This window comes from Pseudomonas sp. XWY-1, assembly GCF_002953115.1.
Taxonomy (GTDB): domain Bacteria; phylum Pseudomonadota; class Gammaproteobacteria; order Pseudomonadales; family Pseudomonadaceae; genus Aquipseudomonas; species Aquipseudomonas alloputida.
The window spans coordinates 4,037,300-4,093,939 of sequence record NZ_CP026332.1 but is presented as its reverse complement, the minus strand read 5'-3'; the positions used below and the strand labels follow the sequence as shown (position 1 = coordinate 4,093,939).

At 62.8% G+C, this 56,640-nt stretch carries 50 protein-coding genes, 1 tRNA gene and 1 pseudogene (2 of these 52 only partly in view); 31 read left to right on the top strand and 21 right to left on the bottom strand.

The annotated features are described in order from the left end of the window. The 3 genes in view from PRJ_RS19040 to PRJ_RS19030 are tightly spaced (at most 9 nt apart) and all read right to left on the bottom strand, a layout consistent with a single transcriptional unit that may run on beyond the window. Positions 1 to 328, bottom strand: partial view of a hypothetical protein gene (locus PRJ_RS19040; RefSeq protein ID WP_020192627.1) — the 5' portion only. It extends 2 nt beyond the left edge of the window; only the first 328 of its 330 coding nucleotides appear in the window; the start codon lies at positions 326 to 328; its stop codon straddles the left edge of the window (only 1 of its three bases is visible, at position 1). Next, the gene (locus PRJ_RS19035) at positions 325 to 699 is read right to left on the bottom strand and encodes a phage holin family protein (RefSeq protein ID WP_010953103.1); all 375 of its coding nucleotides are present in this window, start codon (positions 697 to 699) and stop codon (positions 325 to 327) included. Before PRJ_RS19035 ends, PRJ_RS19040 begins: the two co-directional genes overlap by 4 nt. Before the next feature lie 9 nt (positions 700 to 708). Next, the gene (locus tag PRJ_RS19030) at positions 709 to 1,023 is read right to left on the bottom strand and encodes a YqjD family protein (RefSeq protein ID WP_010953104.1); all 315 of its coding nucleotides are present in this window, start codon (positions 1,021 to 1,023) and stop codon (positions 709 to 711) included. Between the two features lie 312 nt (positions 1,024 to 1,335). Here PRJ_RS19030 and PRJ_RS19025 point away from each other — a divergent pair, with 312 nt between their 5' ends. The 5 genes from PRJ_RS19025 to PRJ_RS19005 all read left to right on the top strand — a co-directional run bounded on the left by PRJ_RS19025 (position 1,336) and on the right by PRJ_RS19005 (position 4,707). Beyond that, entirely contained in the window at positions 1,336 to 2,544 is a 1,209-nt protein-coding gene (locus PRJ_RS19025; RefSeq protein WP_104962219.1) for an ammonium transporter, read from the top strand. A 73-nt stretch (positions 2,545 to 2,617) separates the two neighbouring features. After that, the gene (locus tag PRJ_RS19020; RefSeq protein WP_010953106.1) at positions 2,618 to 2,857 is read left to right on the top strand and encodes a glutaredoxin family protein; all 240 of its coding nucleotides are present in this window, start codon (positions 2,618 to 2,620) and stop codon (positions 2,855 to 2,857) included. A gap of 108 nt (positions 2,858 to 2,965) precedes the next feature. Next, on the top strand, positions 2,966 to 3,397 hold the full coding sequence (locus PRJ_RS19015) for a D-Ala-D-Ala carboxypeptidase family metallohydrolase (protein ID WP_064491094.1): 432 nt from the start codon (positions 2,966 to 2,968) through the stop codon (positions 3,395 to 3,397). Between the two features lie 65 nt (positions 3,398 to 3,462). After that, positions 3,463 to 3,771, top strand: coding sequence for a hypothetical protein (locus PRJ_RS19010; RefSeq protein ID WP_010953108.1), 309 nt, complete (start codon positions 3,463 to 3,465; stop codon positions 3,769 to 3,771). 51 nt (positions 3,772 to 3,822) lie between these two features. Beyond that, positions 3,823 to 4,707, top strand: coding sequence for a pseudouridine synthase (locus PRJ_RS19005; protein ID WP_104962218.1), 885 nt, complete (start codon positions 3,823 to 3,825; stop codon positions 4,705 to 4,707). 761 nt (positions 4,708 to 5,468) lie between these two features. Here PRJ_RS19005 and PRJ_RS18990 read toward each other — a convergent pair. Both PRJ_RS18990 and acnA read right to left on the bottom strand, forming a co-directional pair. Next, complete coding sequence (locus PRJ_RS18990; RefSeq protein ID WP_104962217.1) at positions 5,469 to 7,034, bottom strand: PAS domain-containing methyl-accepting chemotaxis protein; 1,566 nt, start codon at positions 7,032 to 7,034, stop codon at positions 5,469 to 5,471. 141 nt (positions 7,035 to 7,175) lie between these two features. Continuing rightward, a complete protein-coding gene (acnA, locus tag PRJ_RS18985; protein WP_010953110.1) occupies positions 7,176 to 9,917 on the bottom strand; it encodes an aconitate hydratase AcnA in 2,742 nt (913 codons plus the stop codon). A gap of 224 nt (positions 9,918 to 10,141) precedes the next feature. Here acnA and rlmM point away from each other — a divergent pair, with 224 nt between their 5' ends. From rlmM to pdxB, 4 genes are all read left to right on the top strand, one after another. After that, complete coding sequence (gene rlmM / locus PRJ_RS18980) at positions 10,142 to 11,206, top strand: 23S rRNA (cytidine(2498)-2'-O)-methyltransferase RlmM (protein ID WP_003248725.1); 1,065 nt, start codon at positions 10,142 to 10,144, stop codon at positions 11,204 to 11,206. 105 nt (positions 11,207 to 11,311) lie between these two features. Continuing rightward, positions 11,312 to 11,476: a hypothetical protein gene (locus PRJ_RS30105; RefSeq protein ID WP_177429900.1), complete on the top strand. Its 165-nt coding sequence runs from the start codon at positions 11,312 to 11,314 to the stop codon at positions 11,474 to 11,476. Positions 11,477 to 11,497: 21 nt separating this feature from the next. Then, a complete protein-coding gene (gene tusA / locus PRJ_RS18975) occupies positions 11,498 to 11,740 on the top strand; it encodes a sulfurtransferase TusA (RefSeq protein WP_003248727.1) in 243 nt (80 codons plus the stop codon). A gap of 60 nt (positions 11,741 to 11,800) precedes the next feature. Continuing rightward, on the top strand, positions 11,801 to 12,943 hold the full coding sequence (pdxB, locus tag PRJ_RS18970; protein WP_104962216.1) for a 4-phosphoerythronate dehydrogenase PdxB: 1,143 nt from the start codon (positions 11,801 to 11,803) through the stop codon (positions 12,941 to 12,943). Positions 12,944 to 13,057: 114 nt separating this feature from the next. Here the strand turns inward: pdxB and PRJ_RS30100 are convergent, their stop codons facing one another. After that, complete coding sequence (locus PRJ_RS30100; protein ID WP_003248731.1) at positions 13,058 to 13,231, bottom strand: PA1571 family protein; 174 nt, start codon at positions 13,229 to 13,231, stop codon at positions 13,058 to 13,060. 210 nt (positions 13,232 to 13,441) lie between these two features. Between PRJ_RS30100 and PRJ_RS18965 the strand changes: the two genes are divergently transcribed. The 3 genes and pseudogenes from PRJ_RS18965 (at position 13,442) to PRJ_RS30735 (ending at position 16,993) form a co-directional block, all read left to right on the top strand. Then, positions 13,442 to 15,205 carry an ABC transporter transmembrane domain-containing protein gene (locus tag PRJ_RS18965; RefSeq protein WP_104962899.1) on the top strand — a complete coding sequence of 588 codons (1,764 nt, stop codon included), beginning with the start codon at positions 13,442 to 13,444 and terminating at the stop codon, positions 15,203 to 15,205. A 120-nt stretch (positions 15,206 to 15,325) separates the two neighbouring features. Then, positions 15,326 to 16,060, top strand: a pseudogene (locus tag PRJ_RS30740) (methyl-accepting chemotaxis protein); the annotation flags it as partial. A 165-nt stretch (positions 16,061 to 16,225) separates the two neighbouring features. Continuing rightward, a complete protein-coding gene (locus PRJ_RS30735; RefSeq protein WP_370688774.1) occupies positions 16,226 to 16,993 on the top strand; it encodes a methyl-accepting chemotaxis protein in 768 nt (255 codons plus the stop codon). 107 nt (positions 16,994 to 17,100) lie between these two features. Here PRJ_RS30735 and PRJ_RS18955 read toward each other — a convergent pair. Both PRJ_RS18955 and PRJ_RS18950 read right to left on the bottom strand, forming a co-directional pair. Further along, positions 17,101 to 17,177, bottom strand: a tRNA-Pro gene (locus PRJ_RS18955). 80 nt (positions 17,178 to 17,257) lie between these two features. Further along, entirely contained in the window at positions 17,258 to 17,479 is a 222-nt protein-coding gene (locus PRJ_RS18950; RefSeq protein ID WP_003248738.1) for a YgdI/YgdR family lipoprotein, read from the bottom strand. A gap of 187 nt (positions 17,480 to 17,666) precedes the next feature. On the opposite strand from PRJ_RS18950, the gene moaB reads away from it, so the two are divergent. Together moaB and glp are read left to right on the top strand one after the other, a co-directional pair. Further along, positions 17,667 to 18,206 (top strand): molybdenum cofactor biosynthesis protein B, encoded by a 540-nt coding sequence (gene moaB, locus PRJ_RS18945; RefSeq protein WP_014591793.1) that lies wholly within the window; start codon positions 17,667 to 17,669, stop codon positions 18,204 to 18,206. Continuing rightward, entirely contained in the window at positions 18,190 to 19,416 is a 1,227-nt protein-coding gene (gene glp / locus PRJ_RS18940) for a gephyrin-like molybdotransferase Glp (protein ID WP_104962215.1), read from the top strand. Before moaB ends, glp begins: the two co-directional genes overlap by 17 nt. Here the strand turns inward: glp and PRJ_RS18935 are convergent. Next, positions 19,405 to 20,652: a glycosyltransferase family 4 protein gene (locus PRJ_RS18935; protein ID WP_064492321.1), complete on the bottom strand. Its 1,248-nt coding sequence runs from the start codon at positions 20,650 to 20,652 to the stop codon at positions 19,405 to 19,407. The genes glp and PRJ_RS18935 overlap by 12 nt on opposite strands. Positions 20,653 to 20,908: 256 nt before the next feature. Here PRJ_RS18935 and yegS point away from each other — a divergent pair, with 256 nt between their 5' ends. Then, complete coding sequence (gene yegS / locus PRJ_RS18930; RefSeq protein ID WP_064492320.1) at positions 20,909 to 21,796, top strand: lipid kinase YegS; 888 nt, start codon at positions 20,909 to 20,911, stop codon at positions 21,794 to 21,796. Here the strand turns inward: yegS and PRJ_RS18925 are convergent. The 3 genes from PRJ_RS18925 to PRJ_RS18915 all read right to left on the bottom strand — a co-directional run bounded on the left by PRJ_RS18925 (position 21,780) and on the right by PRJ_RS18915 (position 24,201). Next, a complete protein-coding gene (locus PRJ_RS18925) occupies positions 21,780 to 22,439 on the bottom strand; it encodes a response regulator transcription factor (protein WP_010953120.1) in 660 nt (219 codons plus the stop codon). The genes yegS and PRJ_RS18925 overlap by 17 nt on opposite strands. Further along, entirely contained in the window at positions 22,429 to 23,325 is an 897-nt protein-coding gene (locus PRJ_RS18920) for a sensor histidine kinase (protein WP_020192587.1), read from the bottom strand. The genes PRJ_RS18925 and PRJ_RS18920 overlap by 11 nt, the downstream gene beginning before the upstream one ends. Before the next feature lie 366 nt (positions 23,326 to 23,691). Next, the gene (locus tag PRJ_RS18915) at positions 23,692 to 24,201 is read right to left on the bottom strand and encodes a histidine kinase (protein ID WP_104962214.1); all 510 of its coding nucleotides are present in this window, start codon (positions 24,199 to 24,201) and stop codon (positions 23,692 to 23,694) included. 350 nt (positions 24,202 to 24,551) lie between these two features. Between PRJ_RS18915 and PRJ_RS18910 the strand changes: the two genes are divergently transcribed. Both PRJ_RS18910 and PRJ_RS18905 read left to right on the top strand, forming a co-directional pair. Next, a complete protein-coding gene (locus PRJ_RS18910) occupies positions 24,552 to 25,487 on the top strand; it encodes a chemotaxis protein CheV (RefSeq protein ID WP_003248753.1) in 936 nt (311 codons plus the stop codon). 55 nt (positions 25,488 to 25,542) lie between these two features. Further along, on the top strand, positions 25,543 to 26,346 hold the full coding sequence (locus PRJ_RS18905) for an MOSC domain-containing protein (RefSeq protein ID WP_004577097.1): 804 nt from the start codon (positions 25,543 to 25,545) through the stop codon (positions 26,344 to 26,346). A 111-nt stretch (positions 26,347 to 26,457) separates the two neighbouring features. On the opposite strand, the gene PRJ_RS18895 is transcribed toward PRJ_RS18905, so the two are convergent. Next, positions 26,458 to 28,383, bottom strand: coding sequence for a transglycosylase SLT domain-containing protein (locus PRJ_RS18895; protein WP_104962212.1), 1,926 nt, complete (start codon positions 28,381 to 28,383; stop codon positions 26,458 to 26,460). Positions 28,384 to 28,603: 220 nt separating this feature from the next. Between PRJ_RS18895 and PRJ_RS18890 the strand changes: the two genes are divergently transcribed. Beyond that, positions 28,604 to 30,532 (top strand): ATP-binding cassette domain-containing protein, encoded by a 1,929-nt coding sequence (locus PRJ_RS18890; RefSeq protein ID WP_014591783.1) that lies wholly within the window; start codon positions 28,604 to 28,606, stop codon positions 30,530 to 30,532. 107 nt (positions 30,533 to 30,639) lie between these two features. Here PRJ_RS18890 and PRJ_RS18885 read toward each other — a convergent pair whose 3' ends face one another. Further along, entirely contained in the window at positions 30,640 to 31,080 is a 441-nt protein-coding gene (locus PRJ_RS18885) for a universal stress protein (protein WP_014591782.1), read from the bottom strand. A gap of 110 nt (positions 31,081 to 31,190) precedes the next feature. Here PRJ_RS18885 and PRJ_RS18880 point away from each other — a divergent pair, with 110 nt between their 5' ends. From PRJ_RS18880 to PRJ_RS18845, 7 genes are all read left to right on the top strand, one after another. Then, the gene (locus PRJ_RS18880; RefSeq protein ID WP_003248762.1) at positions 31,191 to 31,628 is read left to right on the top strand and encodes a hypothetical protein; all 438 of its coding nucleotides are present in this window, start codon (positions 31,191 to 31,193) and stop codon (positions 31,626 to 31,628) included. Between the two features lie 610 nt (positions 31,629 to 32,238). Beyond that, positions 32,239 to 34,386: a fatty acid oxidation complex subunit alpha FadB gene (fadB, locus tag PRJ_RS18870; protein WP_104962210.1), complete on the top strand. Its 2,148-nt coding sequence runs from the start codon at positions 32,239 to 32,241 to the stop codon at positions 34,384 to 34,386. Positions 34,387 to 34,417: 31 nt separating this feature from the next. Beyond that, positions 34,418 to 35,593, top strand: coding sequence for an acetyl-CoA C-acyltransferase FadA (gene fadA, locus PRJ_RS18865; RefSeq protein ID WP_010953128.1), 1,176 nt, complete (start codon positions 34,418 to 34,420; stop codon positions 35,591 to 35,593). A 75-nt stretch (positions 35,594 to 35,668) separates the two neighbouring features. Then, the gene (locus tag PRJ_RS18860; protein WP_003248769.1) at positions 35,669 to 35,920 is read left to right on the top strand and encodes a DUF1653 domain-containing protein; all 252 of its coding nucleotides are present in this window, start codon (positions 35,669 to 35,671) and stop codon (positions 35,918 to 35,920) included. Between the two features lie 100 nt (positions 35,921 to 36,020). Next, entirely contained in the window at positions 36,021 to 38,630 is a 2,610-nt protein-coding gene (gene topA / locus PRJ_RS18855) for a type I DNA topoisomerase (RefSeq protein ID WP_064492315.1), read from the top strand. 188 nt (positions 38,631 to 38,818) lie between these two features. Beyond that, positions 38,819 to 39,334, top strand: coding sequence for a DUF6586 family protein (locus PRJ_RS18850; RefSeq protein ID WP_003248773.1), 516 nt, complete (start codon positions 38,819 to 38,821; stop codon positions 39,332 to 39,334). 50 nt (positions 39,335 to 39,384) lie between these two features. Continuing rightward, positions 39,385 to 39,618 (top strand): hypothetical protein, encoded by a 234-nt coding sequence (locus tag PRJ_RS18845; RefSeq protein WP_003248777.1) that lies wholly within the window; start codon positions 39,385 to 39,387, stop codon positions 39,616 to 39,618. 50 nt (positions 39,619 to 39,668) lie between these two features. Here the strand turns inward: PRJ_RS18845 and sulA are convergent, their stop codons facing one another. Continuing rightward, on the bottom strand, positions 39,669 to 40,145 hold the full coding sequence (sulA, locus tag PRJ_RS18840) for an SOS-induced cell division inhibitor SulA (protein WP_104962209.1): 477 nt from the start codon (positions 40,143 to 40,145) through the stop codon (positions 39,669 to 39,671). A gap of 13 nt (positions 40,146 to 40,158) precedes the next feature. After that, positions 40,159 to 40,767: a transcriptional repressor LexA gene (lexA, locus tag PRJ_RS18835; protein ID WP_010953131.1), complete on the bottom strand. Its 609-nt coding sequence runs from the start codon at positions 40,765 to 40,767 to the stop codon at positions 40,159 to 40,161. 215 nt (positions 40,768 to 40,982) lie between these two features. Between lexA and PRJ_RS18830 the strand changes: the two genes are divergently transcribed. Further along, a complete protein-coding gene (locus PRJ_RS18830) occupies positions 40,983 to 41,690 on the top strand; it encodes a TetR/AcrR family transcriptional regulator (RefSeq protein WP_104962208.1) in 708 nt (235 codons plus the stop codon). 189 nt (positions 41,691 to 41,879) lie between these two features. Then, positions 41,880 to 42,878, top strand: a complete 999-nt coding sequence (nagZ, locus tag PRJ_RS18825) for a beta-N-acetylhexosaminidase (RefSeq protein WP_177429914.1) — start codon at positions 41,880 to 41,882, stop codon at positions 42,876 to 42,878. A 294-nt stretch (positions 42,879 to 43,172) separates the two neighbouring features. On the opposite strand, the gene PRJ_RS18820 is transcribed toward nagZ, so the two are convergent. The 3 genes from PRJ_RS18820 to mfd are packed head-to-tail and all read right to left on the bottom strand — an operon-like array spanning position 43,173 to position 50,526. Continuing rightward, positions 43,173 to 46,490, bottom strand: a complete 3,318-nt coding sequence (locus PRJ_RS18820; RefSeq protein WP_104962206.1) for a DEAD/DEAH box helicase — start codon at positions 46,488 to 46,490, stop codon at positions 43,173 to 43,175. 4 nt (positions 46,491 to 46,494) lie between these two features. Beyond that, complete coding sequence (locus tag PRJ_RS18815; RefSeq protein WP_010953135.1) at positions 46,495 to 47,067, bottom strand: peptidoglycan binding protein CsiV; 573 nt, start codon at positions 47,065 to 47,067, stop codon at positions 46,495 to 46,497. 9 nt (positions 47,068 to 47,076) lie between these two features. Beyond that, a complete protein-coding gene (gene mfd / locus PRJ_RS18810; protein WP_104962205.1) occupies positions 47,077 to 50,526 on the bottom strand; it encodes a transcription-repair coupling factor in 3,450 nt (1,149 codons plus the stop codon). Positions 50,527 to 50,693: 167 nt separating this feature from the next. Here mfd and PRJ_RS18805 point away from each other — a divergent pair, with 167 nt between their 5' ends. From PRJ_RS18805 to sthA, 3 genes are all read left to right on the top strand, one after another. Further along, the gene (locus PRJ_RS18805) at positions 50,694 to 52,157 is read left to right on the top strand and encodes a glyceraldehyde-3-phosphate dehydrogenase (protein ID WP_010953137.1); all 1,464 of its coding nucleotides are present in this window, start codon (positions 50,694 to 50,696) and stop codon (positions 52,155 to 52,157) included. Positions 52,158 to 52,336: 179 nt separating this feature from the next. Continuing rightward, positions 52,337 to 53,335, top strand: a complete 999-nt coding sequence (locus tag PRJ_RS18800) for an FAD:protein FMN transferase (RefSeq protein ID WP_010953138.1) — start codon at positions 52,337 to 52,339, stop codon at positions 53,333 to 53,335. Positions 53,336 to 53,539: 204 nt separating this feature from the next. Then, complete coding sequence (gene sthA, locus PRJ_RS18795; protein WP_104962204.1) at positions 53,540 to 54,934, top strand: Si-specific NAD(P)(+) transhydrogenase; 1,395 nt, start codon at positions 53,540 to 53,542, stop codon at positions 54,932 to 54,934. Positions 54,935 to 54,982: 48 nt separating this feature from the next. On the opposite strand, the gene PRJ_RS18790 is transcribed toward sthA, so the two are convergent. Together PRJ_RS18790 and PRJ_RS18785 are read right to left on the bottom strand one after the other, a co-directional pair. After that, positions 54,983 to 55,699 (bottom strand): glycerophosphodiester phosphodiesterase family protein, encoded by a 717-nt coding sequence (locus PRJ_RS18790; RefSeq protein ID WP_003248799.1) that lies wholly within the window; start codon positions 55,697 to 55,699, stop codon positions 54,983 to 54,985. A 30-nt stretch (positions 55,700 to 55,729) separates the two neighbouring features. Next, positions 55,730 to 56,314, bottom strand: coding sequence for a PilZ domain-containing protein (locus tag PRJ_RS18785; protein ID WP_064491085.1), 585 nt, complete (start codon positions 56,312 to 56,314; stop codon positions 55,730 to 55,732). Positions 56,315 to 56,407: 93 nt separating this feature from the next. Between PRJ_RS18785 and PRJ_RS18780 the strand changes: the two genes are divergently transcribed. Next, positions 56,408 to 56,640, top strand: partial view of a lipoprotein-releasing ABC transporter permease subunit gene (locus PRJ_RS18780; protein WP_010953141.1) — the 5' end (the start) only. The gene runs 1,018 nt beyond the window's last position; 233 of the gene's 1,251 nt are visible here — the first part of the coding sequence; the start codon lies at positions 56,408 to 56,410; its stop codon lies off the right edge, out of view.

The following is a 56,640-nucleotide window of genomic DNA, read 5'->3' as shown; positions in this document are numbered from 1 at the left end:
AGGGGCGGCGGCTGCCTTGCAGGTAGAGGCGTACCAGTGGCAACAGGGTGCTGCCCAACCGTATCAGGCGTGTCAGGTTGCCGCTGCGTACGCCCTTGCCGGTGAGAAAGCCCAGCGCCACCACGGCACCGATGCCCCACAGTGGCGCATGCTTGATACCCAGGCCTTCATGTAGCGAGCTGCCCATACCGCGCACGCGGCGCAGCGGTTCAAGCAACTGACCGGACTCATGACGGATTTCCTGGCGGTGCATTTCCATGCGCAGGCGCAGCAGCGCCTTGCGCAGTTCGCGCGGGTTACGCGTGTTTGGCAGTTCTGGCAGGCTCATGGCAACAGGCGCTCCCTGTCCTTGGCAAGTTCGTCGAGGGTGGCGCCGAAGGGCGATGATTCGTCGAACACCGCCGCCTTCAGGCGCACGCCGCAGTACAGTGCAGCAATGCCATAGAACACGCACAGACCAATGATACCGGCCAGTCGATAGCTGTCCCACAGCAGCACCAGCAGCAGCCCGGACAGCGCGGTCAGCAGCAGCAGGGCGAACACCAGCGCCAGGCCGGCGAACAGCAGCAGGCTCAAGGTACGGCCCTTCTGCTCCTGCAACTCGATACCGAACAGCTCGATGTGACTGTGCAGCAGCCCCAGCATGGCCGCGCCCAGGCGCTTGCCCGAAGCGCTGGCGCCGTTGGCGTCATTCTCCATGGGTTCCCCTTAGCGCCGGTTGGCCAGCAGACCGATCAACAGGCCGACGCCGGCGGCGATGCCGATTGCCCGCCACGGGTTTTCCTGCACGTACTGCTCGGCGCTGCCAAGCGCTGCCTGACCGCGTTCACGTACCGAGTCCTGGGTCAGTTGCAGGGTTTCGCGGGCCTGGGCCAGGCGCTCGTGAATCTGCTCGCGCAACTCGTCGGCCTGGTCGCCTGCCAGGTTGGCGGTGTCGGCCAGCAGCTTCTCGGTGTCGCGCACCAAGGCCTGAAAGTCAGCCATCAATATCTCTTGTGCATTCTTTGCCGATTTGCTGGCCATGGGTCTCTCCCTGTCGATGAGTGTTGGTACTTCGAGTGACAGCACGCATGGAAGGTTCAAGTGCGGCTGCTGGTATGGGCCTTGCTATGTTTTTGCCACGTTGCGGAGCGCCTGTGACCGGTTATGCGCCGATTCAGGGCGCCCGCGCAGCGGATACCGATAAACCTTAACCCAATCCACGACAAACCCAAGAAAAAACCACGCAGGCTTCACCCCGCTCACCTGAACAGGGTAGGGGCTGGCACCGATTCGGTGCAGGGATGCAGGTTCTTGAACTGTCCTGGTGCCTTTTTCAGCAGGTCTGCCTATTTCATGGAAAACATGCACAGCGCTATGGACTCTCTGGTCCACGGTTCCAACACCCTGTTCATTCTCATGGGCGCCATTCTGGTGCTGGCCATGCATGCCGGCTTCGCGTTCCTTGAAGTGGGCACGGTGCGCCACAAGAACCAGGTCAACGCCTTGTCGAAGATCCTCAGCGACTTCGCCATCTCGGCGCTGGTCTACTTCTTTATAGGCTACTGGATCGCCTATGGGGTCAACTTCTTCCAGCCGGCGACAACGCTGGCTGTCGACCATGGCTATGCGCTGGTCAAGTGTTTCTTCCTGCTGACCTTCGCGGCGGCGATTCCGGCGATCATCTCCGGGGGCATTGCCGAGCGGGCGCGGTTCGTGCCGCAGTTGTGCGCTACGGCGTTGATCGTGGCGTTCGTCTATCCGTTCTTCGAGGGTGTGGTGTGGAACGGTAATCTGGGCGTACAGGCTTGGCTGCAGGCACGCTTCGGCGCACCGTTCCACGACTTTGCCGGGTCTGTGGTGGTACACGCCATGGGGGGCTGGCTGGCGCTGGCGGCGGTGCTGCTGCTGGGGGCGCGCCGTGGGCGTTACCGCGATGGGCGTTTGGTGGCTTTTGCGCCTTCGAGCATTCCCTTTCTGGCGCTGGGCTCGTGGATCCTCATCATCGGCTGGTTCGGCTTCAACGTCATGAGTGCCCAGACCTTGCAGGGTGTCAGCGGCCTGGTGGCGATCAACTCGTTGATGGCCATGGTGGGTGGCACCCTGTCAGCGTTGCTGGCCGGGCGCAACGACCCGGGCTTCCTGCATAACGGCCCGCTGGCCGGGCTGGTGGCGATTTGCGCAGGTTCCGATCTGATGCACCCGGTGGGTGCGCTCGCCACCGGCCTGGTGGCGGGGGCGCTGTTTGTCTGGACCTTCACCGCCGCGCAAAATCGCTGGAAAATCGACGACGTCCTGGGCGTATGGCCGTTGCATGGTCTGTGTGGCGTGTGGGGTGGCATCGCCTGTGGCGTGTTCGGCCAGGTGGCGTTGGGTGGCATGGGCGGTGTCAGCCTGGTCAGCCAGTTGCTGGGCAGCCTGATGGGCGTGCTGGTGGCCTTGGCCGGTGGATTTGCCGTGTACGGAGCCATTCGTGCGCTGCATGGCCTGCGCTTGAGCCATGAGCAGGAGTTCCAGGGCGCGGACCTGTCGCTGCACCGGATCGGTGCTACCAGCCAGGATTGAGCCAGGTCAGGTGCAGGGTGGGCGTGGCGCGCCTAGAATAGGCTTCTGTGTATGCCAACCCGGGACCTGCCACATGCTGCCTGAATGTCAACTGTTCGGCACCCTCGGCTGCCACCTCTGCGAAGTGGCCGAGGCTGTGTTGATGCCTCTCGTCGATCATGGCCTGCTGGTAGAGCTGGTCGACATCGCCGAGAGCGAGCCTTTGTTCGAGCGTTATGGCCTGATCATTCCGGTGCTGCGGCGCTGTGACAACGGCGCCGAGTTGCACTGGCCGTTCGATACCGAACAAGTGGTGGCCTTTCTTGGGCAATGATGGCTGCAGAGGAGTTGCAACCCTGCTCCATGATCTGTGAAGCGAGCTGATGATCCGGTGGAGGCGCACCGTCGCCGGTAACCTTCTCCATCATCGGAATAGCTCGCCATGTTGATCACTCCACATTTCACCCTCGATGAAATGACCGTTTCCCAGCTCGCCGCCCGCGACGGGTTCGATAATGCACCGCCCCTCGAAGCCAGGGCCAACCTGCAATTACTGTGTGGTGCGCTGGAACAGGTACGTGCGTTGTTCGACGCGCCCATCATCATCAGCAGCGGGTATCGCAGTGAAAGGGTCAATCGGTTGATCGGTGGCGCCTCCGATAGCCAGCACGTGCAAGGGCTGGCGGCGGACTTCACGGTGATCGAGGTCAGCCCGCGCGAGACCGTCCGGCGAATCAGCGAAAGTGCGGTGCCCTTCGATCAGCTGATCCTGGAATTCGACAGATGGGTGCATCTGTCGGTGACGCGCGGCACGCCACGCAGGCAGGTGCTGACCCTGCGCAAAGGCAGCGGCTACCTGGCGGGGCTGCAATGAAGCGCATTGACGGCAGCAAGGGGATGTTCGTATGCTGTATATAAATACAGTGTCGAGGTGAAGCCATGCTCAATGTCGAGCAACTCAAGTACAGCGTCAACCGCATGCCCGTGGATCGGGTGGCTGACGCCGTTCTGGAACTGCGCCTCGAAGGCCTGGTGACGGGCGACTGCACGCCGTTCGGCAAAGTCCACTTCAATACCTGCTTCGCCGAGATCGAGGCCTTGTTCCAGCGGGCCGGTTATCACCGAGGGCTGGATGTGGTGGGCTATCAGGGGTTGCTCTATGCACTCTACGACCCTGGCCGCTGGGAGCCGGTGCAAGTACTGCGCTGGCTGAAGGATCGCTGCGAGGCGATGGCCCAGGCTGGTTGAGGGGGCGGGCTTGGGCGATAATGCGCGGCCATGAACGTCTCGAGCCCAGCCATGACCACGCCTTTCGACCCCGCCCGCCAGCAAGCCAGTACGGTGTGCCTGCCACCTGGTAACTGGGTGACGGTGCTCGATTGCTTGTGTGATCATTTCAAGGCCATCGACCGCGCCCAGTGGCTTGACCGCTTTGCCCGTGGCCGGGTGCTGGATGCCGAGGGGCAGGCAGTTGCCGCCGACCTGCCTTACAAGCGTGGCATGCGTTTGCATTATTTCCGCGAAGTGCCGAACGAACGGCCGATCCCGGTGCAGGAGGCGGTGCTGCATGTGGACGAGCACCTGGTGGTGGCCGATAAACCGCATTTCCTGCCGGTGACGCCGACCGGTGAATACGTCGAGCAGACCTTGTTGCGCCGCCTGATCCGGCGCCTGGACAACCCGCACCTGGTGCCGTTGCACCGCATTGACCGGCACACCGCCGGGCTTGTGCTGTTTTCCGCCAACCCGCACAGCCGCAGCGCCTACCAGCGGCTGTTCCCCGAGCGGCGTATCGACAAGCGTTACCAGGCCATTGCCGCTGCCATGCCACAGCATGCCTTTCCGCTGGTGCACAAAAGCCGCCTGGTGCATGGCGAGCCATTTTTCCGCATGCATGAGGTGGAGGGTGAGGCCAACAGTGAAACCCTGGCCGAGGTGCTGGAGAAGAACGGTGAGCGATGGCGCTATGGGCTGTCGCCAGTGACCGGCAAGACACATCAGTTGCGTGTGCACATGGCGGCTTTGGGGGCAGGGATCAGCAATGACCCGTTCTATCCGCAATTGCTCAACGAAGAGGATGACTACCAGCGGCCGCTGAAACTGCTGGCGCAGAGCCTGCGTTTCGAGGACCCGCTGAGTGGCGAAGAGCGCTACTTCGAGAGCCGCTTGCGGTTGGACTGGTAACACAGCAAGCGGACTTGCCTGCTAAAGGGGCGGGCCTGCTGGCCAATTTTCACCCGCCGTTCACCGTTGCTGCTGCTACCGTATTCGCGGGTAAACCCGCTCCTACGCACGCATCGGTGGTTCGCCACAGGCCGTCGTAGGAGCGGGTTAACCCGCGAATGGGCCGGGCCTGCTGGCCAATCTCCACCCGCCGTTCACCGTTGCTGCCGCTACCGTATTCGCGGGTAAACCCGCTCCTACATGGACCGGGGGTGGACGCGCATCAGTGGTTCGACACAGGCATCGACGGCCCGGCACAGCATCGGTGGTTCGGCACAGCCGTTGTAGGAGCGGGTTCACCCGCGAATGGGCCGGGCCTGCGGGCCAATTTCCACCCGCCGTTCACCGTTGCCGCCGCTACCGTATTCGCGGGTAAACCCGCTCCTACATGGACCGGGGGTGGACGCGCATCAGTGGTTCGACACAGGCATCGACGGCCCGGCACAGCATCGGTAGTTCGGCACAGCCGTTGTAGGAGCGGGTTCACCCGCGAATGGGCCGGGCCTGCTGGCCAATTTTCACCCGCCGTTCACCGTTGCTGCTGCTACCGTATTCGCGGGTAAACCCGCTCCTACATGGACCGGGGCGGACGCGCATCAGTGGTTCGACACAGGCATCGACGGCCCGGCACAGCATCGGTGGTTCGGCACTGCCGTTGTAGGAGCGGGTTTACCCGCGAACACCGGCAGAGCCGGTGCCATCCCCAGCGGAAGTCTCGAGCTTCAGCGGTTGAAGCGCTCCACCAGCGAATACTGGCTACCCGCCGTGCTGGTCAGTTCCTCGCTCAGCAGTGCCGAGTGCTGCGCCTGTTCGGCGGTCTGGTCGGCCAGTTCGGCAATGGTGCTGATGTTGCGGCTGATCTCGTCAGCCACTGCGGTCTGCTCCTCGGTTGCAGCAGCAATCTGGGTGGCCATGTCGGTGATATTGGCCACCGCTTCGCTGATGCCTACCAGCGCCTCGTCGGCCTGCATAACCCGATCGACGCCTTCCTGTGCCTGGCGGTGGCCGGTTTCCATGGTCAGCACTGCGTTGCTGGCGGTCTGTTGCAGCTTGGCGATCAGGCCGTGGATCTGCCCGGTGGATTCGGCGGTGCGCTGGGCCAACTGACGCACTTCATCAGCCACCACGGCAAAGCCACGGCCCATTTCACCGGCGCGCGCCGCTTCAATGGCTGCGTTAAGCGCCAGCAGGTTGGTCTGGTCGGCGATGCCCTTGATCACGTCGACCACGCCCCCAATCTCGTCGCTGTCTTTGGCCAGTTGTGTAACCGTCTGGCCGGTCTCGCCCACTGCCGCCGACAGGCGCTCGATGGCCTCGCGGGTTTCTCCGGCAATCTGCCGGCCCTGGCTGGTCAGGCGGTTGGCTTCCTGGGTGGCATCGGCGGTGCGCTGTACATGGTTGGCCACTTCCTGAGTGGTGGCGGCCATCTGGTTTACCGCGGCGGCGACTTGCTCGGTCTCCACCCGCTGGCGCTCCAGCCCCGAAGAGCTCTTGTGCGCCAAGGCATCGGACTGGCGTGCCTGGTCGCTCAGGTGTTCGGCACTGTCTTGAAGACGCGTCAGGCAGGTTTTCATGCGTGCGTCCTGGCTGAGCATGGCCATTTCCAGGCGCGCCTGCACGCCACGGCTGTCGGTGAACATCTGCGCGATCAGTGGGTCGGAAGTGGTTTGCTCGGCCAGGCGCAGCAGGCGCTTGAGGCCGCGCTGCTGCCAGCTCAGACCGAGCAGACCCAGTGGTACCGAAAGCCCTGCGGCCAAGGCAAAGCCCCAGGAATGACCCAGCCAGTTGCCGATCAGGAAGCCCACCTGGCTGATCAGGATGAACGGTAGCCAGTCCTGCAGCACTGGCAGCCACTTGTCGCGACGCGGTACCGGCGGCTTGCCCTGGTTGATGCGCTGGTACAGGGCCTCGGCGCGGCGGATCTGCTCGGCGGTGGGCTTGACCCGCACCGACTCGAAGCCGACAACCTGGTTGTTATCGAAAATGGGGGTGACATAGGCGTTGACCCAGTAATGGTCGCCGGACTTGCAGCGGTTCTTGACGATACCCATCCACGGCTGGCCCTGCTTGAGGGTTTGCCACATATGGGCAAACACGGCAGGCGGTACGTCGGGGTGGCGCACCAGGTTGTGCGGTGCGCCCGTCAGCTCCTCGCGGGTGAAACCACTGATTTCGATAAAGGCATCGTTGCAGTAGGTGATCACACCCTTGGCGTTGGTAGTGGAGATCAACCGCTGCTGGGCTGGGAAAGTCCGTTCTCTCTGGGTAATCGGCTGGTTGTTACGCATGGGTGATAGTCCGCAGGGCTTTCGACAGGTATCGGCAAGCGGCTGGTTTTATTGAATGGATATTTGATTCATTGATTAGAGAGATCGAGCGCCGCCCCCGCGGCGCTCGGTTTCAAGAACGGAACGAATCTTCGGCCAGACTCAACTGGCGATCATCTGGCGCAACACATAATGCAGAATCCCCCCCGCCTTGAAGTATTCCACCTCGTTCAGGGTATCAATCCGGCATAGCACCTCGATCTGTTCCTGTTGGCCATCCTCGCGGGTAATGCGCAAGGGCAGGCTCATGCCGGGGTGGATATGTGCGCCGTCCAGCCCCAGTACATCGATCTGCTCCTTGCCGGTCAGCCCCAGCTGTTTGCGGTTGTGCCCGGCCTTGAACTGCAGCGGCAACACGCCCATGCCCACCAGGTTGGAGCGGTGAATACGCTCGAAGCTTTCTGCCAGCACGGCCTTGACCCCCAGCAGGTTGGTACCCTTGGCTGCCCAGTCGCGGCTCGAACCGGTGCCGTACTCCTGGCCGGCAATCACCAGCAGCGGGGTGCCTTCCTGCTGGTAACGCATGGCCGCGTCGTAGATCGACAGCTTCTCGCCAGTGGGCACATGCAACGTGTTGCCGCCTTCTTCGCCTGCCAGCATTTCGTTGCGGATACGGATGTTGGCGAAGGTGCCGCGCATCATCACTTCGTGGTTGCCACGCCGCGAACCGTAGGAGTTGAAGTCGCGTGGCTCCACACCCTGTTCCCGCAGGTAGCGCCCGGCCGGGCTGTCGGTCTTGATGTTGCCGGCGGGGGAAATGTGGTCGGTGGTCACTGAATCGCCCAGCAGCGCCAGCACCCGTGCGCCGTGAATATTGGCAATTTGTGGCGGCGGCCCGCCGATGCCGTCGAAGAACGGTGGGTGCTGGATGTAGGTGGAGTCAGCCTGCCACACGTAAGTGGCGGCCTGTGGCACCTCGATGGCCTGCCATTGCGCATCACCGGCAAACACTTCGGCGTACTCCTTGTGGAACATCGCCGTATCGACCTTGGCCACGGCCTCGGCAATTTCCTGCTGGCTCGGCCAGATATCCCGCAGGTAGACCGGTTGGCCGTCCTTGCCTGACCCCAGCGGGTCGCGCGTCAGGTCCAGGCGCACGCTGCCGGCCAGGGCGTAGGCCACCACCAGCGGGGGCGAGGCCAGCCAGTTGGTCTTGACCAGTGGGTGCACGCGGCCCTCGAAGTTGCGGTTGCCCGATAGCACCGAGGCCACGGTGAGGTCGGCGCTGCCAATGGCTTTTTCGATCGCCTCGTCCAGCGGGCCGGAGTTGCCGATGCAGGTGGTGCAGCCATAGCCGACCAGATCAAAACCCAGTTGGTCGAGGTAAGGCGTGAGCCCGGCTGCCTTGAAGTAGTCGGTGACGACTTTGGAGCCCGGCGCCAGCGAACTCTTGACCCAAGGTTTGCGTTGCAGGCCCTTTTCCAGTGCTTTTTTCGCCACCAGCCCGGCAGCCATCATCACACTGGGGTTGGACGTGTTGGTGCATGAGGTGATCGCGGCAATCACCACGGCCCCATCGCGCAGGGTGTGGGTCTGGCCCTGATGGCTGTAGTCGACTGCGCCGGTCTGGTCGGCGTTGCCCACTGCCACACCGCCGCCACCTTCGCTTTCCAGGCGGCCAACTTCTTTGGCCAGCGGTTTGGGCTGCAGCTCGATGAAGTGGTCGAAGGCTTGGCTGACCTGGCCCAGCGCTACGCGGTCCTGCGGCCGTTTGGGCCCGGCCAGGCTGGCTTCGACGTCGTCCATGTCCAGGGCCAGCGTGTCGCTGAATGACGGCTCCTGGCCGGGCAGGCGCCACATGCCCTGTGCCTTGCAGTACTGCTCGACCAGTTGCACGGTCGCTTCTGGGCGGCCCGAGAGGCGCAGATAGTCCAGGGTGACTTGGTCGACCGGGAAGAAACCACAGGTGGCGCCGTATTCCGGTGCCATGTTGGCGATGGTTGCGCGGTCGGCCAGGGGCAACTCGGCCAGGCCGTCCCCGTAGAACTCGACGAACTTGCCCACCACGCCTTTCTTGCGCAGCATCTGCGTCACGGTCAGCACCAGGTCAGTGGCAGTGATGCCCTCCCGCAGCTTGCCGGTCAGCTTGAAGCCGATCACTTCGGGGATCAGCATCGATACCGGCTGGCCGAGCATGGCCGCTTCCGCTTCGATGCCGCCGACACCCCAGCCGAGTACGCCCAGGCCGTTGATCATGGTGGTGTGCGAGTCTGTGCCCACCAAGGTATCGGGGAAGGCATAGGTGCGGCCGTCGGCCTCACGGGTCCACACCGTGCGGCCCAGGTATTCCAGGTTGACCTGGTGGCAAATGCCGGTGCCCGGGGGGACCACGCGGAAATTGTCGAAGGCGCTCTGGCCCCATCGCAGAAAGGCATAGCGCTCACCATTGCGTTGCATTTCGATGTCGACGTTTTCGGCGAAGGCCTGTGGCGTGCCGTAGCGGTCGACCATTACCGAGTGGTCGATCACCAGGTCGACCGGTGACAGCGGGTTGATCCGTTGCGGGTCGCCGCCAGCCTTGGCCATGGCGGCGCGCATGGCCGCCAGGTCGACCACGGCGGGCACGCCGGTGAAGTCCTGCATCAACACCCGCGCCGGGCGGTACTGGATCTCGCGGTCGGAGCGCCGTTCGCCAAGCCATTGGGCAATGGCGCGCAAGTCGTCGCCGGTGACGGTCGCGCCATCCTCCCAGCGCAGCAGATTTTCCAGCAGCACTTTCAGCGACATGGGCAGGCGCTGCAGGTCACCCAGCTGGCGGGCGGCCTCGGTGAGGCTGAAGTAGTGGTAGGTCTTGTCGCCGACCTTGAGGGGCTTGAGGGTGTTCAGGCTATCGAGCGAGGGCATTGCCAACTCCTTCTGCACCGGTGCCCGGCAAATATTCACGGTTTGCCGGCAGCACCGCTCTGTATCGGTCCGCACGGCACGGACCTGGCTGAATGGTCAGGTTAGACCGGTTTACGCTACCTGACCTTTTTCTGGACCGGCGGGGCGTGTCGCAGGTTCCGAACTTCCTTTATCATCGCCGCCCTGCCGGCGCCTGTGGTGCGCCAGCCGTAGTGGAGTGAGAGATGAATACCCTGTTCATGCATTGCCGGCCCGGTTTCGAGGGCGAGGTTTGCGCCGAAATCAGCGAACATGCCGCCCGCCTGGGTGTTGCCGGCTATGCCAAAGGCAAGCCGCAAAGTGCCAGTGCCGAGTTTGTCTGTAGCGAGGAGGGCGGTGCCGAGCGCTTGATGGGGGAACTGCGTTTCAACCAGCTGATTTTCCCGCGGCAGTGGGCACGTGGCGGTTACGTCGAACTGCCGGAAAGTGACCGCATCAGCGTACTGCTGGCGCAGTTGGCTGACTTCCCGGTGTTCGGTAGCCTTTGGCTGGAGGTGCTGGACAGCAACGAAGGCAAGGAATTGTCTACCTTCTGCCGAAAGTTCGAAGTGCCGTTGCGCAAGGCCCTGGAGAAGGCCGGCCGCCTGGTCGACGACCCTGGCCGCCCACGCTTGCTGCTGACCTTCATCAGCGGCCGGCGGGTATTTGTCGGCGTTGCATCGGCCAGCAACAGCGCCTTGTGGCCCATGGGCATCCCACGCCTGAAGTTCCCTCGCGAGGCACCTAGCCGCTCGACACTCAAGCTGGAAGAGGCCTGGCACCAGTTCATCCCTCGTGAGCAGTGGGAGCAGCGCCTGGGTGATGACATGACCGGCGTCGACCTGGGAGCCTCGCCGGGTGGCTGGACCTACCAGCTGGTGCGCCGCGGTATGCTGGTGACAGCCATCGACAACGGGCCGATGGCCGAAAGCCTGATGGACACAGGCCTGGTCCAGCACTTGATGGCCGATGGTTTTACCTGGCAGCCGAAGCAGCCGGTAGACTGGATGGTGTGCGATATCGTCGAGAAGCCGGCGCGTACCACCTCGCTGATTGAAACCTGGCTGGGTGAGGGGCTGTGTCGCGAGGCGGTGGTCAACCTGAAGTTGCCGATGAAGCAGCGTTATGCCGAAGTACGGCGCCTGCTCGACCGTATGGAGGCAACATTCAAGGCACGCAAGATCAAGGTGTCGATTGCCTGCAAGCAGCTGTACCACGACCGCGAGGAAGTGACGTGCCACCTGCGGCGGCTCGATTTGAAGCCACGCTGAGGCCAGCACGTCGTTCTGCTTCTGCTTCTGCTTTTGCTTCTGCTTCTGCGTCTGCGTCTGCTTTTGCTGTTGCTTCTAAGCGCGCGATAGTTCAGGCGACGCAGATTGCGACTTCAGGAGGCCTGCGTTCGGCCTCCTGAAGTCGCGAAGATCAAGATCAAGATCAAGATCAAGATCAAGATCAAGATCAAGATCAAGATCAAGATCAAGATCAAGAGCGCTGGGTTTGAAAGCCGTGCTTGGAGCGCGTCGCGCTATGCGCGACAATAGCGATCATTTTCGGAGCCCCCCATGACCGATTTCACCCCCGACGCCATCCTCGATGCCACCGGCCTGAACTGCCCGGAACCCGTGATGATGCTGCACCAGCACGTACGCAACCTGGCCGCCGGCGGCCTGCTCAAGGTCATCGCCACCGACCCGTCGACCCGCCGCGACATCCCCAAGTTCTGCAACTTCCTCGGCCACGAGCTGCTGCAACAGCAAGAGGACGCCGGCACTTTCCTGTACTGGATCCGCAAGAAAGCCGACTGAATCGCTCTGGAACACGCCCGGCGTTGCGCCTACACTGCGCTCCCCAGACAGGAGAGCGCCATGCTGATAGTTGCCGACGAGAACATCCCGCTGCTCGATGCCTTCTTCCAGGGTTTCGGTGAAATTCGCCGCTACCCCGGCCGAAGCCTCGATGCTGCCAGCGTCAAGGACGCCGATATCCTGCTGGTGCGCTCGGTGACCAAGGTCGACCGTAAGCTGCTCGAAGGCAGCCGTGTACGCTTTGTCGGCACCTGCACCATCGGCACTGATCACCTGGACCTGGACTACTTTGCAGAAGCTGGCATCCACTGGAGCAGCGCACCTGGCTGCAATGCCCGCGGCGTGGTCGATTACGTGCTGGGCAGCCTGCTGACCCTGGCCGAACTGGATGGCGTGGCATTGCCTGAGCGCGTGTATGGCGTAGTGGGCGCGGGTGAAGTGGGTGGCCGCCTCGTGCGGGTGCTGCATGGCCTGGGCTGGAAGGTGCTGGTGTGCGACCCGTTGCGTCAGGCCGCCGAGGGCGGCGACTACGTCAGCCTCGAAACCATCCTGCAGCAGTGCGATGTGATCAGCTTGCATACCCCGTTGCAACGCGGCGGCCAGCACCCGACCTGGCACCTGCTGGGGCAGGCGCAGCTGGCACAGTTGCGCCCGGGCGCCTGGCTGTTGAACGCCAGCCGTGGCCCGGTGGTGGACAATGTGGCCCTGCGTGAGCTGCTGCTGGACCGTGAAGACGTGCACGCGGTGCTGGATGTGTGGGAAGGGGAGCCGCAGGTCGACCTGACGTTGGCCGATCTGTGCACCCTCGCTACGCCGCACATTGCCGGCTATAGCCTCGATGGCCGCCAGCGTGGCACGGCGCAGATCTACCAGGCGCTTTGCCGCTACCTGGGTGTGAACGAGCAGGTGCGACTGGCCGAGCTGCTGCCCAAGCCACCGCTGGCGCAGATCGAGCTGGATGCCAGCACCGACCTGTCCTGGGCCATGGCCACCCTGTGTCGCGCCGTGTATGACCCGCGCCGTGATGATGCCGATTTCCGCCGTAGCCTGAGCGATGATCCGCAGCAACAGCGGGCGGCGTTCGATCAGTTGCGCAAGCAATACCCGCCAAGGCGCGAGATCGAGGGGCTGGCCGTGCGCTTGCACGGGGAGGCGCCGCAGTTGGCGCAGTTGGTCAGTGCCTTGGGTGGGGTGTTGGTCTAAGCAAGCCTTGTCTTGATCTTGCAGGTAGGTGCGGTTGCCTGTTGGGGCGGCCAAGCCCACTGCCTGGGCAGATAAAAACCCGGCGCAAGCGCCGGGTTGCAAAGAATTCGCCGATCAACCTTTGCGTACGCGCTCGACACGGCTTTCTTCCAGGGCCTTGCAGGCCTGCTGGATCATCTGCTCGGTGATCGGCACTTCGCGCCCCTTGGCGTCGATGATCGAACCGCATACTTGCGGTTGCGGGGAGGTCTGGGGCTTCTGATTATCACTGCCATGCTGCAAGCTCATGCACTGTCTCCTCTTCAGGTTCAAGCTCAGGGTAGCCCTGCGCCGTGACTGGCCTGTGACAGCTTCCGGGTCACGGCAGCAACAGTCCAGCAGAAACCCTGTGAAAGCTCCATAAGCTGTTTAGATCGATGCGTTATAGCAACCTTCATGCAGTCTCCCGACCGGGATGAGTGGTAGGCTGCCGCTTCCCCACCCTTTGTGGTCGTCGCCATGCCCGAATCGGTTTCCCCGCGCCAACGCCGCGCCTTGCGCCTGGCCTGGCAGTTCGTTCGCCCTTATCGCCGCCAAGTGCTGCTGGCATTGCTGGCGCTGGTGGTCACCGCTGCCATCACCCTGTCGATGGGCCAAGGTATCCGCCTGCTGGTGGATCAAGGCTTCATGACCCGCTCCGCGCACCAGCTCAATCAGACCATCGGGCTGTTCCTGCTGCTGGTGCTGGCGCTGGCGGTGGGTACCTTCAGCCGTTTCTATCTGGTGTCGTGGATTGGCGAGCGTTGTGTGGCCGATATCCGTCGTGCCGTCTTCGATCACCTGATCGGCCTGCACCCAGGTTTTTTCGAGGACAACCGCAGCTCCGAGATCCAGTCTCGGCTGACTGCGGACACCACCTTGCTGCAATCAGTGATCGGTTCATCGCTGTCGATGTTCCTGCGCAACGCGCTGATGGTCATTGGCGGTGTGGTATTGCTGTTCATCACCAACCCCAAGCTCACCAGCATCGTGGTGGTAACGCTGCCGCTGGTGTTGGCACCGATCCTGTTGTTCGGCCGTCGTGTGCGCAGCCTGTCGCGGCAGAGCCAGGACAGGGTCGCCGATGTGGGCAGCTACGTGGCTGAGACGCTGGGGCAGATCAAGACCGTGCAGGCCTACAACCACCAGGCGCACGACCGCGAACTGTTCGCCGATACGGTCGAAGCAGCGTTTACTGTTGCCCGCAAGCGGATTACACAGCGTGCTTGGCTGATTACCCTGGTGATCGTGCTGGTGTTGGGGGCGGTGGGGGTGATGCTGTGGGTCGGCGGCATGGATGTGATCGCCGGGCGTATATCCGCAGGCGAGCTGGCAGCATTCGTGTTCTACAGCCTGATCGTCGGCAGCGCCTTCGGTACCCTCAGTGAGGTGATCGGCGAGTTGCAACGGGCCGCGGGTGCCGCCGAGCGCATTGCCGAACTGTTGGCCGCGCGCAGTGCCATCCTGCCGCCCGCCGAGGCGCAGCAGCTGCCACAGCACCGGGCCAGCGGGCGTATCGAACTGCAGCAGGTGGTGTTCGCTTACCCCTCACGGCCCACGGTGGCAGCTGTCGACGGCCTGAGCCTGACCATCGAGCCCGGGCAGACCGTCGCCCTGGTTGGCCCTTCCGGGGCAGGCAAGTCGACCCTGTTCGATTTGTTGCTGCGCTTTTACGACCCACAGCAAGGGCGCATCCTGCTCGATGGCCAGCCGGTTACCGGATTTGATCCCGACCAGCTACGCCGGCAGTTCGCTTTGGTGGCACAAAACCCCTCGCTGTTCCGTGGCACGGTGGAGGCCAACATTCGTTATGGCCGGCCCGAGGCGACCTTGGCTGAAGTCGAAGCAGCGGCCCGTGGCGCCCATGCCGACGAATTCATCCGGCAACTGCCCCAAGGCTACCAGACCCAGCTGGGGGAGGGCGGCATCGGCCTTTCCGGCGGGCAACGCCAGCGCCTGGCGATTGCCCGGGCCTTGCTGGTCGATGCGCCGATCCTGTTGCTGGACGAAGCCACCAGTGCCCTTGATGCACAAAGCGAATACTTGATCCAGCAAGCGCTGCCCAGCCTGATGGCCGGCCGTACCACGCTGGTAATCGCCCATCGCCTGGCCACGGTACAGCATGCCGAGCGCATCGCGGTCATCGACCAAGGCCGGCTGGTGGCGGTGGGCACCCACCGTCAGTTGATCGAGGACAGCCCGTTGTATGCGCGGCTGGCAGCGCTGCAGTTCACCACGGGCTAGCGTGTCGTGGCTTTGTAACATTTCTGTAGTAATTGCCTGAGAAGATTTGCCTCAACTGTTGCGTAAGTGCTCGACCTGGCTGCCATTGCGTGATGGCAGCTTTTTTTTGGCCTGCCAGTAATGAGGCTGTACAGCGGCCTCTGCCTACTCCCTCTGGTTCCGAGACCCTCGATGTTGCGTAAATCCCTCAGAGTGCAAATTCTCTCGCTGCTCGGCGGCAGTGTGCTGGCGATGCTGCTGATCGCCCTGGTGTGTTTCCAGTTCCTGTCGTCCAGCGTGCGTGGCTACGCCGAGCTGGTCGACGGGCCGCTGCGGGCCTCGCAATTGATTGACGAAGCCAACCTGCAGTTCAAGATCCAGGTGCAGGAATGGAAGAACGTGCTGTTGCGAGGGCGCCAGCCTGCGGAAATGGACAAGTACTGGCAGCAGTTCCAGGCCCGCGAAGAGCAAGTACAACAACTGCTCGGGCAATTGATCGACAACAGTGATGCCAGGCTCAAGGCGTCGCTGCAGCAATTGCGCGACAGCCACCGCCAGTTGGGCCAGGCCTATGCACAAGGCCGCCAGGCGTTCCTGGCGGCAGGCGGCGACCCGGTAGCGGGCGACCGGGCGGTCAAAGGCGTGGACCGTGCCGCCAGTGAGCAAATGAGCGAACTGGTCGAGCAACTGCGCGCCGATGCTCGCCAGCGTGCAGCCAGCATCAATGCCAGTGCCGAGCGCACGGTATGGTTGGGCCTGCTGGTGATGCTGGCTTCTGCGGTGCTGGTGGGGCTGCTCAGCCTGTGGCTGGTCAACCGTAGCCTGATCGAGCCGATCCGCCAGTTGATCGAGTACGTCGCGCAGCTCAGCCAAGGCAGCTTTGCTGCCCGGGTCGACAGCCGTCGGGAGGATGAGCTGGGGCGTCTGGCGCGGGCGGCCAACACCCTGCGTGACTTCCTTGCCGATACCGTCGGCCGGCTGCAGGACAACGCTCAGGAGCTGGAAGGTGCCAGCGGCCAGTTGCGCAGTATTGCCGGTGACATGGCCCGCGGTACTCATGACCAGTTCCAGCGTACCGACCAGGTAGCCACGGCCATGCACGAAATGTCCGCCACTGCCCAAGAGGTCGCTCGCCACGCCGCCGAGGCTGCCCGCGCGGCCGATGACGCCGACCACAGCGCCCAGGCCGGCGAGCAGGTGATGCAGCAGACCATCGACATCATCGGGCTGGTCAACCGCGAAATCGCCGGCACGGCAACGGTAATTCGCGATCTGGAGCATGACAGCACACGGATAGGCAAAGTGCTGGAAGTGATCCGCGGCATTGCTGAACAGACCAACCTGCTGGCGCTTAACGCGGCCATCGAAGCAGCCCGTGCTGGCGAAGCCGGGCGTGGTTTTGCAGTGGTCGCCGATGAAGTGCGTAGCCTGGCCCAGCGCACGGCAGCGTCGATTGCAGAAATTCACCAGATCATCGAGGCGGTACAGTCGGGGGCTGTGGAGGCGGTCAAGGCCATCGAAAGTGGCCAGCAACGTAGCCAGGAAGGGGCTGAGCAGGTCGAGCAGGCCGGGCAGATGCTGCAACGTATCACCCAGGCGGTGGAGGCGATCCGCGACATGAACCGGCAGATCGCCACAGCGGCCGAGGAGCAGACCAGCGTGGCCGAAGATATCTCGCGCAACCTGATCGAAATTACCCGGATTGCCACGGCCAACCAGGAAGCGGTGCAGCATACCGAGCAGGCGGGGCAGCGCCTGCATGGTTTGTCAGGGCAGTTGGGCGAAGTCACCTCCCGCCTGAGCGCCTGACTCGGTTTGCAGGAGTTGCAGGTGCCCATCGAGGCTGAAGCCGCGCACTGACGTATTTTTCGCACACAACAAAAAGCCCGCACATGGCGGGCTTTCTGACAAGGATTTGGTCGGAGAGACAGGATTCGAACCTGCGGCCTTCTCGTCCCGAACGAGACGCGCTACCTGGCTGCGCTACACTCCGATGAACAAAATCCTACTGCATCCCGTTTTTGCTCGCAAGCCCTTGTTGTTTAAAGGGCCATAGCCTGAACGGGGCCTTGATCAGAGCTCTTTGACGGTGCGGATCTGGTCCTTGTTCAGGCGTGTGCGCTTGCCGTCGAGTTGCTCGAATTCATAGAAGCCAGAGTCTTCATCGTAGGACGGTTTGTCGGTCGCCTGGATCTCCCGGCCATCGTTCAGGGTAATGACGGTTGGGGTCGAGCAGCCAGCAAGGGCGCCCAAACCCAAGGCAAGCAGGAAGGCGGGTAGGGTCCGTTTGATCATCGTGTTTCTCCAAGTGCGATGGTGCTAGATGACATTTATGACGCAGGACGTTAGTGCAAGTTCACTCCAAGTGCAGCATAGCGATTAATTCGTTCTCTTGACCCAAGGCAAGGCTGAGGGGGGCAACGCTGGAAAAGGTGGGCTGTGATATAACTGCGTCCATCTCATCCTGTTGTGACGGACACCCATGAAAGCCAAGGCAGATACCCCCTTCGTGGCGCTAAGCATCGCCGTGCTCACGGTCAGCGACACCCGTACCTTCGACACCGACACCTCTGGCCAGATGTTCGTCGACCGCCTGAGCGCCGCCGGTCACCGCCTTGCCGAGCGCGTGCTGCTCAAGGATGACCTGTACAAGATCCGGGCCCAGGTCGCCACATGGATCGCCGATGACAACGTGCAAGTGGTGCTGATTACGGGCGGTACCGGGTTTACTGGCCGCGACAGCACCCCCGAGGCGGTGGCCTGCCTGCTGGACAAGCAAGTAGACGGCTTTGGTGAGTTGTTCCGGCAGATTTCCGTGGCCGACATTGGCACCTCCACCGTGCAATCGCGAGCCTTGGCCGGGCTGGCCAACGGTACGCTGGTGTGCTGCCTGCCGGGCTCGACCAACGCTGTGCGCACCGGTTGGGATGGCATCCTGGCCGAGCAGCTCGATGCCCGTCATCGCCCGTGCAACTTCGTGGCGCACCTGAAGCAGGCAGCGGCCTGTGACAGCCGTGGCTGAGGTCAGCCAGGCCCGGCCGCTGATGCCGGTGGAACAGGCGCTGGAGCAACTGCTGGCGCTGGCCGAAGCTGCACCGATCCGCGAGACCGAAAACCTGCCGCTGGCCGAAGCCGAGGGCCGCGTGCTGGCCACCGACCTGGTGGCCTCGCTCGATCTGCCGCCCTGGCCGAACAGCGCCATGGACGGTTATGCCTTGCGCCTGGCTGACTGGCAGGGCCAGCCGCTGCCGGTCAGCCAGCGTATTTTCGCCGGTCATGCGCCCCAGCCGCTGCAACCGGGTACCTGCGCGCGGATCTTCACCGGTGCGCCTGTGCCGGAGGGGGCCGACTGCGTCGAAATGCAGGAAAACACCGAAGTGCTCGAAGATGGCCGGGTGCGCTTTCTCGAAGTGTTGCGCACCGAGCAGAACATACGCCCTCAAGGCCAGGAAACCCGTAAAGGCGAGCAGGTGATGAGCGCCGGCACCCGCCTTGGGCCGATCGAACTCGGCCTGGCGGCGACCTTGGGGCATGGCCGTCTGGACGTGGTGCGCAAGGTGAAAGTGGCAGTGCTGTCGACCGGCGACGAACTGGTCGAGCCAGGCCTGCCGCTCGGGCCCGGGCAGATCTACAACAGCAACCGCAGGCTGCTGGTCAGCTGGTTGCAGCGGCTGGGTTGCGAAGTGGTCGATGCCGGCATCCTGCCGGATGACCTGGCGCGCACTCGCACCTGCCTGGCTGAACTGGGTGGCGTAGACCTGATTCTGTCCACCGGAGGTGTCTCGGTGGGCGAGGCCGACTACCTCGGTGCTGCCCTGCGCGAGGCTGGCGAACTGGCGTTGTGGAAGCTGGCGATCAAACCGGGCAAGCCGCTGACCTTCGGCCACTTCCAGGGCGTGCCGGTGATTGGCTTGCCGGGTAACCCGGCCTCGACCTTGGTCACCTTCGGTCTGCTGACCAGGCCCTACCTGCTGCGTCGTCAGGGGGTGATTGACGTCACGCCGTTGCGGTTCGACATGCCGGCCGGGTTTGACTGGCCCAAGCCGGGTACGCGCCGCGAATACCTGCGCGCGCGCATCGAACAGGGCCGCGTGCGCATCTACAAGAACCAGAGCTCGGGTGTGCTGCGCAGCGCCGCTTGGGCGCAGGGGCTGGTGGAAGTGCGTGAAGGCAGCACGCCGAAGCAGGGCGACAACGTGCCATTCATCCCCTTCAGCGAGCTACTTGGCTGAGCGGCCCAGCCAGGCACTGGCCAGCGGCGCGGCCTCGGCCGGTGCCGCCTGGGTCAGGCGTATGTGCACATTCTCCAGTTGTTGGGCTGCCACGCTCCAGTCGTGGCGCTGGCGGGCAAACTGGCGCCCGGCATCGCTCAACTGGCTCATGCGCCAGGGTTGATTGAGCAACTGGGTGATCAGCAATGCCAGTTGGTCACCGTCGTCACTGCCCACGTAGTGCTCGCCGTTATTCACGGTCAGGCCTGAAACGCCCTTGTCGGTGGTGATCACGGGTAAGCCGGCGGCCATCGCTTCGAGGATTTTCACCTTCGAGCCACCGGCATAACGCAGGGGGGCAAAGAACAGCGCGGAACGTCGTTGCAGTTCACGCAGGTCGGGGCGGTAGCCGAACCATTCAATGCGTGGGTCGTTCCAGTGAAGCTTCCAGTTGGCCGGCATGGCATGCCCGGCGATCGCCAGACGCACTGCCGGGTTGCTCATCCAAACCTTCGGCATGATGTCGTCCAGTGCCCATTCGATGGCCTCCAGATTGGCGCCATATTCGAAATTGCCGACGAACAACAGACGTTGGCTGTGCAGCGCAGGTTGCACCTGTTGGTAGAAATCACAGTCCACGCCGTTGACCACCACATTCACCGGGCGCCCGCTGATCTGCGCGATCAGCTCGGCATCGTGGGCGCTGACAGCCACCAGTTCGGTGGGCTGGCGCAGCACACGGTGCTCCCAGCGCCGGTAGCGCCAGCGGTCGAAGGCGTTGAGCGGGCGCAGCCACAGCGGCAGGCGATCGTGGCAGGCACCGCCCATTACCGACTCCAGGGTGTGCTCGCTAAGCATGAAGGGCAGCCTGCGAGCCTGCAGGGCTTTTTCGAACGGCTGGAAGCTGTAGCTGTGCTCGATCTGGATCACGTCCCAGGGTTCGTCCAGCAGTTGCTCGAACCGGTGCCGCAAGCAAGGTGCCAGGCCATTGATGATTGCCCGCATGGGGTAGTCGATGATGGGGGAAGCCAGCAGGTTGAGTGGGCTGTGCAGCGGCCTGCGGGGTAGCACGATCAGGCGTTCGAGGAGTGGCTCGAGGGCCTCGCGTGCTGCGTCGCTGAGAGGGATTTTCGACTGCACCAGCAGGGTGATCCGGTGACCGCGCTGGGCCAGTGCACGCAGCAGATGGTATTGCCGGGTCTTGTGGCCGCTGGTGGTCGGCCAAGGCAGGTAGGGCAGTGTCCAGAGAATGCGCATGACCCAAAGTCCTCGCAAAAGGCTGCAGATAGCAAAACGCGCCCGTTGACAGCAGTGGGGGAGCCACTGCCGGGCGCGTCCATGGCAATAGGGGTATTTGCTGAGCATAGCCGGGATTGCCAAGTGTGGAAAAAATGACCGGCGACGCGATCAGTTGCAGGCGTGGCGCCGGCCCAATGTTTTTTCCAGGCCATGCAACGATCCGCGCAGGCCAGTGGTCGAGATAGGGGGTGGTCCATTTTACGGAGACGCGCACATGCAAGGGCGCAAGGCAATGCTGGTGCTGCACGGCAAGCAGGCGATGAACGAAGACGTGCGCAGCGCCGTGGGCGACCTGCGCGATAGCGGCTGGGTGCTGGATGTACGGGTTACCTGGGAGGCGGGCGACGCCCAACGGCTGGTCGCCGAGGCACTGGCAGCGGGCTACAGCCATATCGTCGCCGGTGGCGGGGACGGCACGTTGCGTGATGTGGCCGAGGCCATGGGCCTGGCCGCTACCCAGGCCAGCCTGGCCTTGTTGCCCTTGGGTACGGCCAACGATTTTGCCAAAGCCGCTGGCATCCCCTTGGAGCCGGCATCGGCGCTGGCCTTGCTGAATGTCGCGCCACAACCGATAGACCTGGGGCAGGCTGGCGATCAGCTGTTCCTCAACATGGCCACGGGAGGCTTTGGCAGCCAGGTCACCGCCAATACCTCCGAAGACCTCAAGAAAGTGCTGGGCGCTGCGGCTTACCTGTTCACCGGGTTGTCCCGCTTCAGTGAGCTACAGGCGGCTTCGGTGGAGCTACAGGGGCCAGGCTTCCATTGGCAAGGGGATTTGCTGGCGCTGGGTATCGGCAATGGCCGACAGGCTGGGGGCGGGCAGGTGCTGTGCCCCGAAGCCATGGTCAACGACGGTTTGCTTGACGTCGCTATTCTGCCTGCACCACAGGAAGTGGTGGGGGCTCTGCGGGACCTTTTGGGCGGTGACGGCCTGTTCGTTCGGGCCAGGCTGCCATGGGTCGAGATCAAGAGTTCGCAAGGGTTGGACATCAATCTCGATGGCGAGCCGTTGCAGGCTGCCAGCCTGCGCTTTCAGGCAAGGCCGGCGGCGTTGCACCTGCACCTGCCGGCCGGGTCGCCGTTGCTCAGTCATCCAGGCTGATGATTTTTTCGCGTACGGCGAACAGCACCAGGCCGGCCACGTCGTGAATCTGCAGGCGCTTCATGATTTGCGAGCGGTGAGTTTCCACGGTCTTGATCGACAGGCCCAGGCCCGCAGCGATTTCCCGGGTGGACTTGCCGCGCACGATCAGGCGCAGGATCTCAAGTTGCCGTGACGTCAGATTATGCCGTTCGCCAGCGCTCGGCTTGCCTTGTTTGGTGTGCCGCAGCGCCTGGTTGATGACGGTGTGGGCGATGGCCGGGCTGAGGTAGCGCTCACCGTGGCGTACGGCACCCAGCGCCTGTTCCAGCTCGGTGGCGCTGGTGTCCTTGAGCAGGTAGCCGTGGGCGCCGCTTTCCAGGGCCCGCATGATCAGGTCCGGATCGGTGTGCATGGACAGGATCAGCACCTTGCAGGTACTGCCGCTGGCCCGCAGTTGGGTGAGGGCGTCCAGGCCGCTGGTCGAACGCATGGAAATGTCCAGCAAGATGATGTCGGGCGCCAGTGTGCGTACCTGGTCGAGTAGCTGGTTGCCGTCGTCGGCTTCGCCGACCACGTCATAGCCGGGGATATCGCAGACCAGTGCACGCACCCCGGCGCGGATCAGCGAGTGGTCATCTACCAGCAGTAGTCTACAGGTCATGGTTGGTAATACTCCTGGCGCGTTGCTGGGTGCGCGGGGACCACGGGAACATCGCTTCGATCTGCGTGCCTCGGCCAGGCTGACTGGTGATGTCGAGGCTGCCCTGCAGCGCGATTACCCGCTCCTGCATGCCGGCCAGGCCGCGCTGACCGGCCTCGGCCGGGTGCCGGGCAGGAGCGAAACCACGACCATCGTCCTGGATCGACAACGACAGCCCTTCAGGGGTGCGTTGCAGGCGGATGACCAGGTTGTGTGCCTGGGCGTGGCGCAGCATGTTGGTCACTGCCTCCTGGGTAATACGGAACACTGCCATGGCCACGGCTTCGTCGATGCCGCCCAGGCGCTGGTTGCACGCCAGGCTCCAGTGCACGCCGCTGGTGGCCAGGGTGCGTACCAGGTGTGCGCGCAGGCTGGCTTCCAGGCCAAGGCTGGCCAACTGCCGGGGGTTGAGCAGCGCGGAAACATCGCGCACGTTACCGAGGGTGTCATCCAGCGTGCTGCGCAGGGCGTCGCAGTGCCCCTGCAACTCGTCGGGCATGCGCCGTTGCAGCCACTGCAGTTGCAGCTTGGCAGCGGTGAGCAGTTGACCGATGTCGTCGTGCAGTTCCCGGCCCAGATGCTGGCGCTCGTCTTCTTGTACCTTGAGCATGCGCTCGGCCAGCTCGGCCGGGCGCAGGTGGATCGACCTGGCGCCCAGGCCCAGTTGTACAACAGCACCCAGCGTGGCGACCAACTGCAGCACCAGCAGGCTGGCCGGGATTGCCTGGTTGGCCAGGTACAGCGCCATGTTGGCAATCAGTGAGGCCACGCACAGCCCGACCGTTGCCCAGCGCAGCACGGCGGCGCGGGAGCAGCAATGCAAAGAAGTCTTCAAGCGTGGAAACATAGGTAGGGAGGCCACTGAAGTATTGCTGATGGAGGCCTTGCACAATGCTGCTCAGAGGCTTTGGCGCAGTACTTTCGTTGTTTTTTTGAACACGTATTCCTGCCACCGTTGTTCCGGTCGCAAGCGTTTGTGGGGGCGCATATTACCACTTTGCATTGCATCGGTCGCGGCCGGGTAACGCGTTGAAACGCCTACTGGTCGGGCGCTTTCGGGTAGCAAAGTGCCACCCTTTAATCGCGCTGTACCCACTTGTGCTGTAACTAGCGCGACAATGATTCAACGGCATGCACCGAAAGCCTGGTGAACTTTCAAAGTTCGACCATGGTCGGGTTTCAATAAAGTTGCTTAGTTGCACTTTGCGTCAGGTTAATGCATGCGGTTAGAGCGGTTGGGCAGGGGGCTGGTTGCCGCGTCACTGTGCGGGTGAATGCACGCGTTGCCTTCTTCATCGCAGGACGCACAGGCTGGCGCAAAGGGGGGTTGTACGACCTTGGCCAGTTCACCCAGCAGCACCAGTTGCTCACCGATGTCCAGGTTCAGTCGCCCTGTACGGCTATCGACCAGCTCCAACTGCCAGGCCAGCAAGGTCAGGCACGCCCCTATCGCGGGCAGGGCTTCACGCTGCAGGCAACCACCGTGACAGGCCGGGGCGAGCAACTGTTGCAGGGAGGTGGTGTAGTGGGCAACTTCACGCAGGCCCAGGCGCGTAGCTTGACGGGCGATAGTGTCGAGGGTGTTGTTCAGGCAACTGCAGGCATCCGGGTCATTGTCTATAAGCTCCAGATGCTGCAGGCATTCCTGGGCCTGGGTCAGCAGTACCTGGGCATCCAGCAGAAAGCCCTGCAGGGCGTCATCGAACGATAAGGCAGTGTCCATCATCAAGTCCCCGCGCGTGGGGTAGGCGCAGGGGGCGGGCACGCCGAAACGATAGCTAGCAAAAGCCTGACTCCATTCATGCAATGAGAATGGCGTCACATTAATGGCTAAAGGATATCGCGAACATCAGGTTGCACCCGATTGCCGCTAAGGGTTTCCCTGATCAAAGGCTAGGGTAGGGAACTTTTGCCGTGCCCTGATTTGCCTCGGCGTGTCGGCAGTAAAGCATGATGGTAAAGTGATATCAATTATCCGCGCGGCATTTTCCCGCAAGGGTCAAGGTGTGCGTGAAGCCGCCGATACAGGGTAAATGATTTCACCTTTTTCGACTCAAGCCTGGGGGCTTTCCAATGGCTGGCATTCTCGACACGGTAGACCAACGCACGCAACTGGTGGGTGAGAACCGCCTGGAAATTCTGATGTTTCGCCTGGCCGGTCGCCAGCTGTTCGCGATCAACGTGTTCAAGGTGCAGGAAGTACTGCAACTGCCCAAGCTGACCCTGATGCCCCAGCGCCACGCCTATGTCTGCGGTGTGGTCAACCTGCGCGGGCAGACCCTGCCGGTGATCGACCTGTCCCAGGCGATCGGTATGCGCCCGCTACAGCCGGGGCCGGACAGCACCATCATCGTCACCGAATACAACCGCTCGGTGCAGGCCTTCCTGGTGGGCGGTGTCGACCGCATCGTCAACATGAACTGGGAGTCGATCATGCCGCCGCCTTCCAGTGCCGGTCGCCAGCACTACCTGACTGCCATCACCAAGGTGGATGAGAAGCTGGTGGAAGTGATCGACGTGGAAAAAGTGCTGGCCGAAATCGTGCCCTACAACGCCCGGGTTTCTGGCGACAAGCTCGCCGACCCAGTGCTGGCCCGCGCCCGCGGCCGCGAAGTGCTGCTGGTGGACGACTCCAGTGTGGCCTTGGCGCAATTGCGCGATACCTTGTCCCAGCTGGGCATGAAGCTGCATGTGGCCAGTGATGGCCTGAAGGCGCTGCGCATGCTCAAGGGCTGGGCCGACGCCGGTGAAGACGTGTGCGAAAAGCTGCTGATGGTGTTCACCGATGCAGAAATGCCGGAAATGGACGGCTATCGGCTGACCACCGAGATCCGCAGCGATGCCCGTCTGCGCCAGCTCTATGTGGTGCTGCACACCTCGCTGTCGGGCAGTTTCAACGAATCCATGGTGAAGAAGGTGGGCTGTGACAACTTCCTTTCCAAGTTCCAGCCTGATCGCCTGGTCGATGTGGTCAAGCAGCGCCTGTTGCTGGATACCACCGCTGCGTGAACGTTGTGCCGGCCAGGTATAAGCTTGGCTTTTGGCATGAAGCGAGGCAGCAGGGATGTTTCTCAGTGAGTTGTATCGATACCCGGTGAAGTCGGGGCAGGCGCAAAGCCTGAAGGCATCACCGGTGGGGTTGCTGGGGTTGCAAGGCGACCGGCGCTGGATGGTGGTCGAGGAAGAAAACGGACGCTTCCTGACCCAGCGTGCCTGGCCACAACTTGGCCAGATCGACGCGAGCGATGACGACAGCGGCCAGTTGCTGCTGCAAGCCCCTGGACAGGCGCCGTTGCGGGTGCCTGTACCGCCTGCCGATGACGCCCTGCGCGGTGTGACGATCTGGCGCGATACCCTGCGTGTGCCGGACGCTGGCGATGCCGCGGCGGCCTGGTTGAGTGAGTTGCTGGGCAAAGCCGTACGCCTGGTGCATTGCCCGGAGCAGCGTGCGCGTTACCTGCCCAATGGTTACGGCTTCAACAGTGACCGTGCGGCGTTTCCGGATGGTTTCCCCTTGCTGCTGATTGGGCAGGGTTCGCTGGACGAGCTTAACCGGCGTATTGGCCGGCCCATGTCGATGCGGCGCTTTCGGCCCAACCTGGTGGTGCAGGGCGCGGAGCCGTTTGCCGAGGATGGCTGGAAGCGGATTCGCATCGGCAGCTTGGCGTTTCGCGTGCTCAAGCCCAGTGTGCGGTGCATTTTCACGACCATCGATCCAGCCACCGGGGAGCGTAGCGCTGACCGTGAGCCGATGGCTACGCTGAAGACTTTCCGCGAAAAAGAAGGCGACGTGCTGTTCGGCCAGAACCTGGCTGTGGATGGCAGTGGGTGGCTGGAGGTTGGGATGGAAGTAGAAATCCTGGAATAGGTGTGTTGCCTGTGCCGGCCTCTTCGCGGGTGAACCCGCTCCTACAACGACCGCGTAACCCTTGTAGGAGCGGGTTCACCCGCGAAGAGGCCGGTACAGGCTCAACAGCAATCACATGTCATCGAAATACCGTTCATGCCAATCCACCAATGGCTGCGGTGAATTCAGCTTCTGCCCGTAGATCACCGAATACGACAGCACGTTCTGTACATACTGGCGCGTTTCGTCGAACGGGATCGACTCCACCCATACATCGAAGCTCAGGTGCTTGGCCCCTTTGAGCCACTGTCGCACGCGCCCGGGCCCGGCGTTGTAGGCTGCCGAAGCCAGCACCCGGTTGCCGTTGAACTGGCTGTGTACCTGGCTCAGGTAGGCCGCACCCAGCTGGATGTTCTTGTCCGGGTTCAGCACTTGCGCCGGTGAGGCCAGCGGGATGCTGAACTTGCGTGCGGTTTCCTTGGCGGTGGCCGGCATCAGCTGCATCAGGCCGCTGGCGCCCACGGGTGAGCGTGCGTCCTCCATGAAGGCGCTTTCCTGGCGAGTGATGGCGAATACCCAGCTCGAATGCAGGCCGCGAACCTTGGCTTCACGCACCAGCGTGTCGCGGTGGGCCATGGGGAAGCGGATGTCCAGGTCGTCCCAGTACCGGGCCTGGCTGATGGTGCGGATGGCCGGGAAGTACCAGCGCAGCTCATAGCCCAGGCGTGCCTGCGCAACCATCTCGTCACGGGTGAAGTGGCGGCTGACGTGGTACCACTCACGGCGGCCGTCGACGATCTGACCGCGGGCGTGAAATTCCAGTGCGCGCTGGATGCCGGGCGTGTTGCGGACCTTCTTGACCAGTTGTGGGCTCAGCAGCAGCGGCTTGTTGTTCAGCTGGTACGGTGTCTGTGCCCGGTCGGCGGCGAGGAAGCCATAGAAGTCACGCTCACGCGCTGCGGCCTTGTAAAGCAGCGGGACCTGCGGATTGTTTGGCTGTGCCAGCTCCAGGCTGCGAGCCTGCCAGTACTTCCAGCGGCTGGTGCTGGCCAGGTCCTGGGGAAGGCGCTTGGTCAGCTCGTAGGCGTCCTCCCAACGGCCCAGGCGCAGCAGCAGGCGAAGGCGCCATTCGCTGACGGTGTTGTCACGCAGCTGGGGGTCATAGCGGGTCATCAGGTCGAGCGCGCGTGGGTCGTAGCGGCGTGCGAGGGTCAGGCCGATTTCGCGGGCGATGGCCACCTTTTCGTCACCCGAGAAGTGCATGCGCTGGGCGTAATCGTCGAGCAGTGCCATGGCCCGCTCGGGGTTCTGCCGGGCCAGGCGACGAAGGCCGAGGCTGACCACGTCGGACATGGCCTCGTTGACCGGGGTAAAGCGCGACGGCTGGTTGAGCAGCTCGGGCTTCTGCGCGACGTCGATCAGCAGGCGCCCCTGCGGGCCGAGGGTGGTCAGGGTCTTGACCAGGGTGTTGGCCAAGCCGTAGTTGCGCGCCTGGGCTGCCAGCTTGGTGCGTTCCCAGCGCTTGGCCTCGGTCAGCTGGCCTTCGGCTGCCCACATGGCGAACAGCGTGTCGCAGGCGGCAGGTTGCGATTTGCCGACGTTCCACAGTTTGTCGGCGGTGGCGTAACCTTCGGCGCGCAGGCCGTGGCTGAGCTGGTATTGGCCGTTGAGGCAGTCCAGTTCGGTGAAGTTGAGCTTGGGGTCGTAGTACTTGACGAAGGTATCCCACTCGCCGCGTTCGGCCAGCCAGCGCAACCAGCGCAGTTTCATCCAGTTGGCCTGGGGCAGGTCGCCATGCTTGGCCAGGAAACCTTCGATTTCCTGGTTGCTGGCGCTTTTCAGGCGGGCGGTGAGTTCGTCGTAGGTCAGGTAGGGCGTCAACGGGTAGTCGCTCAAGGCCTGGGCATAGCGCAGGTACGGGCCTTTGTCGCCTTTGGCCAGCGCTCGCTTGGCCTCGTCATAGTACTGGCGTTGCAGGGTCAGGTCGGTGGCCTGCGCCGCGCTGGTGGCAGCGGTAAGCAGCAGGCAGGATGCGATATGTAACAGGCGGCTGCGCATGATACGTCCGGGCAGTTGAACCATGGGAAGTGTCGGCGGAGCCAGCACTGTTGAAAGCTATTGCCTTAGCTTAGCTGTTTGCCGGCAGTGGGTGAAAGCACTGTGCTTGTATCGGGATATTAAGTTCGACCAGATGTCGCCAGGTGCCCACCGGTTGGCCTGGCGGATGCCGTCGGGGGCCAAGTCAGGTAGAATGCGCGCCCGATTTATGGAGACGAACATGACCCTGCTCAAATTCAGCGATGTGTCCCTCGCATTCGGCGCCATGCCGCTGCTGGACAAAGTGTCCTGGCAGATCGCTCGTGGCGAGCGGGTGTGCATCATCGGCCGCAACGGCACCGGCAAGTCGAGCATGCTGCGCCTGGTCAAGGGCGAGCAGAAGGGCGACGACGGCGAAATCTGGCGTGCCCCTGGCCTGAAGATCGGTGAGTTGCCACAGGAGCTGCCGGTGGCCGACGAGCGCACGGTGTTCGACGTGGTAGCCGCTGGTCTGGACGGCGTGGGCGAGTTGCTGGCGCAGTTCCACCACCTGAGCATGAACATCCAAGGCGATGAAGACCTGGAAAAACTCATGCACGTCCAGCACGAGCTGGAAGCCCGCGACGGCTGGCGCCTGCAGCAGGTGGTGGAAAGCACACTCAGCCGCCTGCAGCTGCCGGCCGACAAGACCCTGGCCGAGCTGTCCGGTGGCTGGCGCCGCCGCGTACTGCTGGCCCAGGCGCTGGTGTCCGAGCCTGACCTGCTGCTGCTCGACGAACCGACCAACCACCTGGACATCGGTGCCATCGCCTGGCTTGAAGAGGCCCTGCGTGGCTTCAACGGCGCGGTATTGTTCATTACCCACGACCGTTCGTTCCTGCAGAACCTGGCCACCCGTATCCTCGAACTGGACCGCGGCGGCCTGATCGACTGGAACGGTGACTATGCCAGCTTCCTGGTGCACAAGGAGGCCGCACTGGCCGCCGAAGAAACCGCCAACGCGCTGTTCGACAAGCGCCTGGCCCAGGAAGAAGTGTGGATCCGCCAGGGCATCAAGGCCCGCCGTACCCGCAACGAAGGCCGCGTGCGTGCACTGAAGGCCCTGCGTGTGGAGCGTGGCGAGCGCCGTGAACGACAGGGCAAGGCCAACATCCAGATCGAAGCCGCGGACAAATCCGGCAAGCAGGTGATGGTGTTGGAGAATGTCAGCTTCCATCACGCGGACGGCCCCCTGCTGGTCAAGGACTTTTCCATGGTCCTGCAGCGGCAGGATCGCATCGGTCTGCTGGGCGCAAACGGCACTGGCAAGACCACGTTGCTCAAGATGATGCTGGGCGACCTTGAGCCCACTGCGGGCAAAGTGGAGCGCGGCACCAAGCTTGAGGTGGCCTATTTCGACCAGATGCGCCACCAGCTCGACCTGGAAAAGACCGTGATCGACAACCTGGCCGAAGGCCGTGATTTCATCGAGATCGATGGCCAGAACCGCCACGTGCTGAGCTACCTGGGCGATTTCCTGTTCAGTCCCCAGCGTGCGCGCACGCCGGTCAAGGCGCTGTCAGGTGGTGAGCGTGCGCGGCTGCTGCTGGCCAAGCTGTTCAGCAAGCCGGCCAACCTGCTGGTGCTCGACGAACCGACCAACGACCTGGACGTGGAAACCCTCGAGCTTCTGGAAGAGGTGCTGTCCAACTACAAGGGCACCGTGCTGATGGTCAGCCACGACCGGGCCTTCCTCGACAACGTCGTGACCAGCACCCTGGTGTTCGAAGGCGAGGGCAAGGTGCGTGAGTATGTGGGCGGCTACGAGGACTGGATTCGCCAGGGCGGCTCGCCGAAGCTGCTGGGCGTGACCGAGAGCAAGGGCGGTAAGTCTGCGCTCAACAGCGCGGTGGTGGAGAAGGTCGAGGCCAAGCCTGAGCCTGTTGCGGCGCCGGTGGTGGAAGAAGCTTCGAAGAAGAAGCTCAGCTACAAGCTGCAGCGTGAGCTGGAGATGCTGCCGGGGCAGATCGATGAGCTGGAGCAGCGTATGGCTGAAGCCCAGGAAGAAGTGAATGCGGCGGGCTTCTATCAGCGGCCGATTGCAGAAACTTCGGCGGTGCTGGCGCGGATCGAGAAGCTGCAGGGCGAGCTGGATGTCTTGGTAGAGCGCTGGGCTGAGCTGGAAGGCTGATGGGCGTTAGCCTGTTCCGGCCTCTTCGCGGGTAAAGCCGCACCTACAGGGGGTGCCATACCCTTGTATGTGCGGGCTTGCCCGCGAAGAGGCCGGTTCAGGTCCAGTCAATCCTTCTTCAGCAAGCGTACCGCCAGCACGTCACACGGCGCACCGTGCAGCACATCGTTGGCCGTGGAGCCCAGCAGCAATGCCAGGCCGTGACGGCCATGGCTGCCGACCACGATCAAGTCGCACTTCTGGTCCTTGGCCAACTGGTGGATTTCCTGGCGAGGCTGGCCGTAGGTCAGGTGCGAGTCGCCGCGGTTGATTTCCGGGTATTTGTTGAACAGCCGGTCCATGCGCTCCTTGGCCTGGTCGAACTGCTGCTGTTGCAGCTGCGACAGGTCCATCGGTACGTCACCGCCGAAGGCCATGGCCATCGGCTCGACGATGTGCACCAGGGATACCTTGGCTTTCGAAGGCTCTGCCAGCGCCATGGCGCGCTTGATCACCGGGTCGCATTCTTCGGTCAGGTCGACGGCGACCAACAAATGTTCGTATTGCATGAGCGGTACTCCTGACAATCGCGATAGAAGAAGTATGGTCGCTTTAGGGCGGGTCTACCGTGAAAAATGGCTAACCAGCTCATTTGCAACGCTTTATGGGAACTACTGATATGACGGTATTGCTGGTGGTGTCAATCCTTGCGCTGATTCTCAGTCCGCTTTCCTGGCTGCGCAGCTCGCGCAAGCAGAGCGAGCAGATGAAGTTGCGCCTGGAGGCGCGGCGCATGGGTTTGGCCATGCAGCTGGCGCCGCAGCAGTGGCCGCACTGGCTGGAAAAGGAGCCGCCAAGCCCTTGCCCGCAGTATCACCGAGCCCGGCGCCGTGGGCATGAGGACAGCTTCAGCTTCTGGCAGGTCAGCCCCGGGGTGTGGTGGAACCAGTGGCGCGAACCCTGCGAAGACCCACGCTTCATGGGCGCCTTGTCGCGTTTGCCGGCGAGTGTGTACAAGGTCGAGGCCGATGCGCGGATGATTGCCCTGTACTGGACCGAGCGCGGCGATACTGCTGTGTTGCAGGATGTTGCCTACGCCCTCGAAACCTTGGCTTGAGCGCCGCCCATACGCGGCCTCTGTAGGCGCGGATTCACTTGCGAACACCGGCAGAGTCGGTGCCAAACTCCGCGGTGCCTGCTTCGCGGGTAAACCCGCTCCTACGGGGCATCCAGGCTGGTCAATCTGTTCTGTAACGACAAAGCGGCGGCTCGGCATAACCCTGAAGGGGTGGGGTGCCAAGTCGCCGCTTTGCGTTCTGCTGCGCAGAAAAGGCCAGGCAGGCCGGGTTATTCATTCAAGCAAGTGCCAGTGTAGTCGCCTTGGCTCTTCGCGCAAGCGCAAAGCAATCAGCCGATGCTTGTGGTCAATCGCTGACATGAATGACCGGCGATCACTGTCATCATGTTTTGTACCCGGACGATAGAAAATGACTGGAAAGTCGCGTTTTCGCCGTGCTCGTGAGCATTTGACAACGCCCATCTTTTCGGAGAATGTGTGCACACCCAAATCAAACGGCCGTATGAATTGAGCGTTTGTATGTCATGACGCCAAGCCATACTTCCGACTAGCGCGCTGACGGGTGTGCCTGGGGCAAGGCAGCTTAGGCCTGCTTCTGCTGCAGCGATCGGCGTGTACAGTTCAGCTTCCATATCGTGGAGATCAGTTGATGATTTACGAAGGTAAAGCCATCACGGTTAAGGCTCTTGAAAGTGGCATCGTCGAGCTCAAGTTCGACCTCAAGGGTGAGTCCGTCAACAAGTTCAACCGCCTTACCCTGAACGAGCTGCGCCAGGCCGTCGATGCCATCCGGGCCGATGCTTCGGTCAAGGGCGTGATCGTCAGCAGTGGCAAGGACGTGTTCATCGTCGGCGCCGACATCACCGAGTTCGTCGACAACTTCAAGCTGCCTGAGGCCGAACTGGTCGCTGGCAACCTGGAAGCCAATCGCATCTTCAACGCCTTCGAAGACCTCGAAGTGCCGACCGTTGCCGCCATCAACGGCATCGCGCTGGGCGGCGGCCTGGAAATGTGCCTGGCGGCCGACTACCGGGTCATGTCCACCAACGCCAGGATCGGCCTGCCGGAAGTCAAGCTGGGTATCTACCCGGGCTTCGGCGGTACCGTGCGCCTGCCGCGCCTGATCGGCTCGGACAACGCCATCGAGTGGATCGCCGCCGGCAAGGAAAACCGTGCCGAAGATGCCCTGAAAGTGGGGGCCGTCGACGCCGTGGTCGCCCCTGAGCTGCTGCTGGCCGGTGCCCTCGACCTGATCAAGCGTGCCATCAGTGGCGAGCTGGACTACAAGGCCAAGCGCCAGCCGAAGCTGGAAAAGCTCAAGCTCAATGCCATCGAGCAGATGATGGCCTTCGAGACTGCCAAGGGCTTCGTCGCTGGCCAGGCCGGCCCGAACTACCCGGCCCCGGTCGAAGCGATCAAGAGCATCCAGAAAGCTGCCAACTTCGGTCGCGACAAGGCCCTGGAAGTCGAAGCAGCAGGCTTTGCCAAGCTGGCCAAGACCTCGGTCGCCGAGAGCCTGATCGGCTTGTTCCTCAACGATCAGGAACTCAAGCGCAAGGCCAAGGCGCATGACGAGATCGCCCACGACGTGAAGCAGGCCGCCGTGCTCGGCGCCGGCATTATGGGCGGCGGTATCGCCTACCAGTCGGCGGTCAAAGGTACGCCGATCCTGATGAAGGACATCCGCGAGGAAGCCATTCAGCTGGGTCTGAACGAGGCCTCCAAGCTGCTTGGCAACCGCGTCGAGAAGGGCCGCCTGACCCCGGCCAAGATGGCCGAGGCCCTCAACGCCATTCGCCCGACCCTGTCCTATGGCGATTTCGCCAATGTCGACATCGTCGTCGAGGCTGTGGTCGAGAACCCGAAGGTCAAGCAAGCGGTACTGGCGGAAGTGGAAGGCCAGGTGAAGGACGATGCGATCCTCGCTTCCAACACCTCTACCATCTCCATCAACCTGCTGGCCAAGGCGCTCAAACGCCCGGAAAACTTCGTCGGCATGCACTTCTTCAACCCGGTGCACATGATGCCGCTGGTTGAAGTGATCCGTGGCGAGAAGTCCAGTGAAGTGGCGGTCGCCACCACCGTGGCCTACGCCAAGAAAATGGGCAAGAACCCGATCGTGGTCAACGACTGCCCGGGCTTTTTGGTCAACCGCGTGCTGTTCCCTTACTTCGGCGGTTTCGCCAGGCTGGTCAGCGCCGGTGTCGATTTTGTGCGCATCGACAAGGTCATGGAAAAGTTCGGCTGGCCGATGGGCCCGGCCTACCTGATGGACGTGGTCGGCATCGACACCGGTCACCATGGCCGCGATGTGATGGCCGAAGGTTTCCCGGACCGCATGAAGGACGAGCGTCGCTCGGCCGTTGATGCGCTGTACGAGGCCAACCGCCTGGGCCAGAAGAACGGCAAGGGCTTCTACGCCTACGAAACCGACAAGCGCGGCAAACCGAAGAAGGTCTTCGATGCCACCGTGCTCGACGTGCTCAAGCCTATCGTGTTCGAGCAGCGTGAAGTCACTGACGAAGACATCATCAACTGGATGATGGTCCCGCTGTGCCTTGAGACCGTGCGTTGCCTGGAAGACGGCATCGTCGAAACCGCCGCCGAAGCTGACATGGGCTTGGTCTACGGCATTGGTTTCCCTCCCTTCCGCGGTGGTGCGCTGCGTTACATCGACTCGATCGGTGTGGCCGAATTCGTTGCCCTGGCCGATCAGTACGCCGACCTGGGGCCGCTGTACCACCCGACCGCCAAGCTGCGTGAAATGGCCAAGAACGGCCAGCGCTTCTTCAACTGAGCGGTCAACGAGCTAGAGCGAGAGATTTGATATGAGCCTGAATCCAAGAGACGTGGTGATTGTCGACTTCGGTCGCACGCCAATGGGCCGCTCCAAGGGTGGCATGCACCGCAATACCCGCGCTGAAGACATGTCGGCGCACCTGATCAGCAAACTGCTGGAACGCAACGGCAAGGTCGACCCGAAAGAAGTCGAGGACGTGATCTGGGGCTGCGTCAACCAGACCCTGGAGCAGGGCTGGAACATCGCCCGTATGGCTTCGCTGATGACCCCGATCCCGCACACCTCTGCGGCGCAGACCGTCAGCCGCCTGTGCGGCTCGTCCATGAGCGCCCTGCACACGGCTGCCCAGGCGATCATGACCGGTAACGGTGATGTGTTCGTGGTGGGTGGCGTGGAGCACATGGGCCACGTCAGCATGATGCACGGCGTCGACCCCAACCCGCACCTGTCCTTGCATGCCGCCAAGGCTTCCGGGATGATGGGCCTGACTGCAGAAATGCTTGGCAAGATGCACGGCATTACCCGTGAGCAGCAGGACCTGTTCGGCTTGCGCTCGCACCAGCTGGCCCACAAGGCCACGGTCGAAGGCAAGTTCAAGGATGAGATCATCCCGATGCAGGGCTACGACGAGAACGGCTTCCTGAAGGTGTTCGATTTCGACGAAACCATTCGCCCGGAAACCACCCTCGAAGGCCTGGCGTCGCTCAAGCCTGCGTTCAATCCGAAAGGCGGTACGGTCACGGCTGGTACCTCGTCGCAGATCACCGACGGCGCCTCGTGCATGATCGTCATGTCCGGTCAGCGTGCCATGGACCTGGGTATCCAGCCATTGGCGGTGATCCGTTCGATGGCCGTGGCCGGTGTCGACCCGGCAATCATGGGCTACGGCCCGGTGCCATCGACCCAGAAAGCCCTCAAGCGTGCGGGCTTGACCATGGCCGATATCGACTTCATCGAGCTCAACGAAGCCTTCGCTGCACAGGCCCTGCCCGTGCTGAAAGACTTGAAAGTGCTCGACAAGATGGATGAGAAGGTTAACCTGCACGGCGGCGCCATTGCTTTGGGCCACCCGTTCGGTTGCTCCGGGGCGCGGATTTCCGGCACCCTGCTCAACGTCATGAAGCAAAATGGCGGTACGCTGGGTGTTGCGACCATGTGCGTCGGCCTGGGCCAAGGTATCACCACTGTCTTCGAACGCGTCTGATCGCGTAGCGGGACAGCAGCCGGGGCCTAGTGCCCCGGTTTTGTTTTTTCAGGTTTTATTCAGGAGGTGTGCAACATGCAGATACAACCAGGCGTATACCGGCATTACAAAGGGCCTGAGTACCGTGTCTTCAGTGTTGCGCGGCACTCCGAAACCGAAGAGTGGATGGTGTTCTACCAATGCCTGTATGGTGATTACAGCTTCTGGGTACGTCCCCTGTCGATGTTCCAGGAGTCCGTCGAATTTGACGGCGAGCAGGTGCCACGCTTTGCTTTGGTCAAGGCCGAAGAGGGGCTGCCCGGGTTGCTGGGCAAGTCGCACGCGTGATCGTCCGAGCTTGACCTCACACTTTTGCCACTATATATAGCGGTGCCGCGTCTGGCACTTGGCGCGTTTTTTATCTTCAGATTCAGGAATACTCCGATCCATGGGCAAATCGCTGGTCATTGTGGAATCCCCGGCCAAGGCCAAGACCATCAACAAGTACCTGGGCAACCAGTACGTGGTGAAGTCGAGTATCGGCCATATCCGAGACCTCCCCACCAGCGGTTCGGCCAGCGCGAGCAAAGAGCCGGCCGCCAAGCGTGGCAAGGCTGCGGGTGAGGCGCCGGCGCTTTCGCCGAAAGAGAAGGCCCGCCGCCAGTTGGTGGCGCGCATGGGCGTCGACCCCGACCATGGCTGGAAGGCCAAGTACGAGATCCTGCCTGGCAAGGAAAAGGTGATCGAAGAGCTGCGCCGCCTGGCCAAGGATGCCGACACCATCTATCTCGCAACCGACTTGGACCGCGAAGGGGAAGCCATTGCCTGGCACCTGCGCGAGGCCATCGGGGGTGACGACACCCGCTACAAGCGCGTGGTGTTCAACGAAATTACCAAGAAGGCCATTCAGGAAGCGTTCTCGCAGCCAGGCGAGCTGGACATCGACCGGGTCAACGCCCAGCAGGCTCGGCGTTTCCTCGACCGCGTGGTCGGTTACATGGTTTCGCCGCTGCTGTGGGCCAAGATTGCCCGCGGTCTGTCCGCTGGTCGTGTACAGTCGGTAGCGGTAAAGCTTGTGGTAGAGCGCGAGCGTGAGATCCGCGCGTTCATCCCGGAAGAGTACTGGGAGATCCACGCCGACCTCGGCACCGCCAAGAACGCCAAGGTGCGTTTCGAGGTGGCGCGCGAGAAGGGCGAGGCCTTCAAGCCGCTGAACGAAGCTCAGGCCATGGCTGCGCTGGAAAAGCTCAAGGCTTCCAGCTACAGCGTGGTCAAGCGCGAAGACCGCCCGACCAGCAGCAAGCCATCGGCACCGTTCATTACGTCCACCTTGCAGCAAGCGGCCAGTAACCGCCTGGGCTTCGGTGTGAAGAAAACCATGATGATGGCCCAGCGCTTGTACGAAGCTGGTTACATCACCTACATGCGTACCGACTCGACCAACCTGTCGGCTGACGCCCTGGATATGGCACGCAGCTACATCGAGCGGGAGTTCGGCAAGCAGTACCTGCCGGAGGCGCCACTGGTTTACGGCAGCAAGGAGGGCGCCCAGGAGGCGCACGAAGCGATTCGGCCTTCTGACGTGAATACCCACCCGACCAAGCTCAGCGGCATGGAGCGTGACGCCGAGCGCCTGTACGAGCTGATCTGGCGCCAGTTCCTGGCGTGCCAGATGCCGCCAGCGCAGTACCTGTCCACCAGCGTTACCGTCGCTGCCGGCGATTTCGAGCTGCGTGCCAAGGGCCGCATCCTCAAGTTCGACGGTTACACCCGTGTGCTGCCACAGCAGAGCAAGCCCGGCGAAGACGACGTGCTGCCAGAGATGGTGCAGGGTGAAGCACTCAAGCTGATCCAGATCGACCCGAGCCAGCACTTCACCAAGCCGCCTGCACGCTTTACCGAAGCCAGCCTGGTCAAGGAAATGGAAAAGCGCGGTATTGGCCGCCCATCGACCTACGCGGCGATCATTTCCACCATCCAGGACCGTGGCTATGTGACGCTGCACAACCGCCGCTTCTACTCCGAGAAGATGGGCGACATCGTCACCGAGCGTTTGTCGGAGAGCTTCTCCAACCTGATGGACTACGGCTTTACCGCCGACATGGAAGAGAACCTCGACGACGTGGCCCAGGGCGAGCGTGACTGGAAGAACGTGCTCGACGAGTTCTACGGCGATTTCAGCAAAAAGCTGCAGACTGCCGAGTCCAGCGAAGACGGCATGCGCGCCAACCAGCCGACCATGACCAACATTCCGTGCAAGGAATGTGGTCGGCCGATGATGATTCGCACCGCTTCTACGGGTGTGTTCCTGGGTTGCTCTGGCTACAGCCTGCCGCCGAAAGAGCGCTGCAAGGCTACCGTCAACCTGGTGCCGGGCGACGAGATTGCCGCTGACGACGAGGGCGAGTCGGAATCGCGCGTGTTGCTGGGCAAGCACCGTTGCCCGATCTGCGCCACGGCGATGGACGCCTACCTGCTGGACGAGAAACACAAGCTGCACATCTGCGGTAACAACCCGGATTGCGCCGGTTACGAGATCGAAGAAGGCAACTACCGCATCAAGGGTTACGAAGGGCCGAGCCTGGAGTGCGACAAGTGCGGTAGCGAGATGCAATTGAAGACCGGCCGTTTCGGCAAGTTCTTCGGCTGCACCAACCCGACGTGCAAGAACACCCGCAAGCTGCTCAAGAGCGGCGAGGCGGCGCCACCGAAGATGGACAAGGTGGACATGCCGGAGCTCAAGTGCGAGAAGGTTGACGATACCTACGTGCTGCGCGACGGTGCTTCCGGGTTGTTCCTGGCTGCCAGCCAGTTCCCCAAGAACCGCGAAACCCGTGCGCCGCTGGTGCTGGAGATTGTGCCGCACAAGCATGAGATCGACCCGAAGTACCACTTCCTGTGCGATGCGCCGCAGAAAGACCCGGATGGCCGCCCGGCGGTGATCCGCTACAGCCGCAAGACCAAGGAGCAGTATGTGCAGTCCGAGGTCGATGGCAAGCCGACCGGCTGGAAGGCGTTCTACGACGGCAATGCCTGGAAGGTTGAAGACAAGCGCTGATCCATCGGTGCTGTGTTTGGGGCCGCTTTGCGCCCCTTCGCGGGCTTGCCCGCTCCCACAGGTATCGCGCCGCCCTTGAATGTGGCGCTGTACTGGTGGGGGCGGGCAAGCCCGCGAAGGGGCGCAAAGCGGCCCCAATCATTTATGATGCAGATATCCGCCTTGTAGCCTTATGGGAGGGCACTGAAATGGCCCAGGAACTCTACACCCGTACCAACCAGAAACTGTTCTTCGCCGGCCTCGCCCTCGAGTCCATGGCCAAGGCTGAACAAAGCCAGGCCATGAATGCCCAAGGTCTGGTCCAGGCTGAGCGCGAGTCGGCGCTGTTCCACCTGTATGGCGCTCTGTTGGGCCTGTGCCATGAGATCGGGGGCTTTTACCGCCTGCCGGTCGTCGCAACGGTGGAGCAAGCCCTGGCCGACGATGCCCTGAACGGTATCGCCATCCCGGAAGTGGCCGAGTTGCTGGAGCTGGCCCGCCAGCGGGAAACCTGGCTGGCGCAAATGCTCGGTGCTTATGCCGATTTGTTCCGACCACCGGTCGCCAGAAAAGCGCCGAAAACCGACGTTACCCAGCCCCTGATTCAAGCTGTCAATCTTGATGAGCCTGAGCATCCAGCGCTGTCGCGTGCCGAGCTGGAAAGCTGGCGCAATGACCTTAAAAGTTTGGTGAGACGTTTCCGTGACGCGTTGAGTGAGTGCTGATAGCCGCAACGGCTGGTACACTAATCGCCTTTCGCGGAGAACTGCCATTTATGTCTACGTCTTTTCTGGAAATTGTCGAGTTGCCTGACGGCCGCATCGAACTTCGTCGCGCCGAGGATGAGGGCTCTCTGGTAACCCTGGATTTCTCGGAAGACGCCAAGGTGTTCCTGCAGGGTCAGCATGTGGAAGTGGCCAAGGCCATGCTCAGTGTGGGCGTGCAGATGGCCGGTCGCCTGATGGATGGCGAGCTCGAGCGTGATGAAGGGCCGCGTGTGCTGCACTGAGTGTGCAGCAGCGTATCAGGCTATTTGAAGTGACAGGCAAAGCCTGAACATCAGCCGAGGCGGATGTTCAGGCTTTGTGCGTTTCCGGCACTGGCTGCACGTAGCAGTTGCTGGCGTGCAGTGGCATTGACGTTGCCCAGCCAGCTCACCACGGTGTGGCTGAGGCCCAGGCGCAAAGCCTCACAGGCCAGTTGCAGCGCGCTTTGATTGCTGCGGGGTTGCAGCAGCAGAATACGTTCACGGTTGAGCCCGGCATCGCGCAGCCAGGCCTGGGTCAGGCTTGGCGGTGGGGCGATCAGGGTCAGCCAGCGGGCCTCGTCCTCTTCGCTCAGTTCGCGCAGCACGGGTGCCAGCAGGCTTTGGCAGTGGCCAGGGGCGCCGCGCAGCGACAGTTCGCTGAACAGCTCGGGCTGGCTGCTCTTGCGCGCCGGTTCCCTGGCTTTCAGGCCTGGCAGCACGGGCTGGGCGAGGAATGCTTCGAACAGGGGCAACTGGGCTTGCTCGGGTGCGTGAATGAACTGCTGCATGACGCCTCCTGGATCAGCGGCGAATGACGCCGACGCTCAAGCCCTCGATCACCAGTTCCTGTTCTTTCAGGTCGACTTCGATGGGGGCGAATTCGGGGTTTTCGGCAAGCAGCCAGACTTTGCTGCCTTCGCGCTTGAAGCGCTTGACGGTGACTTCGTCACCGATGCGCGCCACAACGATCTGGCCGTTGCGGGCTTCACGGCAGGTGTGCACAGCCAGCAGGTCACCGTCGAAGATGCCGACGTCCTTCATGCTCATGCCGTGTACGCGCAGCAAATAGTCGGCTTGGGGGTGGAAGAAGGCAGGGTTGATGTTGCAGGATTGCTCGATGTGCTGTTCGGCAAGAATCGGCGCACCGGCAGCGACCCGGCCGATGATGGGCAGGCCGGCTTCTTCGGCCTTGGCTTCCAGGCCAGGGATGCGGATGCCGCGGGAAGCGCCCGGCGTCATTTCGATCGCGCCCTTGCGGGCAAGGGCCTTGAGGTGCTCCTCGGCGGCATTGGGCGACTTGAAGCCCAGCTCCTGAGCAATCTCGGCGCGTGTAGGCGGGAAGCCGTTGTCTTCCAGGCAGCGCTTGATGAACGCGAGAATTTCGGCTTGGCGTGGCGTCAGTTTCAACATGGTAAGCGCTCTGTCTTTTTGTACAGTGACTGGAATTATATACAGTACTGGGTGCGCTGCAAGCCAAAAGGCGCAATAAACAGAAGAGGTGGCGCTTGCAGTGGGCCGGCTGGCGCTTTTAAATGGCGACCGCCCAGTCACCGAGCCTTGACAGAAGCAGGGCTGAAACGTATGTTTCAAACACCTGTTTGTCTGGCGGAGTAGTCGGAGTAGTCATGGCCCAATCGGAAACCGTTGAACGCATTCTCGACGCTGCCGAGCAGCTGTTCGCGGAAAGGGGGTTCGCCGAAACCTCGTTGCGGCTGATTACCAGCAAGGCCGGGGTCAACCTGGCGGCAGTCAACTATCATTTCGGCTCCAAGAAGGCGCTGATCCAGGCCGTTTTCTCGCGTTTCCTCGGCCCATTCTGCGCCAGTCTGGAGCGTGAGCTGGAGCGCCGCCAGGCCAAGCCGGAGCACAAGCCCAGCCTCGAAGAACTGCTGGAAATGCTCGTAGAGCAGGCGCTGGCCGTGCAGCCGCGCAGCAACAACGACCTGTCGATCTTCATGCGCCTGCTGGGCCTGGCGTTCAGCCAGAGCCAGGGTCACCTGCGGCGCTATCTGGAAGACATGTACGGCAAGGTGTTTCGCCGCTACATGCTGCTGGTGAACGAGGCTGCGCCACGCATTCCGCCACTGGAACTGTTCTGGCGTGTGCACTTCATGCTGGGTGCCGCGGCCTTCAGCATGTCCGGTATCAAGGCCCTGCGGGCGATTGCCGAGACCGACTTCGGCATCAACACCTCGATCGAGCAAGTGATGCGCCTGATGGTGCCGTTCCTGGCGGCAGGCATGCGCGCTGACAGCGGTGTGACCGACGAGGCGATGGTCACTGCGCAGCTGCGCCCGCGCACAAAGACCGGTTCGGCTACCGCCAAGGCCTGAAGGCTGGGCGCGGCGGGGCGCTTCCGCTAAGCTAGCGCCCATGCCCGATTTCGATCTACTTCGCATCTCCCTTGCTGACCAGTGCCTGTATGGCTTCGCCTGTGGCCAACGGCGCGTGTCTGCCGGTGTCTGCTGCCCCCCGGTGGGCCTCTCTCTGTCTTCAATGAAGGATTACCCATGACTGTCAGCCTGCAAGGCTCCCTGATGGTGGATATCGCCGGTAAATGGCTGACCGCCGAAGACCGTCAACTGCTTCGCCAGCCGGAAGTGGCTGGCCTGATCATCTTCGCCCGCAATATCGACAACCCGCGCCAGGTGCGCGAACTGTGCGCGTCCATCCGCGCCATTCGCCCTGATCTGATCCTGGCAGTGGACCAGGAAGGCGGGCGCGTACAGCGTCTGCGCCAGGGCTTTGTGCGCCTGCCAGCCATGCGTGCGCTGGCCGATAACGACAATGCCGAGTACCTGGCTGAGCAGTGCGGCTGGCTGATGGCGACCGAGGTGCTGGCGGTTGGCCTGGACCTCAGCTTCGCTCCGGTGCTCGACCTGGACCACCAGCGTAGCGCCGTGGTGGGCAGCCGCGCCTTCGAGGGTGACCCGCTGCTTGCAACGCGCTTGGCCGGCGCGTTCATCCGTGGCATGAATGCGGCGGGTATGGCTGCCTGTGGCAAGCATTTCCCGGGGCATGGCTGGGCCGAAGCCGATTCGCACGTGGCCATCCCCACTGATGAACGCAGCCTGGAACAACTGCGCCAGGCCGACCTGGTGCCGTTTACCCGCCTGAGTGGGCAGCTGGCGGCAGTGATGCCAGCGCATGTCATCTACCCGCAGGTTGACAACCAGCCCGCTGGCTTCTCGCGGCGTTGGTTGCAGGACATCCTGCGTGGCGAGCTGGGCTTTGACGGGGTGATCTTCAGTGATGACCTGTCGATGGCCGGTGCGCATGTGGTGGGCGATGCAGCCAGCCGTATCGAAGCGGCGCTGAGCGCCGGTTGTGATATGGGCCTAGTGTGCAATGACCGGGCGGCGGCGGAGCTGGCGCTGAGTGCGGCGCAGCGGTTGAAGGTCAAACCGTCGCCGCGGATTGCGCGGATGCGCGGGCAAGGTTTTGCGCGGACCGATTATCGCCAGCAGCCGCGCTGGCAGGAGGCGTTGGGGGCGTTGAAGGAAGCTCAGCTGGTCGATTGACTGCGCGGGCCTGTTCGTTCCCACAAGTCGGGTTTACCTGCGAATACGGTAGCGACGGCAACGGTTAATGGCGGGTGGAGATTGGTCGGCAGGACCGGCCCTTTCGCGGGTAAACCCGCTCCTACACGCGGCCTGCGTCCAACCACCGACCTGTGTCCACCCCTGATCCGTTGTAGGAGCGGGTTTACCCGCGAATACGGTAGCGGCGGCAACGGTGAGCGGCAGGTGGAACTTGGCCAGCAGGCCCGGCCCTTTCGCGGGTGAACCCGCTCCTACGCTCTATTCCCCTTTGGCCTACCGCCCGCGTTTCCCAGGCAATGGCGCAAACAGGGCCTCGATTTCTTCATCGCCAAGCCGCCACTGCCCAGCCTGCCCGCCGTCCAGCAGGCTGGCTGCCAGTGCTGCCTTTTCCTGCTGCAACAACTGGATCTTCTCTTCCACCGTCCCCCGGGTAATCAGCTTGAACACGAACACCGGTTTGTCCTGGCCGATGCGGTAGGCACGGTCGGTAGCCTGGTTTTCGCTGGCCGGGTTCCACCAGGGGTCGAAGTGGATCACGGTGTCCGCCGCCGTCAGGTTCAAGCCTACGCCCCCCGCCTTGAGGCTGATCAGGAACACTTCGCTTTCACCTTGCTGGAACTGCTGCACTGGTGTGCGACGGTCGCGAGTGTCGCCGGTCAGCAGGCTGTAGCGGATTTTGCGCTTCTCGAGCTCCTGCTCGATCAGCGCCAGCATCGAGGTGAACTGTGAGAACAACAAAACCCGGCGCCCTTCGCTGAGCAGTTCTTCGAGCATCTCCAGCAGCGCACCCAGCTTGCCCTTGTCGGCCTGGTTGCCTTTGCTTTCTACCCCCTTGACCAGACGCAGGTCACAGCACACCTGGCGCAGCTTGAGCAACGCGTCGAGGATCACGATCTGGCTGCGTGCGGCGCCATTGCGGGCGATTTCGTCGCGGACCTTCTGGTCCATGGCCACTCGCACGGCTTCATACGTATCGCGCTGGGCATCACTGAGCTCGACCCAGTGCACCATTTCGGTCTTGGCCGGCAGTTCTGTGGCCACCTGCTCCTTGGTGCGGCGCAGCAGGAACGGCCGGATGCGGCTGGCCAGGTGGGCCATGCGCTCGCTGTCACCGTGGCGTTCGATCGGGTTGCGGTAGTCCTGGTTGAAGCGCTTCAGGTCGCCCAGCCAGCCGGGCATCAGGAAGTGGAAGATCGACCACAGTTCACCCAGGTTGTTTTCCATCGGCGTGCCGGTCAGGCACAAACGCTGCCCGGCCTGTAGCTCGCAGACGGCGAGGGCAGCCTTGCTGCTGCTGCTCTTGATGTTTTGCGCCTCGTCCAGTATCAGCACGTGCCAGGCCTGGGGGCGCAGCTGTTCGAGGTCGCGCGGCATCAGGGCGTAAGTGGTCAGGACCAGATCGTACTCATGCAGCTTGGTGAAGTGCTTGCTGCGCCCCGGCCCATGCAGTGCCAGGACGCGCAGGTCGGGGGCGAAGCGCTGGGCCTCGTCCAGCCAGTTGGGTATGAGGCTGGTCGGCATGACTGCCAGGGCCGGTGCACTCAGGCGCCCGGACTGTTTCTCCAGCAGCAGATGGGCCAAGGCCTGCAGGGTCTTGCCCAGGCCCATGTCGTCGCCGAGGATGCCGCCGGTACCCATCTCGCGCAGGGCCTGCAGCCAGTTCAGGCCTTGCTGCTGATAAGGGCGCAAGCTGGCCTGCAGCCCGATGGGCGGTTCTACCTGCAGGTCCCGGGCATCGCGCAGGCGGCGGCCCAGGTCGCGCACGTGCTCCCCACCTTCCCAGTGCAGGGGCAGGCCTTCGATTTCATTCAGGCGCGCGGCGTCGGCACGCTCCATGCGCAGGGACGGGCCTGCCGTGTCCTCATGCAAGTAGAGCTCGCCCAGGGTGCCCATGACTGCCTTGATGCGGCCGTAGGGCAGGGCGACGCGCAAAGCCGGGGCATCGAGACGGCCGCGATTGAGGTCGATCAACAGGTGTTCATCGTCACTGCGTCGGGCCAGTTCGCTGGGGCGTAGCAGCTCCGGGCTGCTGCGCAACAGGTGCAGCACGATCGGCAGCAGGCTGTGGCGCTGGCCATCGACCACGATGCCTAGTTCCAGGTCGAACCATTCATGGCCGGGCGCTTCGTCGATGGTTGCATACCAGTCGTCCACCTCCTGCAGGTTGAAGGCGAAGTCGCGGTGAATGTCGATGTCCCAGCCGGCTTCGCGCAGGCGCGGCAGGCCCTCGCGGGCAAAGCGCAGCCAGGCTTCGTCGTCAGGCAACTGGTGCATTTCGCCGGCACTGTCGGGTAGGGCCTTGCTCTGCCGTGTGGCGGGTTTGAAGCCGAAATCGCGCAGCATCTGGCGCAGCGTCTGCTCGGCTTGAGGCTGGCGGCGAATGCGCTGGCTGGTGCTGCCTGCCAGGCGGGTCAGCGGCTTTTCGTCAGTGCCGCTGGCCTGCAAGCCGTCATAATCGAACGCCAATGCGGCGCGATGTTGCATCTGCCGTTGCATGCGACCGGTTTTTGGCATGTAGGCGGTGTATTCAAGGCTGCCGAGAGCAAGAAGGGGCTTGGGCTGGATGTTATCGAGCAACTGCTCCTGCACTTGCGTCGGGGTCGGCACCTTATGGCTGAGGGCATTGAGCTTGTGGCTCAGGGGTACGACCAGGTGTTCCGGTACATCGGGTGCAATAGTCAGCTGCACGGCGACGTGCGGATCCAGGCTGTGCTCGACCTTGCCCACTTCACGGGTCGGCAGGTCCAGGTAGTAAAGCGGCAGCAGCGGGATGACGCAGCGCAGCATCGCTTCGCCGCTGTACCACCGCCCCCGGTAATTTCCGTTGTCCAGGCGTACCCAGCGAAACTCGGCGTGGCGCACCGGGCCTTCATGAAGCAGGGGGAGGTCGGTATCGAAGAACATCCGCCCGGTTTCGAGGGCGCGCTGGAACAGCTCGCCACCTTCATGGCCCTTCAGTCGGTAGCCGCGATCCTGGCCGCCGCCCTGATTCAAGGCCGAGAGCAGGCGCAGAATGCGGATGTCTTCGTCTGTTACGAAGCGCGGTGGCTCGTAGAGAAAATCGTAAAGGGACTGGACGCGGCTGAAGCGGATGCCGTCCTCCGTGCGCGTGCCCTTGCGCACAAGCAGGGCGCAGCCGGCATCGTCGGTAAGCTGCAGCTGATAGCACACCATGCGCCCGCGTTTGTCTTCGGTAGCGTCGGCTTTGGGCGGGGCCTGCTCCAGGCCGCTCAACCAGTGCTGCAGTTCGGCAGACAAGGCGCCCGGGTTGGCTTGCGTGTCCTTACTGCTGGAAAAGCGCTCGCTGACGCAGAAAAGGACAGCGGCGCAATGCTTGCAGTTTTGCCGTACCGGGCAATCGCAGTCACCGCGCACATGGCAGCGGCCGCCCGCTACGTGCAATTTGATGTGTTGCCGGTAGTGGTTGCTGCCGCTCCCTTGGCAACTGGCCGTTATGGTTGGCCCATGAATGCCTTCCAGTTCGGCCCTGCCTTCCTCGGCATAGCGCTCACCGCGCTGCAGGGCAGCTTTGCTGAACGATTGAATCCAGTTCGGATAGGCGTTCACCATTTCGGCGGCATCGTCCTTCATGGGCTTACTGCTCCATCATCTCCGGGTCCATCACCGGCATTTTCGGCGTGCCTGGTGGGGTCACCTTCAGCAGCACCGCCAGGTGCCCGCCGTCGAGAAAGGTCAGCTGGCCGCCCTTGACGTTGCTGTTGCTCTGCCTGAACTGCTCGCTTTGCAGCACGCTGCCGTTGCCATCCAGCTGGTTGACCCAGAAGTTGGCCTCGACGGTGATGAAGCGGCCTTCAGCGATGCTCAGGTTGCCTTCGATCGGGAAGTGCCCGAACTGTTCGGTGCCTTCGCCCAGAGCGATGCGGCTGGGTTCGCTGCCCACCTGCTGTTGCCAGGCCTTGTGCATCAGCACCGTGTAGTCGGCGGTGGCTTCCAGGCGGGTAGCTTCATCTTCCAGTGCTGGGGGGCGCTCGGCATCTTTCGCCAGGCGTGGGGCGCCAGCGCTCCAGTCTTCGGGGGCGAACGGGCTGGTGAAGGCGGGCACGCTGTTCTGCCGCACCAGAATCATTTCTACCTGATACAGGCCTTCGGCGAAGGCAGCTGGGGCGAACAGCGCCAGCAGCAGGGTCAGGCAACGGATGGCACGCATGAGTCTTCCTTAGGCAGGCTGTGGGGTCAGGCGCTCGAACAGCGCCTCCAGGGTATTGAAACGTTCGTCGGGGCGTTCCATCGGTACCAGGAAGCGGAACTGGGTGGCCCCTTCGAACTTGTAACGTTTGGGCTGACCCTGGATCAGCTTGATCAGGGTCAGTGGGTCGACCGGTGTTTCGGCTTCGAACTCGAGCTTGCCACCGTTGGGCCCTGCATCGACTTTCTTGATGCCGAGCTTTTCCGCGTGCAGCTTGAGTGACGTCAGGCGCATCAGGTTCTTGGTCGGCTCTGGCAACAAGCCGAAGCGGTCGATCATCTCCACCTGCAAGTCCTTGAGGCCTTCTTCGTCGGCAGCCGAGGCAATGCGTTTGTACAGGATCAGGCGCGCATGCACGTCAGGCAGGTAGTCCTCTGGGATCAGTGCCGGCAGGCGCAGGTTGATCTCCGGGCCGCCACCCAGGGGTTGCTCAAGGTTCGGCTGGGTACCTTTTCGGATTGCCTTGACCGCACGTTCGAGCATTTCCATGTACAGGGTGAAGCCCACTGCCTGGATCTGCCCGCTCTGGCCTTCGCCCAGCAGCTCGCCGGCACCGCGGATTTCCAGGTCGTTGGTGGCCAGCACAAAGCCTGCGCCAAGGTCTTGCGTGTTGGCGATCGCCTCCAGGCGCTTTTCGGCGTCGGCGCTCACCTTCTGACGGGTGGGTGTGAGCAGGTAGGCGTAGGCCTGGTGGTGGCTACGGCCAACCCGGCCACGCAACTGGTGCAGCTGGGCCAGGCCGAACTTGTCGGCGCGCTCGATGACGATGGTGTTGGCGCTGGGCACGTCGATACCGGTTTCGATAATGGTCGAGGCCACCAGCACGTTGAAGCGCTTGTGGTAGAAATCGCTCATCACCTGTTCCAGCTCGCGTTCGCGCATTTGCCCGTGGCCGATGCCGATGCGTGCCTCGGGCACCAGCTCGGCAAGGTCGGCGGCGCATTTTTCGATGGTTTTCACATCGTTGTGCAGGTAGTACACCTGGCCACCGCGCAACAGTTCGCGCAGCAGCGCCTCCTTGACCGTGCTCTTGTTCTGTTCCATGACGAAGGTGCGCACCGACAGGCGGCGTGCTGGCGGCGTGGCGATGATCGACAGGTCGCGCATGCCCGCCACCGCCATGTTCAGCGTGCGCGGAATCGGCGTGGCGGTCAGGGTGAGGATATCGACCTCGCTGCGCAGCGCCTTCAGCTGTTCTTTCTGGCGCACGCCAAAGCGGTGCTCTTCATCGATGATGGCCAGGCCCAGGTCTTTGAAGCGCACGTCGTCCTGCAGCAGCTTGTGGGTGCCGATGAGGATGTCGATCTTGCCTTCGGCAAGGTCCGCGGCGGCGGCGGCCACTTCCTTGGCCGACTTGAAGCGGCTCATCACTTCCACGGTCACGGGCCAGTCGGCAAAGCGGTCGCGGAAGCTGTTGTAATGCTGCTGGGCAAGCAGGGTGGTGGGCACCAGCACGGCCACCTGGCGGCCACTGTGCACGGCGATGAACGCCGCGCGCATGGCCACTTCGGTCTTGCCGAAGCCCACGTCGCCGCAGACCAGGCGGTCCATTGGCTTGGGGGCCAGCATGTCGGCGCGCACGGCCTCAATGGCGGCCTGCTGGTCCGGGGTTTCCTCGAACGGGAAGCCGGCGCTGAAGGTGGCATAGTCAGCCGACGGGTCGGCAAACGCGTAGCCCTTGCGCGCGGCGCGGCGAGCATAGATGTCGAGCAGTTCGGCGGCCACGTCGCGGACCTGTTCGGCGGCCTTGCGCTTGGCCTTCTGCCAGGCCTCCGAACCTAGCCGGTGCAGCGGTGCCAGGGCGTCATCGCTGCCGGTGTAGCGGGCGATCAGGTGCAGGTTGGCCACCGGCACATACAGCTTGGCGTTCTCGGCGTATTCCAGCGTCAGGAATTCGGCAGCCTGGCCGTCGATTTCCAGGGTGGCCAGGCCCAGGTAGCGGCCGACGCCATGGTCGATGTGCACCACCGGCGCACCTTCGCGCAGCTCGGTGAGGTTCTTGATGACCGCGTCGTTGGCGGTTTCGCCGCGCTTGTCACGGCGCCGGCGCTGCATCACCCGCTGGCCGAACAGTGGGCTTTCGGCAATCAGGGCCAGCCCTGGATCGTCCAGCAGCAGGCCGTCGTCCAGCGGGGCGATGGTGATCGCCAGGCGTTCGGCACCGGTAATGAAGTCGTCCCAGCCTTCGACGGTATGCGGGCGCAGCTTCAGCCGTTCGAGCAGCTCCAGCAGCACTTCCCGGCGGCCCGCTGATTCGGCAGTGAAGAGCACGCGGCCGGGGAACTGGTCGAGGAAGTTGGCCAGCTCGGCCAGCGGCTGGTTGGCCTTGGCCTCGATGGCCAGGTTGGGCAGGGCGCGCGCCGGGAAGCGCTCGCGGCCTGCGCCAGGCTCCAGCTCTTCGCTGCTGACCACCACACGGGGCCACTGCTTGAGCCGGGCGAAGCAATCTTCCACCGGCAGGAACAGCTCGGCCGGCGGCAACAGCGGCCGGCTGAGGTCGCCGCGGCGGTCTTCATAACGCCCGCGCACGTCGTTCCAGAAGTGCTCGGCGGCCTGTTCCACACCGGGTAGCGAGAACACCTGGGTGTCGGTCGGCAGGTAGTCGAACAGGGTCGAGGTTTCTTCGAAGAACAGTGGCAGGTAGTACTCGATACCGGCGGGGATGATGCCGCTGGCCAGGTCCTGGAAGATTGCACTGCGGCGGAAGTCGACGTCGAAGCGCTCGCGAAAGCGTGCCTTGAAGCGGGTCACTTCTTCCTTCTGCATCGGGAATTCGCGTGCTGGCAGCAGGCGCACCGAATCCACCTTGTCGATCGAGCGCTGGGTCTCGGGGTCGAAGGTGCGCAGCGTCTCGATCTCGTTATCGAACAGGTCGATGCGGTAGGGCAGTTTGCTGCCCATCGGGAACAGGTCGATCAGCGCGCCGCGCACGGCGAACTCGCCATGCTCGTAGACGGTGTCGACACAACGATAACCGCTGGCCTCCAGGCGCAGGCGCATCTGTTCCACGTCGATGGTCTGGCCCACATCCAGCACCAGGCTGCTGCCCAGCAGAAAACGCGTGGGCGCCAGGCGGTGCAGGGCGGTGGTGATCGGCACCACGAGGATGCCGTGGCTCAGCTCCGGCAGGCGGTACAGGCTGGCGATGCGCTGGGAGATGATGTCCTGGTGTGGCGAGAACAGGTCGTAGGGCAGGGTTTCCCAATCGGGGAACGGCAGCACGGGCAGGTCCGGGGCAAAGAAGCGCAGCTCCTGCTCCAGACGGTCGGCGGCCTGGCTGTCGGCCGTCAGCAGCAGGGTGAAGCGGCCGGCGCTGCTGGCGGCTTCGGCGATGGCAAGGCTGAGGGCGGCACCGGGCAGGTTGCCCCAGGTTTGTTTGCCGGCCGTGGCCGACATTTGCGGTAGGCGCAGAACTGACACGGGAGATTGCACTCCAAGCGTTGCGGCAAAGAGACCGATTGTACCGGTGACAGTGCCGGCTGTCAGGCTCGAAAGGGCATGAACACTGGCTTGCGTCACTGCGACAGGCACTCATTGCCGGTTCCGCGTTGGGGCGTCATAATGTAGCCCCTTTTTTCTGTCCCTACATGTGGAAGGTTCCCGTGACTCAGAAGCCCGACCAGTGTCTTGGTGAGTGGATTGATCGTGAAGCCCTGGCTGAAGCGATGATCCCGCTTATCGGTCAGCTCTACCGCAATAACAATGTGGTGAGCTCGATTTATGGCCGCAGCCTGATCAACCGTTCGGTTATCTCGATTCTCAAGGCGCACCGCTTTGCGCGCCACCGCCAAACCGACGAAACCGAACTGTCCGTCCACGAGACATTCCCCCTGCTCAAGGCCATGAGCGAGCTGAAACTGGGCGCCGCATCGGTCGACCTGGGCAAGCTGGCCAACAAGTTCAAGCAGGAAGGCAATGGCCGCACTGCCGAGCAGTTCGTCCGTGAAGAGCTGGCCGACGTGGTCGGTCAGCAGAACGCTTCGGCGCGCAAAGGCACCGACGTTGTCCTGTACGGCTTCGGTCGCATCGGCCGCCTGCTGGCGCGCATCCTGATCGAGAAGACCGGTGGTGGTGACGGCCTGCGTCTGCGTGCCATCGTCGTGCGCAAAGGCGCCGAAAACGACCTGGTCAAGCGTGCCAGCCTGCTGCGCCGTGACTCGGTGCACGGCCCGTTCGATGGCACCATCACCATCGACGAAGCCAACAACACCATCACTGCCAACGGCAACCTGATCCAGGTTATCTACGCCAAGAGCCCGAGCGAAGTCGACTACACCCAGTACGGCATCGACAATGCGCTTATCGTCGACAACACCGGCGTATGGCGTGACGCCGACGGCCTGGGCCAGCACCTGGCCTGCCCTGGCGCTGCCCGCGTGATCCTCACCGCACCTGGCAAGGGCGCGCTGAAGAACATCGTGCACGGTATCAACCACGGTGATATCACTGCCGATGACAAGATCATCTCGGCGGCCTCCTGCACCACCAACGCCATCGTGCCGGTGCTCAAGGCCATCAACGACCAGTACGGCATCGTCAACGGCCACGTCGAAACCGTTCACTCGTTCACCAACGACCAGAACCTGATCGACAACTTCCACAAGGGCAGCCGCCGTGGCCGTGCCGCGCCGCTGAACATGGTAATCACCGAAACCGGCGCCGCCACCGCTGCTGCCAAGGCACTGCCAGTGCTGAAGGGCAAGCTGACCGGCAACGCCATTCGTGTCCCGACGCCGAACGTTTCGATGGCCATCCTGAACCTGAACCTGGAAAAGGCCACCACCCGCGACGAGATCAACGAGTACCTGCGCCAGACCGCCATGCACTCGGAGCTGCACAAGCAGATCGACTACGTGGCTTCCCAGGAAGTGGTTTCGACCGACTTCGTCGGCTCGCGCCACGCCGGTGTGGTTGACGCAGAAGCGACCATCGCCAACGACAACCGCGTTGTTCTGTACGTCTGGTACGACAACGAATTCGGTTATAGCTGCCAGGTGGTTCGTGTGATGGAAGACATGGCTGGTGTGAACCCGCCAGCGTTTCCACGCTGATTCGCTTGTAAGGCAATGAAAAAACGGGAACCTTCGGGTTCCCGTTTTTTTTATTCTGAATGTGTGTTGTCAGTGCCGGCCCTTTCGCGGGTAAACCCGCTCCTACAGGATTATCGCTGCCCCTGTAGGGGCTGGTTTGCCCGCGAAGAGGCCAGCACCGGCAACCGAGAAACCCTACTGTGCGCACAGCCCTACTGTTCATTCTGCTGCTACTCACCGCCTGCAACCAAGGCCCCACCCTGGAGCGCCTGGGTGGCCCGACCATGGGCAGCAGCTACAGCATCCAGTACGTCCGCGAGCCTGGTGGCCCGCTGCCGGCCCAGGTGCAGATGGCGGTGGAAACCATCCTGCACGACATCGACCACCACTACTCGACCTACCGCGGTGACTCCATCGTAAGCCAGTTCAACCGCTTGCCTGCGGGCCAGTGCCTGGCCTTGCCGCCTGATATGCTCGCGTTGGTCAGCCTGGGTCAGCACCTTGCCGAGCAGAGCGATGGCGCTTTCGATCTCACCGTAGAGCCTTTGCTCGATTTATGGGGCTTCGGCCCTCAGGCCCGTCACGAGCAGGTACCCGAACCACAGGCACTGGCCCAGGTACGCCAGCGCGTGGGTTACCAGCACTTGCGCGTCAAAGGTCGAGCCCTGTGCAAGGATGCCCCGGTGCAGCTTGACTTCAACAGCATCGTCGCCGGCCATGCTGTCGACTTGATCGCTGCGCGCCTGCAGGCCATGGGTGTCAGCAGTTTTGTCGCCGAGGCCACTGGCGAGCTGAAGGCGGTTGGCCGCAAGCCTGACGGCAGCCCTTGGCGTATTGCCCTGGAACTGCCCCGCGAAGACCGTCAGATCGCCCGCCAGATCATCCCGGTCAATAGCCTTTCAGTATCAACCTCGGGTGACTATCGGCACTATTTCGAGCAGAATGGCCGGCGCTATTCGCACACCTTCGATGCCCGCCTCGGGCGCCCGGTCGAACATGACCTGGCTGCCGTTACGGTGCTGGACGCCTCAGCACTGCTGGCCGATGGCTATTCGACGCTGCTGCTCATCCTGGGCCCACAGCGAGGCTGGGATTTTGCCGTGGCGCATGATCTGGCTGCGGTTTTGGTGACTCGAGCAGAGGGAGGCTTCGTCTCCCGAGCTACGCCCGCGTTCGAACGGGCAGTGAAAGGCCAGTGAAAGCACAAGCAGGGATGATTGCCGCCAGGGAATGGGTGAAGCATATGTAGTGCGGGCAAAATTGGCCTACGACGCGACCAAGGGTTAATGTGCGCGGCGTTCAGGGTTGATTAGACTGCACCCGAATTTTCTCATGGCGCCCCGGCGGCATGATCGTGCCCCGCGAGCGACCGTGGCTTGCGGGCCAGTTCTGAAGGAGTACGCATGGCTGTCTACAACTACGACGTAGTGGTGCTGGGTTCCGGCCCGGCCGGTGAAGGCGCGGCAATGAACGCCGCCAAAGCAGGGCGCAAGGTAGCGATGGTCGATGACCGTCGCCAGGTCGGTGGCAACTGCACCCACTTGGGTACCATTCCGTCCAAGGCACTGCGTCACTCGGTGCGGCAGATCATGCAGTTCAACACCAACCCGATGTTTCGTGCCATCGGCGAGCCGCGCTGGTTCTCGTTCCCGGACGTGCTGAAAAGCGCCGAGAAGGTCATCGCCAAGCAGGTCGCATCGCGCACCGGCTACTATGCCCGTAACCGCGTCGACGTGTTCGTCGGCACCGGCAGCTTTGCCGACGAGCAAACCGTGGAAGTGGTGTGCCCGAACGGCGTGGTCGAGAAGCTCAACGCCAAGCACATCATCATCGCGACCGGCTCGCGCCCCTACCGCCCGGCCGACATCGACTTCCACCACCCGCGCGTGTACGACAGCGACACCATCCTCAGCCTCAGCCATACCCCGCGCAAGCTGATCGTGTACGGCGCCGGCGTGATCGGTTGCGAATACGCTTCGATCTTCAGTGGCCTGGGCGTATTGGTCGAGCTGGTCGACAACCGTGGCCAGCTGCTGAGCTTCCTCGATTCGGAAATTTCCCAGGCGCTGAGCTACCACTTCAGCAACAACAACATCACCGTGCGCCACAACGAAGAGTACGAGCGCGTCGAAGGCCTGGACAACGGGGTGATCCTGCACCTCAAGTCGGGCAAGAAGATCAAGGCCGACGCCTTGCTGTGGTGCAACGGCCGTACCGGCAACACTGACAAGCTGGGCCTGGAAAACATCGGCATCAAGGTGAACAGCCGTGGTCAGATCGAGGTCGACGAGGCCTACCGTACCACCGTGCCGAACATCTACGGTGCCGGCGACGTGATCGGCTGGCCAAGCCTGGCCAGTGCCGCCCATGACCAGGGCCGGTCGGCCGCTGGCAGCATTGTCGATAACGGCAGCTGGCGCTTCGTCAACGACGTGCCGACGGGTATCTACACCATTCCCGAGATCAGCTCGATCGGCAAGAACGAGCAGGAGCTGACCCAGGCCAAGGTGCCGTACGAAGTGGGCAAGGCCTTCTTCAAGAGCATGGCGCGTGCGCAGATCGCCGGCGAGCCGCAGGGCATGCTGAAGATCCTGTTCCACCGCGAAACCCTGGAAATCCTCGGCGTGCATTGCTTCGGCTACCAGGCTTCGGAAATCGTCCACATTGGCCAGGCGATCATGAACCAGCCAGATGAGCAGAACAACCTGAAGTACTTCGTCAACACCACGTTCAACTACCCGACCATGGCTGAAGCCTATCGGGTAGCTGCCTATGACGGCCTGAACCGGCTTTTTTGAGCGGCTCCGACCGGTGGCCTGAGCCGGTCGGAGAGACCGATTTCAACCCTACCCGAGGGTGGTCTTGGCCAAACCGGGAAAGTCTGTAATCAGGCTGTCCACACCAAAGTCAGCAAGCCGGCGCATCAGTGCCGGCTCGTTGACCGTCCACACCGACACATGCAAACCCTGGCCCTGTGCTTTGAGCAGGCGCTCGGGGGTGCATAGCGTCCAGTTCAATGCCAGCAGTTCGCAGCCGTAGTTCTGTGCCACTTTCAGCGGGTCAAGCCAGGCGTATTCGGCCACCAGCCCGCGCTTCACGTCTGGCACCAGTTCCAGGGCGGCACCCAGTACTTCGCGTGAACTGGAGGTGATGGTCACCTTGTCCAGCAGGCCATATTGCTGGGCCAGTTCACGGATCGCCAGGACGGTGGTGGCCGCGCGGGTGCGCGAGGCGCTTTTCACCTCCAGTTGCCAGTGTTCGAACGGGCATTTTTCGAACAGCTCTTCCAGTTTCGGGATCGGGCAGGGCTGCACGTGGCCTGGGCCGCCTTTGCGGGCATCGATCTTGACCAGTTCGGCGGCCGGGTGCTCGACCACTTTGCCGCGCCGGCCCGTGGTGCGCTTGAGGGTGGGGTCGTGGATGACCATCAGTTCGTTGTCGGATGACAAGTGCAGGTCCAGCTCGCAGCGGGTCACGCCATGGGACAGGCATTGCTGAAAGCTCTTCAGGGTGTTCTCGGGTGCTTCGCCCTTGGCGCCGCGATGGCCGTAGATCAGGGTCACGTTCGTTCCTTCAAATCAGGGAAAATTGGCTCAGGAGGCGGGGTCGTTCAGTTCCAGCTGCTGGCGCCGTTGTTGTTGCTGGCGCTGCAGGATGTATCGGGCCAGCAGTTGTCGTTGGGCGTCGGTCATGTCGATGAACTCGGTACCGACCTCGAAGCCGCCCTCCGGGCGAGGGTCGCAATGGGTAACCTTGCCGCGCAGCAGCAGGCCGTGGGCGCGCGGCATCAGCACCATTTTCACTTTCACCCGGGTACCGGGGGCAATCTGTGTGGCGTGGACGGATTCGACGCCGCCTTCGGAAATGACCACCGGCAGTGGTTCGCCGACCTCGCCAAGCAGGGTTTGCCCAACCACCGCGCTGAGCAGGTCGAGGCGCTTGTTCTGTGCCCGCAGGAAGGCGGCGAGGGTGCGGTCCTTGTCGCTTAACTGGCGCAACAGGTGTTGCGACTCGAAGTCGGCCAGGTGCAGCTCGCTGAGCAGGTTGAACAGCGGCGAATCATCTTGCAACACATCTGGTTCAAGGGCTTCGGCCGCGCTAAGGGGGCTTATTTGAAGTGCGATCCGATCTTCGATGCGGTAGTATTCGCGGCGATCTTCTTCGTCTAATGTCGTCATGGCGAACCCAAGGTAGCGGCGGTGGTCCGAGTGTAAAGCCGCCGTAGGCGCCTCGCCACAAGGACGTTCCCTTTCATCCGAACAAGCCCCGACATGTTCAGACCTCTTTTCGCATTCATCGGCACGCGTTATACCCGTGCCAAACGTCGCAATCACTTCGTCTCGTTCATTTCCCTGACCTCGATGATCGGCCTCGCCCTGGGCGTGGTGGTAATGATCGTGGTGCTGTCGGTGATGAACGGTTTCGACCATGAGATGCGCACCCGCGTGTTGGGGATGATTCCCCATGCCACGCTGGAGAGCGGCCAGCCCATTGCCGACTGGCA

Coding starts and splice junctions, on each gene's coding strand:
- PRJ_RS19035 (WP_010953103.1), bottom strand. CDS start 699: ATGGAGAATGACGCCAACGGCGCCAGCGCTTCGGGCAAGCGCCTGGGC.
- PRJ_RS19020 (WP_010953106.1), top strand. CDS start 2,618: ATGCTGCCTGAATGTCAACTGTTCGGCACCCTCGGCTGCCACCTCTGC.
- PRJ_RS18860 (WP_003248769.1), top strand. CDS start 35,669: ATGCAGATACAACCAGGCGTATACCGGCATTACAAAGGGCCTGAGTAC.
- PRJ_RS18820 (WP_104962206.1), bottom strand. CDS start 46,490: ATGAAGGACGATGCCGCCGAAATGGTGAACGCCTATCCGAACTGGATT.
- sulA (WP_104962209.1), bottom strand. CDS start 40,145: ATGCAGCAGTTCATTCACGCACCCGAGCAAGCCCAGTTGCCCCTGTTC.
- PRJ_RS19025 (WP_104962219.1), top strand. CDS start 1,336: ATGGAAAACATGCACAGCGCTATGGACTCTCTGGTCCACGGTTCCAAC.
- PRJ_RS19015 (WP_064491094.1), top strand. CDS start 2,966: ATGTTGATCACTCCACATTTCACCCTCGATGAAATGACCGTTTCCCAG.
- sthA (WP_104962204.1), top strand. CDS start 53,540: ATGGCTGTCTACAACTACGACGTAGTGGTGCTGGGTTCCGGCCCGGCC.
- lexA (WP_010953131.1), bottom strand. CDS start 40,767: ATGTTGAAACTGACGCCACGCCAAGCCGAAATTCTCGCGTTCATCAAG.
- topA (WP_064492315.1), top strand. CDS start 36,021: ATGGGCAAATCGCTGGTCATTGTGGAATCCCCGGCCAAGGCCAAGACC.
- PRJ_RS18920 (WP_020192587.1), bottom strand. CDS start 23,325: ATGTTTCCACGCTTGAAGACTTCTTTGCATTGCTGCTCCCGCGCCGCC.
- tusA (WP_003248727.1), top strand. CDS start 11,498: ATGACCGATTTCACCCCCGACGCCATCCTCGATGCCACCGGCCTGAAC.
- pdxB (WP_104962216.1), top strand. CDS start 11,801: ATGCTGATAGTTGCCGACGAGAACATCCCGCTGCTCGATGCCTTCTTC.
- PRJ_RS18935 (WP_064492321.1), bottom strand. CDS start 20,652: ATGCGCATTCTCTGGACACTGCCCTACCTGCCTTGGCCGACCACCAGC.
- PRJ_RS18950 (WP_003248738.1), bottom strand. CDS start 17,479: ATGATCAAACGGACCCTACCCGCCTTCCTGCTTGCCTTGGGTTTGGGC.
- PRJ_RS18910 (WP_003248753.1), top strand. CDS start 24,552: ATGGCTGGCATTCTCGACACGGTAGACCAACGCACGCAACTGGTGGGT.
- PRJ_RS18925 (WP_010953120.1), bottom strand. CDS start 22,439: ATGACCTGTAGACTACTGCTGGTAGATGACCACTCGCTGATCCGCGCC.
- PRJ_RS18850 (WP_003248773.1), top strand. CDS start 38,819: ATGGCCCAGGAACTCTACACCCGTACCAACCAGAAACTGTTCTTCGCC.
- PRJ_RS18815 (WP_010953135.1), bottom strand. CDS start 47,067: ATGCGTGCCATCCGTTGCCTGACCCTGCTGCTGGCGCTGTTCGCCCCA.
- rlmM (WP_003248725.1), top strand. CDS start 10,142: ATGAATACCCTGTTCATGCATTGCCGGCCCGGTTTCGAGGGCGAGGTT.
- fadA (WP_010953128.1), top strand. CDS start 34,418: ATGAGCCTGAATCCAAGAGACGTGGTGATTGTCGACTTCGGTCGCACG.
- fadB (WP_104962210.1), top strand. CDS start 32,239: ATGATTTACGAAGGTAAAGCCATCACGGTTAAGGCTCTTGAAAGTGGC.
- PRJ_RS18990 (WP_104962217.1), bottom strand. CDS start 7,034: ATGCGTAACAACCAGCCGATTACCCAGAGAGAACGGACTTTCCCAGCC.
- PRJ_RS18845 (WP_003248777.1), top strand. CDS start 39,385: ATGTCTACGTCTTTTCTGGAAATTGTCGAGTTGCCTGACGGCCGCATC.
- PRJ_RS18885 (WP_014591782.1), bottom strand. CDS start 31,080: ATGCAATACGAACATTTGTTGGTCGCCGTCGACCTGACCGAAGAATGC.
- PRJ_RS18905 (WP_004577097.1), top strand. CDS start 25,543: ATGTTTCTCAGTGAGTTGTATCGATACCCGGTGAAGTCGGGGCAGGCG.
- PRJ_RS18915 (WP_104962214.1), bottom strand. CDS start 24,201: ATGGACACTGCCTTATCGTTCGATGACGCCCTGCAGGGCTTTCTGCTG.
- PRJ_RS19005 (WP_104962218.1), top strand. CDS start 3,823: ATGACCACGCCTTTCGACCCCGCCCGCCAGCAAGCCAGTACGGTGTGC.
- PRJ_RS18805 (WP_010953137.1), top strand. CDS start 50,694: ATGTGGAAGGTTCCCGTGACTCAGAAGCCCGACCAGTGTCTTGGTGAG.
- PRJ_RS18830 (WP_104962208.1), top strand. CDS start 40,983: ATGGCCCAATCGGAAACCGTTGAACGCATTCTCGACGCTGCCGAGCAG.
- PRJ_RS30100 (WP_003248731.1), bottom strand. CDS start 13,231: ATGAGCTTGCAGCATGGCAGTGATAATCAGAAGCCCCAGACCTCCCCG.
- PRJ_RS19030 (WP_010953104.1), bottom strand. CDS start 1,023: ATGGCCAGCAAATCGGCAAAGAATGCACAAGAGATATTGATGGCTGAC.
- PRJ_RS18785 (WP_064491085.1), bottom strand. CDS start 56,314: ATGACGACATTAGACGAAGAAGATCGCCGCGAATACTACCGCATCGAA.
- moaB (WP_014591793.1), top strand. CDS start 17,667: ATGAAAGCCAAGGCAGATACCCCCTTCGTGGCGCTAAGCATCGCCGTG.
- PRJ_RS18895 (WP_104962212.1), bottom strand. CDS start 28,383: ATGCGCAGCCGCCTGTTACATATCGCATCCTGCCTGCTGCTTACCGCT.
- acnA (WP_010953110.1), bottom strand. CDS start 9,917: ATGCCCTCGCTCGATAGCCTGAACACCCTCAAGCCCCTCAAGGTCGGC.
- PRJ_RS18880 (WP_003248762.1), top strand. CDS start 31,191: ATGACGGTATTGCTGGTGGTGTCAATCCTTGCGCTGATTCTCAGTCCG.
- PRJ_RS30735 (WP_370688774.1), top strand. CDS start 16,226: ATGGCCCGCGGTACTCATGACCAGTTCCAGCGTACCGACCAGGTAGCC.
- PRJ_RS19010 (WP_010953108.1), top strand. CDS start 3,463: ATGCTCAATGTCGAGCAACTCAAGTACAGCGTCAACCGCATGCCCGTG.
- yegS (WP_064492320.1), top strand. CDS start 20,909: ATGCAAGGGCGCAAGGCAATGCTGGTGCTGCACGGCAAGCAGGCGATG.
- PRJ_RS18965 (WP_104962899.1), top strand. CDS start 13,442: ATGCCCGAATCGGTTTCCCCGCGCCAACGCCGCGCCTTGCGCCTGGCC.
- PRJ_RS18890 (WP_014591783.1), top strand. CDS start 28,604: ATGACCCTGCTCAAATTCAGCGATGTGTCCCTCGCATTCGGCGCCATG.